A 47,764-nucleotide genomic window follows, 5' to 3' on the forward strand; every position below is an offset into this window, starting at 1 on the left:
TTAGAATAGGTTGATTTATGAATACATCCTTTTCTGTACTTATATCAAAGGTCTGTCCGTTATCAGATGGACCTATGTTGTTATTTACACCGCCTATGGCGATCTTATTAAATGGTTGAAGACCATCTGCTCTTTCTGCTGCTGCTCGATCCCAGTTATACATAGATGCATATTTACCGCTGTATAGCGTTACACCCGATACACAAACCGCTGTCCCTTGTCTCATGTCAGCATTTCCAGAACAAACCTTAATAATTAATGCGTGCTGTTGCGGAATATAGTTTGTCGGCACTTTGAAAGTGAAAGAGTATCTTCTAATTTCTCCATAATAGGTAGACGGTTCAGGAAAATCCATTTTTTGTTCATGCCATGTATCGTAACTTACATTGTCTCGGAATGTAACGCAGCATACTTGTAAACGCGGCTTTCCTGTTTTACGTACCCCATTTATCATTGCTGTTCTAAAATGAGCAGATAATGTGTATTCATTTCCAGGATGTATCCCATTATTCACGATTGCTTCTGGATAGTTATACATATCTACCCTTGCAGCATTTACCATTTGCTCGTAATCGAATATATGTGTATTTTTTTCTATTACTACATTGCCCCACGACTTCCAAGTAAGACCATATCCACCTTCAAATCCATAATAATCTGCATTCCCAATGTTTTTCTTTGTAACACTAGAAAAGTCGGGATCTGCTATTAGGTTTCGTCTTGATACCGCAGTTGTTTTTGTTCCCCATTCGTCTTGGAATAGGAAGTCTAGCATTTTAACAGTTACACCATCTTTATCAATGGTTATCTTATCACCGTTAATTCTAATAAGATTCGTATCAATGCCTTTTGCAGTTAACCATTTTACCATTGTATCGGCATTTATATTCAGTTTCTCAGCATCGATTGTAATCTTACCAGGTGACATATTGATGGAAGTAATGATACCGTCTTTTAAAATTTGTGCTAAGATCCCTTCATCTAGTACTTCTAACCTAGATTCTGTTTTCGTTACATAAGCTTTATAAGTCTCATTTATAAACGTTTCTTGTTTTCCAGAGATGATTGAAACACCTTTTTCATTAGCACTAATACTTCTTTCTAACTCTGTAACTTTCTGATTGTATTTTTCGGTAGCTACCTTATTAGCGATATCTTCCATCATTTTATCAACATCAGTTTGATCTTTCGGATGTAACCAAAATTCTGTAGCTACTTTACCACGCTGCAACATAGGTAACGCAATCCATAGCGTTCCATTTCTTCTCATCCACGGTTTATAACGCGCTTTAACAGCTCCAGCCGGAACTGTTCCGGAAATAACAGCCCTAATCCAATTAGAATTTGCAGTTACATCAATACCAATTGATGATTGTGAAACTCGGCTACCTTGGGCATTTATATATTCAATTTCTAACACGAAACCTTGTCCTATGTTATTGGACATAAAGTAACCCGAAGCTACAATGTCTTCACCAACACTTACGTCTATTGTTTGATGAAGGCTATACCATTTATCTTCATTCAATCCAGTCGCATGTAATTTAGTCGTTGTATAACCTCTGTATGTTACAGAAGAGTCAATGACAGCACTATTACCATTTTGTGACCAGTATTTGAAGCCCTGAGCGAATGAAGCGTTCCGTAGATCATTTATAGAACCCAATCCACCAACATAATCCTCAACATCTTTCTTTTTCATTGTTAACTTTAATGCTTCAGAATGCTGACCTATTGTTGTAGTAGCCTCACTAATCGTCTTTCCTTGCGCAGTTTGTGTTTCCTGTAATTTCTTAACACTTGCAGTTGTTCCTTCTGCATTCTTTTCTACAGTGTTAACACGTTCATCAAAAGAAGTTTGTGTTTTTTCTACCGTTTTAATATTTTCTTTGATCCCATTCACACTTTGCTCTAGCTCATATGTTGACTTGCTGAAGTCTGTTGGAACAGAACCTTTTTCTAGTTTAGCTTTCTTGAAACGAATTTTCTTACCCTTTGAGTTTTCATTTCTTTCAAATCTTAATCGCAATCCCCAACCAGTTGCTCGTGCATCAATCTTAAATGTAAATGATCTCCTAGACCAATTAGCGACAGGGAATCTATTGTACAAGTTTTCTGTCCACACTCCATTAATAAATTGGAATACAATTAGATCAATTGGAACGTCGTTTTGCATATCGATACTGAATGTCATATCTTTCGCTTTTTCAAAGTCTCCCATTTTAGTATTATCTAAATGGAATTGATAGAAAGAGTCGGTATGATCTGTACATTCTACGATTATGTAATCCTCAGAGAACGCTTGACCAGCCTTGTTGACTTGTGCACCCCCAGACATTCCAATTGTTTGCGGCTTTTCGTTTGGCCCTGTATGGATTAGCCAATTTTCAACGCCTACAGTACGAGCCTCAACCTGCTCTAACTTTGTCGAGATTTTCCCAGCTTCTGCTTTAATTTCAGTTGTAACTTTTATAAATTCGTTACTGTCTGCCTGGTCCTCAGGTGCAGGTCTCCACGGATAAACTTTTTTAGTTAGCGATAGCATAGGTGAAGTTTGTTGGTATAAAGCACCTTTAGGTATTGATTCAGCTTCGAATCTATATACAACATTTGGATCAGTGGCATCAGAGCCGACTGGAATTGTTACCGAAACCCTTTTCCATTCTCCATTAACTGTTGTTCTACCAGTACTGTTAGGAAAGAATACTTGTGTAGATTCTCCACCTATCATTCTAGCTGTTACAGAAAATGTTACTGTGTCACCAATTTTTATTTTTCCTCGTTTAATTAATTCACTGGGTTTAACGGCTATACCTTGCCATTCTGTATCTGTTTGCGCGATAGCATTTCCATTGTACGTGTCTTTGATGACAGAAAGGCGCCCACCTTTTAAAGATAACTCTTCGTTAGTTGTTAACGTCTTAGTTCCTCTTACAAGGTTGATAACATCACCATCAAGGTTATTTACATTCTTTTCGATTCTTTCGATGGTTTGCTTTGTTCCATTTGCATCTTGTTCTACTTGATTTAACTTTTGGATTGTTTGCGATGACGTTTTGTTGATTTGCTCAATTGAACTGGATATACCGTTAATATTTTGTTCTGTTTTTACTACGCGATCTGTAATACCGTTTTGATCTTTTTTGATATCGGATACAGTACTTTGTAGCCCTTCAACGCCTTTTGTAGTCTCAACGATCGTTTTATTCATATCTTCTTGAGTACCTTGTATACGTGTGATAGTTTCTTTAGTTTCCTTGTCACTTTCTTCAAGAGTCTTAGTTACCTGACTGACTCTTTCTTGTTCTCCTTTAACAGCATTGAAGTCTTTTTGTAGATTGTCCGCTTTCGTTTCAGCTTCTTTAACCCTAGCATCTAGCTTTTCTGCACTAGCATTAATCTCTTTTGTCACCTGCTCAAGTGTTTCTTCCTTGATAGTTTCTGGATCAGGAACAACCGATTCCCAAGCTGCGCCTGTCCATATTTTTAAAATACCAGGCTTTCCATTATTAATATCACGCCAAAGTGTCTTATAAGGTTTAAGTCCTGTTGTCGGTGGATTCTTTGCTTCAATGATGTCTACCGTGTTATTTTTAAGATTCTCTTGTACTTTTTCAGCCAATGTTTTCGCTGCTTCGGATTCTTTCTTAGCATTACTAGCTGTTTCATTTGCATCTTTCACTAATTCATCTAACTGATCTATAAGTTCTTGCTTACTTCCTAGTGAACTAAGAATACGATTATATATTTTTCGTAGTTCTTCATTTGGATCAGTAATTTCACGATAATCACCAAACACATATTTATCTTGTGTAGGATCTGTAAAAGATTCATCACCAGCAATCACACGTGCTTCAAGATATAGCTTAGGTGTGAAGCCTGTATCTTTGATTCGGATTGTATCTCCTTCATTGATTAGTTCATGTGCTAGTCCAAAAATACGTCCAATCGATTGTGCTTCTACTTCATAAGAAACGGAAGTATTGACACGTTTTTTTAATTCCGTCTTCATCAAAGTCAGTAATCGTTGTGGAGTCATATTTTGATCTTCTGTTTCTGGAGTGTAGAAACCAAATTTATGTTTACCATGCGCATTCCAGCGTTGAAAGGCATCACTATCTGTAATATAAAGAAGTCCGTTATTGATGCTCTCAACCGTTATAAGTTCGTCACCTTCACCTCGTACAAAGCCGACTAAGGCGGTACAAATATCCCTGGAATGTTCAATGCGTCTAACGCCAACTAAGTCTTTTCCCAGGGTTACTTCCTTCCCTGTTTCTCTCCCTCGTTTATTTATCATATCAACGTACCATCCAGTAATTCGAGAACCGAATACTTCAACACGATATTGTATTTCCAACTCAAACAAAGCTGCAATTTTCTTTAAAAAAGTGAGGGGATCGATGAATTCATCAATAGTCATCGTGTGGAATGAAGAATAATCCGTTATTCCACGTTGCCATTTTGAATCGGCAAGCGCGATATCAATAAACGTATTAACTGTTTCGCTCTCTATACGTTGAGGTTTAATAATCCCATCTTTAGCTATTTGAACCCAGGCACCAGACGAGTGTACAGTTAATGATCTATCATTTGAATCTTTTTCTACTTCATTATTAATAACATACGGAACAATTCGACCATCTCGTACTTCCTTTAAAACCAAGTTCTGCTGTTGTAATGTAATTGCATGTGGAGTGCCGTCAAAAGTTTTGAACTCTAGCATATCAATGTTATTCTTGATTTCCCAATGACGTTTATCTTCCCAGTAGTCCTTTGGTTGAATAGCGGATAGAATTTGATCTGTTTTGAAATCAACAACATGAAGTAATCCGCTTGGTGTTCTCATCGAAATCGCTCCCTATATTTAACTTTTGCTGTTCCAATATCAGATGGCATAATTTCGAGTATATTAGCGCCTTTATTAATAACGGGAAAATTACTGAAAAACTCTTTTATGTTAATCGCGTTTTTCCCTTCAATACTGACATGACTACTCTCTGTATCAATCACGACTTTATCACCAACATCAACTATATAAGGCGGTGTGTTATTCGTATTTAAATTCACTTTCCAAAACTTTAAATCACTAACTGACATCGCTTCTACTGGCGGTACATCCTGCCACTGCATGATACTAATCTGTATTTGAGCTGCTTTTTCCATATGCTTATTGTCTTTATCAGTCCATCTCGCAAAGCGCTCTGAATCATCTTTTTCTGTCCCTGGAAGGAATTTTGAAATATACGCTTCCCATACATTTCCGGTCCTAGCTATCCACAATCGACCCAAATACTGATTCCAGGTATTCGGGTAATCGCCACTCTCATAGATCAAACCTATTTTACCAGGCTTATTATCGTATCCAATAACCATTGTTCCGAAATTTTGTTCGGCTTGCCAATAGAGATCGTTCATAGCGATTTTTGAAAGTACCTTACTATTTTCATCGAGTATTGCTATCTCAACTCGTCCCATTTCATTGATTTTCTTGCTCTTACAAGTAACGTAAGCTTGCATGATAAAATCTTCTACTGGGCCACCAGGGATACTTTTTTTGACAGCTGCACCATGCCATCCCTTTCCCGTTCCAGTCCCAAAATCAGAACAATAGAATTGATATTTATCTGATTTCATTTCACCAACCGGTTCACCATCTTCCATTGAGCTGACTTTACTCCACCCTACAGTGGTAGCCATCTCATCCCATATAAGCCTTTGATTTCTTTCAACGGGTTTTTCCACAGTTTTTAACGGCATCCCAATACGAAAGTAATCTCGATCACTTAAAGATACCCCGCCGAACCATACATCTAAAAAAGTGTTTGGCTTTGTAATATCAATTTCAATGATAGGGTTAGAATGAACTGTTCCTTTATTTTGGATATTAGCAACTAACCCACTAACGTCTTTTTTAAATTCAACGGTTTGCTCTTTTCCTAACTTATACGGCATTGGACATATTAGTGTAATAGTTGCTTGATGAATATTAGATTTTTCTAAAGTCTCCTCTACAGATTCCTTAATCCCGTAATACACAATATCCGGTTCGTCTGTGAAGGTAATTTTTACAGGTTCTTCTGTATCTAATAAACCATTCAATTCATCTATCCGTTTCCTTAGTTCAAAAAGAGAGACTCCCTTAAGAGAGAAATCTACTTCTAATACTCTCTTGGGAGTCCTTTTACTTAAAAAATATGAACCTGGGCGGTGAGGTACCGTTAACTCATTAATTTCGTCACTTAAAATTCCGCGACCTCTTATATCGTTAACCATAAAAAATCCTTTTTCGTATTTTTGTTCGAAGTATTCTTCTAAATTAATTCCATTAAAAACTAACAATCTACCGCCCTCCTTTAAAATACTTCTTTCCGTTTTTTCACAGCCTCTTGCTCTCCAGTAATATCATCAACGAACCTATTAAACTCTTGTCTACCAAGCTGTATATTAATATACGCGGGTCGTCTTTCACTAGCTGTAGAATTTGAAGCAGTTCCGGAATCCGTATTCCCTGTGCTTGTTTGTGGTTTAGCTGTCTGGTACGCGCCAAGTCCTCTTGGCATTCCGTATACAGTCTCTACTTGTAGGGCTTCAGGTTTCATCCATTCAGTCATTTGTTCGGTTGTTCTTTGTACAGCACCTTTCATAGCATCTATACCATTAATCCAACCTTTCATCATATTGACACCAATGAAATCCCTGAACCAACGACTCGGTGAGTGAATCGATAAAAGTCCTGAAATTTTATCTTTAATTCCATTTCCGATGTCCGTAATTTTGTCCCAAATAGCCCCAGCCATAGAGCTTATACCGTTTAAAAGTCCCTGCATCATATTTTTTCCTATGCTTCCTAAATCGATTCCGCTAAGGAATGACTTTACATTGTCAAAAATTTGAGTCACTGTGTTATAGATAGAATCTAGGATGTTAGATGTCGCTGACTTAGCCGCATTCCAAATTGAAGAAATGATGCTACCTACTGCGTTCATAACAGATGAAATGACTGAACCTATACCTGAAAAAATTGAACTTACTAGAGAACCTATCGCTGATAAAACACTAGAAAAAATAGATTTCACTAGATTTAGTCCACCAGTCACGACCGCGGAAATTAAATTTATCGCCCCTTGGATGATATTTCCGATTAATGACATTACACTCGATGTAATGCCTTTCACCGCGTTCCACGCTCCACTCCAATCTCCTTTTAAAACTGAAGTGAAAAGCTTTATTATGTTGGTGATTATCCCAATAGCAGAGGTTATTACGCCCATAATAGCGGGAAAAACTGCCTGGACAATCGACAAAATAAATTGAATCGCCGGGATCACTACGCCTTTTATTATTGTTGCTAGGCCTTCAAGTATCGCAGTAGCTACGGGAATCGCCGCTTGAATTATCGAAACTATTACCGGGAAAACCGCCTGAACGATTTGTAAAATTAAAGGAATAACCGTAGTCGCTATGATAGAGATTACCTGGCCTAATAATTGAATAATAGGAATCGCAACGGAAATCGCAGCAGCTATAATTCCAGCTATTACTGGGAAGACCGCTTGTACCGCCTGGAGAATAATCGGAATCACTGACGTCGCTATGATTGATAAGACTTCTCCAAACCCTTGAATCAGCATTCCTGCTATGCTAAATGCCGCCTGGATTACTTGCAATATAATAGGGAATGCCGTTTGAAAAGCTTGAGCGAATATTGGTAAAACCGTAGTTGCTAGCTCAGTAAAAATTTGAGCTACTTGTTGTATAGCCTCCGTTATCACTGGCATAATTTCTATTGTCGTATCAGCAAACATCTGAATTAATTCAGTGATCATAGGCATTACTTCTTGTACCACTTGACCGAAAAGTTTGAATAAATCAGATGCTAAAGGTACTACAGCTTGTATTGTTTCTCCGAACAAACGGAATAAATCGAGTGCTATCGGTACTACGGCTTGTACTACTTCACTAAACAAACTAGCTATTGTAGAACCTAACTCGCCAAAGGCTGCACCTAGCTCAGAAAGAGCAGGCCCAAGTGTAGCGAAGCTCTCTGCTATAACTTGTCCCGTTTTCGCAAATTCAGGAGCAAGTGGTGCAAATGCTTGTGTAATCCCTTGAGCTATTGACTGAACAACCGGCAAAATCGCAGAAATCACAGAACTAAAAATCGATTGTATAGACTGCCAAGCCGACATAAACGCAGACTTCACTTGATCATTTGTATTTATCAATTTAAATATCGTAGCACCTAAAGAAGCTACAATAGCGATTACCCATCCTACAGGGCCTGAAACACCTAAAAACGATAAGCCTAAACGTACAATTAATGGTGTTAAAGTAGCTATCGTATTCCCTATTGAAGAGAAGGACATTTTTATAAAGTCAATTACTGGAGAAAGGGCTGATCCAATTCCAGCAAATGCTGCACTAAGTCCTGATATTGCTGAACTAAACGCGCCACTTATCCCCTGACCAAATTCACTAAATTTCGATTTTATTACAGCTAACGAAACCTCTACTGCTGTTGCAAAACTAGAAAACACTTGACCTGCTTTAATTAACCCTGCCTCTAATGCTGCACTGATTGCTGTACCCATTGCTGAAAATTTTTCCGGTATTGTCCCAAGATAAGAACCTAAAGAATCAAAAGCAGATTTCATAGCTTCAACTGCTGCTATGGTCCCATTTTTTATTGATTCCCACGCATTGTTAACGGCATTTCGAAAAGTCTCGTTATGTTTGTAAAGTTGAACTAGCGCTACCCCCACTAAGCTTAGAATTGCAATCGTTGCTCCGATTGGTCCTGTTAGAAACACAAAAGCTGCACGCAATGCTATCATGGCATTTCTAGCAATAAAAGCTACAGCTGAACTTTTACTTATATAATTAGCTAATTTACCAAATAGAATCATAGTTGTACCTACAGCATTTGTTACCATACCAATTACCGTTGCTATAACTAAAAAAGCTGTAGTAAATGCTACTACCGAAGCAATCACCGTCTGCACAGGAGCCGGTAATTTCATAAATGCGTTTGCCAAGGTTTCAACTACTCCAGCTACAGCCATTAATGCAGGAGCTAATGCGTCAGTAAATGCACGTGCCGCAACATCAAGAGAGGCTTCCATTTTCGTCAGTGCTCCGGCCCATCCTTCAAGCATGGAGTCCGCAGCTTTTTTAGAAGCACCGTCCGAGTTCACTAAGGATTGCGTTAAAGCATCAATCTTTTCAGGGCCTGCTGCTACAAGTGCCATCATACCTGATACAGCTTCTGTACCAAATATTGTTGCTAACGCCGCACCTTTTTGTGCACTTGTCATACCTTCCATTCCTGATTTCAACTCACCAATAATTTGAGACAATGGTTTCATATTACCTTGTTGATCCGTAATAGATACGCCAAGTCGTTTTAACTCATTCGCCGCTGCTTTTGGCGGTTTAACTAAACGTAGTAAAGATGCACGTAATGCTGTACCAGCGGTCTCCCCTTTAATACCACTATTTGACATAATACCAACAGAAGCCGCTAGTTCTTCCATCGATATGCCTAATTGAGCTGCTGGACCCGCCGCATATTTAAAAGCGTATTGCATATCCCCTACACCCGCAGCTGTTGCGTTTGCGGCTGTTGCTAGAACATCAGCAACATGTGTACTTTGACTTGCCTCCATACCAAATGAGTTTAAAGCTGACGTAATCGTATCAGCAACCATCCCCAGGTCTTCGCCTGATGCAGCCGCTGCACTCAACACACCAGGTAATGCGGACGTTGCTTGAGCCGAATCGAAACCTTTCGCACCCATTTCAGCAAAAGCCGCTGCTACCTGCCCTGTTGAATACACAGAATTCTTTGCCATATCAAGAATCGCTTTCTTTACTTGACCGTAGTCGCCTGCAGTTAAAACTGCCGCTTTACGAGTTTGTGATTCAAATTCTCGTGACTTTTGAATCATACTCCCTAAAGCAAAAGCCGACGCTGCAGCTGCAGGACCAAATGCATTTTGCATTGTTTGCCCTGTTTGCTGTACACGTCGGCCCATTTCAATTGCTTGATTACCTACTTCTTGAAATCTAGCACGCCACCCTGAATAATCAGGAGGCGGTGGTGCTGGTGGCGCTGGCGGTAATGGTGGAGGTGACGGCGGCTGTGGAGCAGGTGGGATAGGAGGTGGTCTACTAATCTGCTGAAAAAATGTATTCCATGCTTGTGTAGCTTGTCCAAGGTTACTTATTAAATTAGATATGTCCGCAATCACCTGAGTTTCTACCTTGTTCTGGCTCATTCACCTCACCTACCCTTCCTCTTCTTGTATTTGACTTCTAATCATCGATTCTATTTGATCAAAGAACGATTCGTTCCTTTGAATTTTTTCAACTACTTCTTTCCGTTCATTTGCTTGTTTTTCAATATCACGAACACTTTCTGGACGTGTATATATATCCGCTAATGACTTGATTTTGTCACTTTGAGCATTTCGATTAAACAAAGCTTGTACACTTGCAAACTCGTACTTATCAAGTAGTTGTTCCTTATATCCGTTCAACATAAGGTGATACTCCTTGAGACTAATACGCCAAGATTGCAAGGTGGTCATATTAAAAAAACGAAAACACTCACCTTGCAATTCATCAATATTTATGCGTACAGGTTCTCGAACGATTTCTGTTGTTCCGCTGTCATTGTCCCTAGAAGTTTCTTCACTGTCTTCTGGAAGAAAAAACTATTTAGCACAACTGCTTTGTTGTACTTTAGAATTTCATCAAGGTCTAGTTTTTCAGCATTAAACATATTTTCAATCTCTTTCTGTACAGCTTCATACGTGATTCCCTCATTTGTATGAATCAGTGCGTAATAAACCACATCCGTGAAATTAGTAATTCCGCCCTGCATGGTTTGAGAAACGAATTGCATCGGCCCACCGTTTTCATCTAATAATCTCAGTGCTTGTAAACAGAATTTCAGTTCTTGTTCTTTACCATTAATTACAAAACGCGTATACGATTTTTCAGCCATAATAATTACCTCCAATTTTTTGTTCAAAATAAAAAAGCGTTTATATGAACGCTTATTCAAATCTCAATTATTTATTTTCCAGGAATTCATCCACTGCTTTACCAAGCAAACTAATCATTGCTTCTCTCTTTTGCTTTGGTGTTGTATTATCTTGCATTTCATTAAAGATAGGAAGTACACTTTCTAATTTCTGTTTATCGATGCGTTCATTTACAAGGTCTTGTCCTAGCATTGAAATAAATGTACCAATTGCAACCGCTTGTTCTTGTTTATCTAGTTTCATTTATCTCACTCCCTTTTACTACGCGACCTTGGATTGAATCAGCTGTATGTTCGACAATGGATTCCGCTACAACTCTTCCATCTAATGAAACCCCAACCTTACAATCCATCCCTACCAATTTACTGTCATTAATCTTCTTAATTATTTCAGATTGTTTATTTATTAGTTGAACATGAGTTATATCAGCTTTCGTTGCTAATCCCTCTTCTAACATATTGACCCTTCTGTTTAATTCGTTTACACCTGCTGAAACACAATTTAACGTTTGAATTAAACCTTCATTATCTCTTTGTAGATCGTTAATTCTTTTTTCAAAATCAGCAATTATTTCTGTTATAGATTCCATCTCTCATCCTCCTCAAAACATCCTTATTCAGTTCCTGGTGTAGCTACATCACCAGAAGGTGCACCTTCTGGTACTTTATTAAGCGTCCCTTTAGAAATTTTCCCGTTTAATTTTAAGCCGATAGAATACTTTGAGTACTCCTCATTTTCATGAGAAAGTTCCAAACTATTCAACATGTATGTTCCTGATTTAACTTTAAACTCAGAAGCGGTTGCACTACGTAGGTTAACTTCATGAATTCTTACTAAAACTTTATTAAGAATTGCTTCTTCTACATAATCAAGTCCCTCGTCACCTTCAGTACAAATCCCTTCAATACTAGCTGATTGTGTTACGTCACCGTAATCAGATCCACTCTTATCTTTCGTTTTTAACTCGATTTCTCCAGCCTCAATTGATCGTGAACCTGACGTTTGGTTAAAAAATCGAACTGTTTTTGTAGTTTTCCCATCAGGTTGCGGAATGTCAATCAAGTAAAGCGTTTCGGCACCTTTAAACTCAGGTGCATTACTTTTTTTTACTTCTGCCATTTTTGTTCCTCCTCTAATTTCTGATTGTTATAGTAATAAAACTCAAGTGTTTCGCTGTTAAAATCTCAACGTCTTTTTGAGACAGTGGTTCAAAATTCTTTACTTTTGCATTAAAAAAACCGATTCGTTCTGGATTCTTTTTACTTGTATCGAACAAGTCAATTGAACTCTTTTCGAATCGGTTAATTATTCTATCTTGCAAATCGTTCCTATCAAAAATTTTATCTGCATACACACCTACTTGTATCAGATGATTACGTGAAAAATTCTCCTTTGAATACCTGCTAATTGTTCCTGACAAATCCTCAATGGTAATGAAGGGTTTGTCTTTTCCTGATACAGAAACACCATCGTATATCCATGTAGTAGGCGCAAAAACATCCAGCAATTTTTTTAATGAATACATTACATCATTCAACATAATTAATGCCCCTTCGCTACACGTTGAACAGTTTTGTTTATATCCTCAACAAATGGTTGCTCACCTTCAAAAGCTGTTTTACGCATAAAACCTTTTTTTGTTTTGTGCGTAAATTCTTGTACCGCTGCGTAAATAAGAGGAGATCCATACGTACCAATAATTCTCGCACCGACTACCATCTTTACACTTGCAGGAATACTTTCAGATAAAGGACCGTGTAATATCGGAGCACGATTAGATGCTTGATTAGCCTGTAGACGTGTATGTTTTTCTACCGTTTGTTCAATTGGTTTTTTGTATCTATTAGGGTTATGTGCTTTTAACACATTTGATTTTCCTTTAACAACAACTCTGATTCTCATCAAATCACCCTCTTTACAATGACCTCACGACGGTTTACGCCACCAAGCCCTCTTTCATCGATAAGTTCAATAACGTAAAAAACACCTTTACGCTCAATTTTTTCAATGTTCTCTAAGTCCACATTAAGAGGAAATGTAACGAGCGCCTCTCCTTTTTTAACATCTAGATCAGCGAACTTCGTCTTTTCCACTGACGTGAATTTCTTCCAAACTAATTGAACAGTTTCTTTTCGGGGGGCACCTTGAATTTCTTCTCCTGTAATTGGATCTTTTTCAGAAACCCCTTTAATGTATAAAATCACCGGTTCTCTACGTCCCTGCTCAATCATTTCACGATTTTCGCGAATCTCTTTAATATCATCTTCAGTAAGCAATTGCTACACCTCCCCGCTTATTAAGTAGTTCAGCCGTGACGAACATTGTGGATGTGGGCTTATTAATTGATTCATAAGGCTTTCCGGAATATTTTTCGGATACTTTCCAGCTCCTAAACCGTATGCATCACGTCTCGCTAGCTTGTAACACATATGCTTTGAGTGGTATCTGTGGCGATGGCCATTATCAATAATTTGATAACCTGTCACAATTTCACTTTCTAATCCATTCTGTATAGTAGCTGCTCGGTACGTGTTAGTACTCTCAGAAATTGCTACACGCTCAACCTTCCATTTCTCATTGTCGTGTACTTCCTTTATCTTTTGAGAAATCATTGTAATGCTCTCGCCCTTTAATACAGATGGACGAATGACACTACTTAATCGATCTCTCATATCTCCAGATAAATTCCATACACGATCAGACAAAACTAAGCCATCTTCACCAGGTCTTTTTATAACCCCTTGAATAATTTGCTTATTTACCGCAGTTATAGATTTCACGTCCAAACCTGCCTCTGATAATTTTGATGTGATCCACTTCGATGTGTTTTCAATCAATGTATGGAATGACCGCTCTGCTTGTTTACGAAATTCTTTTTCGTATAAAGTAAGGTCTCGTAATAACGCATTTAACCTACTACGCTTCACGATTCCATCCTTTTGATAGTCATTCAATAAATCAACTAAAAACAAACGTATTAGGATAATGGCCTTTACAGTATCAGAAACTTGTTTTTCGTGCTCCTCTTTAAATTCTTCGGAAATGGTATCGAGCGCTGCATCCATCTCTTGTTGAGAATCGCTCATGTAATCATCTCCCATCTGCCCGCTTAGCAAATGTTTGATGAGTACCTTTTCCACGTCGATACTTCCTGTATTTTTTAAGCGCGTCCGCTGATAACTTCTTATAATTCGCAAAGATCATCGATTTATCAACCGATTCTTCACCATCTGTATAAGAAAAATAGCGCGCTGCGTCTGCTGCAATTGATTCATAAGCAAATGACAACGCAAGATAAAAAACAGCATTTGCATTTACTTTTTCAGTTAACTCTGACTCAGTTTCGGCTTCAGACAACCAATTTCCGATGTCCTCCGGAGTTACTTTTGGAACTTTTGCTAACCGACTCTCCAGTCTTTCCGACACCTTCATTCGGTGTCACCTCCGTCACTGTAATTTTGTTAAGGCATCATAACTCCTGCAGCTTTTAACTTTGCAATAAGGGCGTTTAAGTCTTTTACTACACCCGCTACGTCAGTCGCTGTACTATCTGGTTGTTTATCAACCTTTTTGGGTATTAGAGCTACTTTTTCTTCAAGACCTTTAATAATATTGCCAAGTGATGTGTCTTTCGCAATCGGCATCGATCTGTTTAAACGTTGTGCTTGATTTTCAGAAATAGACATGCATAAAACTCCTTTCAAAATACAAAAAAGGTAGCATACACGCTACCTTTTAAGCCATTGTTTTAGAGATATTTTCAAGAACAGCGATAGACTCTTTCGCATTCTTAACTTCAAATCCAAATTCCCCACGAATGACACGAGAGAAGTAGTCAGCACCATTTGGTGTAGCATCTTGATCATAAATTGGAGTTAAGTAACGTGCCTTTACTTTTTCTGTATCAAGAAGTAACGCACGATCTTTAGGCATATTTAAATCAACTACAACACTAGAAATCGCTCCACCTGGTAAATCCGATACAAACGATAAGATTTGGTAACCTGCTGCGGTATCTTGGCGTGTAGTACGAATTGTATCGCCACCAAGCTTTGTAATTTGTCGCGCGATATTTGGTCCACATAAAATTGTGTTTGCTGAACCGCCTCGCGTAAACACTTGCTCTACAGCGTCATTCAGTAGTTTAGCCGCGATTTCGTTCCCTTTAAAATCTTGCTTATGAGAACCTTCAATACCTGTAAATGCAAATAAACCACCTGTAGTACGCGGTTGTGTCGGAGAACCGCCATTTCTACGGCCATAAATTAAAGACGTATTCGCTTCACGAATCATCTCTTGTAAACGCAGGTTTACTTGATAATCTAATTCGTTTGATACGCCGTATGTGTTCACTTGTTGTTGTGTACGTGAAACAGATGCGTATCTTGAAAAGATTTGTGAGAAGTTATGTGACACTAAACGGTCATTGATTTCATTCTTACGGAAAGCATCTTCACCTTCTGGTCTCGGTCTTGCAATGACTTTTAATTCACCACCAGCTGTAATTGCCTCCGCTTTCGTACTATCGTAACCACGTTGCACAGTGATTTTATCCGCGTTTTCATCGACACTTACTACACGTAGCACTTCTAAGCCGTTTTGTACCAGAGCATTTTCAGTGAATTTACGAGCCTCGCCTTTTTCTAAAACTAGGTCCGTATCCCCAACAGCTGCGGCTGTTTTCACAATACCTGTATCAGAGTTTAAATAGTCGTTCTGCCATTCAAATTTAGTTTGTGTTAAAGCGTCTCCTACACCAATTAACCCGAAAAGAACAGGTGCTTTCGTGAGAATTAAATCCACATTCGCTTGCATTTGTCTTACTTGTTGTTGAAATTCGTACGTAGTTGGTACTGGCATATTTGTAGCCCCCTCAAATTTTTTAAATTAAAAAACCGCTGACTTTTAATCAACGATCCGTTATTTCTTCGATTTTGCTTCTAACAACTTGTTATAAATACGTGTTACCTCGCCCGCATACTTTGAATCTTTTAACGCTTTTGTTTTCGCTTCTTCCAGCTCTTTTTCTAAAGCAAGTATTTCATTCGCTCTCGGATTTGTTCCTGGATTCGCGCCACCAGCTGCATCTGCCCCCACAACTTTCTTGAACATCCAAGGTTTACTTTCCTTTAGCGCATTAACAGCCTCTTCAACTCCTTGATAATTACCATTCTCATCAAGTTGAATAGTCGACTTATCTAAAAGCGCCAATACGTCACCTGGATCATTCGCATCTAAAGCACGTGCCATACTCTTAATTTCCGTATTTAGAATACGTGTATTTGCTTTTTCTTGCGCTTTTTGTGCTGCTTCGGAAGCTTCTAGTGCCTTTTTGTCAGCTTCTTCTTTCTCAGCCTGCAAACGTTCGATTTCCGTCATTTCTTGCTTTTTACGCTCTTCTTCAGCTTTTTCGTATTCTGCTAATTTTGCTTTAACGTCATCGTAGTCGCCGTATTTTTCAGCTGACTTTTTACGTTCACGTTCTAAGCGTTTCTTTACAAGTTCATCTAATTCCTCTTGTGATTTAGGTAGATTAGTAGGATCGCCAGGGTTGTTATCAGGATTATCCTCAGGACTACCACCATCAGAGAAAAACTGTAGGTCTAATCGAAGTGGGAACTTAGGTGTTTTTTGTACTTGTTCTACAAAAAATTTTAATGCTGTAGCTTGTTTTGCGTATTCCATTTGCAAATCCTCCATTTTGAGCCTGTCGGCTATAATTTCCGAAAGTTTATAGCGCCATTTCGTAAGGCAAGTATTACTTTTCGTTATACGGATCCTGAGACTGTCGTTTCAACATTCGTTCTTGCATAATCTCCATGAATTTCTGTTCCGCATTTTCTTTACCACTTCTCGTAATCGCACCTTTAATTGATTCGATTTCGTTTGAAATTTCATCGCCTAACTGTTCGATAAGTGCTTTTTGATCTTGCGGTAACGGTAAACCAAAAATAATCTTGCTAGCATAATAGTTATCTACTTTTGCTAACATTTCTTTATCGTATTTGAACTTTGGATCATCCTGCCTTGCTTTCATATAACGTAAAATATACTCATTTAAGGTTTGTAGACGGGACTGCCATATCACCCATGAGCGTTGTGTTTTTGAAATGATATTACTAAATAAAAGCTGGACCGCCATGTCATTTATACCGCCCGTATTCATGTCAGCAGTGTTCACCATCGGTACCTCTGCTTTTTCATGTAGGCGTTTCTGCAATCGGTCCAGATACGCTTCAATGGTTTCTTTAAATCGGAATCCACTTTCCAGCTTTTTAGCGCTTGGTTCACCTGCATCTTCAGCACCGTCACCTAAATCCCATTTCGCACCTGGTGCAACTTGTAGAGGATTCTTCGGATCCTCATCTACGTTCGTCAGCAAGGTAATAGCAAACATTTCAAAACGTAATGCATCCGAGTAATCAGACATTTTTTTATCAATTTCCTCAGACAACTTTATTGTTTTTTCAAGTTCACTATAACCCGTAGTACGTTTACTTAATTTTTCAGTCGGTACTGGTACTACAGGAATAAAATCAATACCCATTGATGAGCGCTCAACCCTATCCTCTTGTTTTTCTAAGTCACCGTTGTATATCGCCTCTTCAATTTCACAGTCGTACTCACCAGTTTCTTTACGCCAAACTAAGTAATACGATAACTTCCACATTTTCGTTTGTTCCTCGTCAAGCCATGCGATAAAATGAATTTCTTCCAGCTGATCTATATCCCAGTCGCTATACTTCGCAATAACTTCCGTCGATGGATGCCAAATAACCTTAAATTCACCACGACGTTTATCGTAGTGAAGACGGGCATACACACCAGTTTTGGAAATAGCACGGTCTTTCGCTGCTGCTAATAACTTCTCATGCATTCGATTATCATCCCAAACCCATGTTAATAACCGTTCCTTCGCCTTCGCTCTACTGTTTTCGCGTTGTTGCTCTTCACTAGGCTCATATCCTGATTGAATCATAAGAGCTGGATCGTCTATCACATCAGGAGGAACTGTGACCTTCGGTTCTTTTTCAAATTGCCACGCTGCAATCATGTTTACGATTTTTTGAGGATAATCAAGTTGTATTTTCGTAGGTTCGTAGTCGAGATTATCTGGTTTTTTATAATCAGACCATACGTTTAAGTCTCCTTCATAACGCTCATACAAGCGAACCTCGGACATAATACGTGTCCACTCAGAATCGCCGAGTGCGGTACGAACTGGCATTACAATTTCCACTGGATTCATAAAATTACGATCACCTTGTACTCTCATTCAAGCTCCTCCTTTCTCAATATCTTGAATTTCCTGTAGTTCCCGCTTTACGTCTTGCACGTTTATATGCAATAGAAAAAGCCATTTGAACTGCATCCGGACCATCATCATGCGGATGCATCGGATACATTTCAAATTGCTCCAATAAAGCACGTAAATGTTTCATAAAACGTAATTTACCACTCTGTATATCAGGTAACAATGACTCAATACGTAGTGCTTTTCGTGTACGTTGCTTAATTTGTTTTAAGCGCGTCGATGAAGGATACCCTTTCTTCTGCAACGCTTCCCCAACTTTCTCAGCAAACCACTCCTGTGCTTGTTGTGCCTCTACTGCTATTGATTCATATTGATATGCCAGCGTGTATTCTACAGCCTTTTCTAACAACGTATTTGGATGCACACGCTCCATAAAAATATCGATAATGTAGCACGTGCCTGTTTCCACGTTTTTCGCAAGTGTAACTACTACGCTGTAGTCACCTTTTTCTTTCCCCATTGCGAAATCGACAGCACCGTAATATAAAAGGTTTTTATCTTTCAAATCTTTTTCAGTACAGTACGTGAAATATTTCGGTTTAAATATCTGTCTTTCCTCGTCAGTCGGGTTACATAAATACTCCTGGTTAAACGCTTTGGTACCGTCGTCTTCCCTAATTTCCATCAGGTCGATGTATGGGAAATGAGATGGCCATAATGTTTTTGTACCACGTAACATTTCTTCTTTATTCTGTTCATAAAATTGTCGAGCACGATCTGCTGAATCTGGATCATCTACCTGACGAATCTCACGCCATTCTTGCCATAAGTCTTCGCGCTCTGACCATTTCAAAATTGCCGGGAATGATCTGGATACGAAATCACGACGATTTTTAATCACGTGATGCAATAAACTGTCGTAACAAACGATGGTACCCATATAAATACAAGCACCTTCTTGACGACTCAAACCTGGAAGCAATTCTTCTTTGAACCAGCGTTTGTTTTTGGCAATCAAGTCAACCGTCGCGGTATTTTCTTTACTCTCCAAATCATCCAAAATGTAGAGCTGAACCCTTTTTGAACCGTGACGTAAACCACGTACCTGTGTCCCGATACCTTTCGCTTCGACTTTTGTGTTTGTTAAAGTCACAAACTCTTTGTCGTTATCTACTTCATTTCGGCTCTTTTGCTCATGAAGTAAGATTCCGAAATCCTCGCGTAATTTTTCGTTGTACTTTAACTGATCACGTGCCCAAGATATAAAGTCACCAGCTACATCAGATGTTTCAGAAATCAAAACAATATACTGCTTTAATCGATACACGACTTGATGACACAAATAACCGTTACTCAGATAAGCAGTTTTTGCATGACCACGTCCTACACTCCATGCTACTTTTTTCTTTTTCTCCCTACCTGTTGTGATGTCATCTAATAGCTCACATAACGTTTGGTGAAACTCTGCAGCATCATCCATCGATACTCCGGCAGGAATTAAGTTATCTGGATTCCCGGGATTCCCTTCTTCAGAGAAATATTCATACATGAAGTACAGCATGTCATGTTCTCCACGGTGCACCCTTTTTAACTTTTCTAACTCATCGATGTCAGCAAGTAGTGTATCCATGTAATATTCTGTAGCCTCACCAGTCTCGTACAACTCCTGTAATTTCTTCGCTCTTTCTGCTACAAGATTGATACGTTCCTGACGTTCTTGACGGGCTAACCATTTACCGTCTATATATGCCATGTAGCCCGTCCTCCTTTTACTCGCCTGTCAATTTTTTTAATTTCTGAAGCTGTTCTTCGATTTCCGCATTTGTACGGGTTGCATTTCCTAAATCACCCTCGATTACTTTCTTATCAGTCAGTAAACCGAATCGCTGCATATACAATTGCATAGCTTTCACACTCGGTTGTGGCCCTAAAATTAACTGCATTAACTTGCTGTACACCTGCTCGCGCTTCTCTGCTAGAAAACTATCGGCCACTTCGCTCTTGAATGCGATGAAGTCCTGGTTCTTAGTTCGCCACTCCCAAAGCGTTGTCCGATTTATGCCTAGCTCGTTGGCCATTTCGTCCTGAGTCCTTTTTTCCTCGTTGTTCGATTCCATCAACTCGTTTTCTACAAGCAGGTACGCCGCTTGAATTTGTTTAGCTGTAAGTTTCTGTTTTAACTCGTCTAACTTCGCCATCATTTCGCTCCCCTTTCTTCGTGAAATAGAAAAAGGCAACCGATTTAGTATCGATTGCCTTGAAATTCGTATATTTTGTGTAGCCCCCCGAGTTTAAAAATTCTGGCGGAACGTTACGAGCGCCTGCCAGCTCCTTACCAGATTTGACCTCCCCCGGGGGACTGAATATGTTCTCGAACAAAAAGAAAAAGCCGAAATTATTTTTCCGACTCTTTTTTCTTTTTTGCTCGTATTAGTGTACTTTTACTGATTCCAGTCATTTCTTCTACTTGCTTATATGAATGATTATTAGCTAATAAGCCTAGCGCATGTTCAATTTGTTTCTTACTGTACTTATTCGGTCTACCTTCCCTAAAGTCTTCACGCTGCTTAGCAATTGCTTTACCTTCTTGTGTCCGCTCAACAATCATGTCACGTTCAAACTCCGCAAACGCGCTCATAACATTGAAGACTAAGCGCCCAGTCGGTGTATCCTCTATCAGTCCCATGTTCAATACATGTACCTTCACACCTTTTTCAAACAGTTCTCTTACTGTCTGTATAGCATCGACTGTCGAACGAGCAAAGCGATCCAGCTTTGTAACTACCAGTGTGTCACCTGACTCTAGTATCGAAAGTATTTCCTTAAACTTAGGACGATCAGCTTTTGTACCAGTGAACTTCTCTGAATAAATTATACTACAGCTTTCCTTCTCCAGTGTTTGAATCTGTGCCTCTAAGTCCTGGTGAATCGTACTTACCCTCGCATATCCGTACTTCATTCATATCAGCTCCATTTCGGCCCTAACTAATGACACTAAGTTATGACACCATTTGATACCTTGATACTATCACACCCATAACAAAGTGTCAAAACCTTTAAGTTATGAAACCGATATGAATGATTATGACCCCCTGAGTTTCAAAGACCCTTCTCTCTCAGCGAGCTCGGCTGATAAAAACACCCATCGGTTTCACCTTTCGTGTTGCCGATAGTTAGGTAACTACTACAGTAGTTACCTTAGTTTCTACCTACTATATACACCACAGTCGGCCCAATCCAACGGACATAAAAATAGCCATGATACCCTAATTACGGGCCTCATGGCTATGCGTATTATTTAGTACTGGAGTAGGACACAATTTCACCATCCTATCATAAATAGTACCTAGTGTGACGGTACTTTGTCAAGCCCCGTACAACTTTTTTATTAAACTTCTCATGCCAGCCATATCACCGTTAATATTCATGTGCAACAAATCTACAGCTTGTCTACACCGTTGGTAATACGTATCAGCATTTATATTCAACTTATGCAATGTACGTTTCCTCGGAATCTTCACCACGTACCGTGCTAACACGATATACCGCATATTCTTCGGTAATTGCTTAATCGCCTGATCCAGCACAATCTTATTCAACCGTCCATCGCCTTTCCCATCCAGTGCACCAGGTCCAGTAAAGCTAGGCGGTGCATCAGGGAACCGATCACCTACAGCCAGCGATTCGTAATTCTCCAGCCATAGTCGTATTGTCTTCTTTGAAACGTAGCCATCAATTCTGGTCATCTCCGAACCTCCTGACTCAGAAAATCAAACCCCTAAAACAAACACCTTAAACCATTAATAGTATTACATACTATATAACTATTAATAAATACTACTATATATATAATATATAATTATTAGTTTTATATTTATATTATATATATAAGGTATATTTTTTTAAGGGGGGGTTCTTTTTTATTGTCTTTTTCTTTTTTGAGTACTGTAGTGTATTAGACCCCCTCCTAAAAACTTTTCTTTTATATATTTTTATTTTCGTGTAATCAGCTGTGAATCTCCGAATCTCGAAACACGTGCCACGCCGCTGTTGTCTCATAACCACGTAGCACCGACTTTCCAGCTAAGAGAAACCGTTCCTCAGTCACTTTCGCAATCAATCCTTCTCCAGCATATACATTGCCCTGCTCTGTCTCGATATTCACATCACGTAACTGGTTCGTAGCCACAAATTCACTTACCCCATAATTCACAACATGGAGACTCCAGGTGAGCTTACCCGTAACAACTCCTTCTTGTACCGTCACATACCCGTCATAAAACGGAACCTCTACGCCATCGATTTCTAAATTCCTTATTTCTTCAGACGTCATGTTCCTTACTCCTTGCAGCCACACGTTCCAAGAATCTCAGTTGCTGTTCAATATACGGATCATCTTCTTTCCCGCCACTTACGATCCAATCCTTAATCCGGTTCATCACATCTTCTAAAACGACCGCCGGTAATTGCGGGGCTAATTCCGTGATACGATCTATATAATTCACTTGTGTCTCTCCTTTACCTCACTACTAAGAACATATATTCCCACTTTATTACTACCTGCATTCTCTAAAGCGATAAGTGTCTCAACTGTATAATCACCTGTCGTAGAAGTATCAGAACTGTAGTAAAGCGTGACTTGTTTACCGTGAAGATCTTTCATATGGAACTCAGGTACCTCTGGAATCTCTGTCTTTACAGGCTCTAATTCCGTGATACCTTTCATTCGATATTCGAGTGGTTCATCTGAATTAGAATCAATACCTGTAAATAAGGCATGTCCTTGACGTGTATTTCCGTTTTCCTCTGTGATTTCTATTAAGACGTCTACACGATCCTCTAGAAAATCAAAGAAATCTTTACGAGCATATGTGAGGAAATCGATGTACCAAGTGTGGTTCTCTTTTTGGAAAATACCTTTTTTCGGTATAAACGTAGCTGCTGACGGTTCGTGTAATACAGGGCTGTCACACATAACTTTCTCCCCGTTAATTTTTAACGCCTTAATTTTCGTCTCTTTTTCCATCCTCACGTCACACCCTTCTTCGCTAAAAACTGTCTTGCGTTATCCGTAAGCCGGTAGTAATAAACATGATTATCATCTTTCGTGACTTGCTCCAGTAGTCCTAACCGAGAGAGTTGTCCCAGCCACGTATCAAACTGCGTAGCTGGAATTTCTCCTCCTACCTGGTGCATCGCTCGTAAGATCGCTTCGGAGCCTTTCACTCTATACCACGTGATTTTACGATTTCCAGTGCTTGTTGTTCCGTAAAACCTTCTGAAACAAGTGCGTCAAAACGTGCTTTATATACTTTAGACATTTCACGCTGCATGCGCATTTGCATAGGTAACGCCTTTACAAAGTTATCCAAAATCATTTCCAGTTCGATATTTGTATATTGCTTATTAGGTTCGCTCATTTTATCGCCCCTTCAAACGTGCTTCGAGTTCCGCTAATACCTGATCAACCCCTTCAGGACTTAGCACGAGTTTACCGCCAGCTAGTTCAATATTTTCTTCTGAAACCTCTCCTGTAATTTGGCAAGAGTTATTAGGGTTATATTTTTGTAGAATAATAGATTCACCATCTACGAAAATCTCCATCGGATCCTTTACCTGGATACCTAATGTACGGCGTAATTCCATTGGAACCACAATACGTCCTAATGGATCAATGTTACGAATGATACCTGTTGATTTCATTTCTCTTCAGCTCCCTTATCTTTCTCATATTCGAACTTGATCGCAGAAACATGTTGCATATTCACAATTCCCGTAATACGGCCGTTATCATCGTAAGTATCTATCGCATTTCCTTCCGCAAATAACTCCCCTTCTAGCTTTTTGTATCCTTCAAAAATAAAATCTGCTTCCTCTACAGTGTGTACAGAACCGTCAACCGTCTTAATTACCGCTCTCATATCTTCCATCTCCTTTTCCTTACTTCTTAATCGTTTCTATAACGCTAGCTAAACCAAAGAATATTACACAGATGAACCATGTTGTCCAAATCGGATATTCGTATATAAGTTCCGTCTAATACCCCCTAGTCTTTATTGATGAGGATTACAGCCGGACCCTCAACCGTAATACCAGCTACTTCAATTTTTTCATGGGGGCTTACTTGCACTGTTGTGACACCCTCACGTGTCTCCAGTTCTTCACTTATGTTTTTTGTAGGTATATTCTTCATCTTTACTCACCATCCAAAATAATGCTGTATTCATCATTAGCTACGTAAAAATTACCGAATGCATCGCGTTCAGGGAATCCATTTTTCGTTGCGTGTACTATCTTGAGTTTCGCATTACATTTATGACATTTCGTGAATTTGTTCTCCTTGTACTCGTATTGATTCCCACGATTTCCGCACATGCAGCATTCGTAACGTGTACGATATCTCGGTGTACCCTCATCATCATACTTAATACCTGTTTTCCAATGAATAGGATCCGTTTCTTCTTTTTTCGTGATCTTTGCTATCTCTTCCATAGGAAACGAGCTACGATTCACTTCTACGATTGGTAGTTTACGAGTTTGCTTATCCGTGGTCATTTTAATAACTGATTCCTGAGTCTGTTCATGCGTAACACCTAGATCCACAGCCTTATGAACTTCCTCTTTTGCCACTGCAGCGCCTAATGCCGATACACCCACTTTCACAAGTTCTGCCGCGGTATTGATAAATGAAAATTCATCTGTTTCTTTTTTTAGTCTTAGATTCGCAGGCTCCGCATCAGAGTCATAAAATTCTACATTTGTTTTTTCTGGACGTTTAAGTAATAAATACTGATACCCTACAAAACTGGAGATACCACCACGAATATTGTTCTTAATAAAGTCGAAAAAGACTGTAGTTAATGCATTTACATTTGCTTCTTTATTTAAACGATCAAATCCGTATTCATAAAGCATTGCGTGAATCGCCTCATGAAGTACGTTTTTCATTTGCCCTTCATGCTTCGCTACATTGTCCGAAATCTTGATTTGTTGTTCGTGATACGTTACTTCTGCAATTCTTACTTCTCCGTTTTCTCTTTCTTCAAGCCATCCTTTTACGACTTCCACATCATACGGAACGCTACCAATCATTAATTGTTTAGGTATAGTCATATAACTTTATCCCCCTTTAATTTGGTAAATTCGTTTCAACATCTGTCCGCAATTTATCACGTAGCCACTTAAACTCTAAATCTTTTTTATCGATTTTTGCTTGGATCACCTTTGCCTGTTCCTTCGTATAACATTTACGGAAACCTTTGTATAATTTCGAAATTTCTTTCTGCAGCTGTCTCATTTCACGGTTCGAATAATAACTTATAAACTCTCTTTTACAGCTTGGACAAATGAAGTAGTGCTTGTCCACACGGTTAGGTAGTCGCGCTGTGAGCATCTGGACACGAAACACGTGCTCACATGCTTCACATTTCGCTTTTACGGGTTTCATGACTTTGCCCCTCCTCTTTCGAATAAAACATAAAAATATGGAGACACTATTTGTACAACAAGATTTTCATCTATGACTGTATTTCTCTCTGATTGAGCAGTTAATTATGTTAACTGCTCTTTTAATTTCTATCTAACCTATTCAAATATCCCGTGGCTGACCAAGAGTAATACGAGGTAGCTTCAGGAAATAACTCGCAGAATTTCTTCCTTATATCCTCTGGATACATCATCTCTGCTTGGTAATACTCAATACCGTGTTTTTCCTTTATTTCTTCTTTCGTGCCTACCATTTTGCCATTAAGGTAGAACTTTCCGTTCTTCATAACTAGACAATCTTTATCGTAGAAGAACACTGTAGATTTTATAATGTCTGCTTTTACAGTATTATCCTCTTCATAATCGTTATAAAACTCATCAATAGCCGTACCGCATACACATTTTTGATCATCGCACCAATGCTCAAAAACAAACATCTTATCTTTATACTCAAACATCGACGTATTTTCTTTTGGTTCCATTCCATAATGTATTTGTAATTCGGCTAATGTGATTGCTGTTTTGTGTAAAGCATAATCAAATTTCCCTATTCCCTCTGAATACTCCAGCTTCCATTCACTATCAACATCTGCTTTTGAATAATACTTTACGGTTCCGCTTTTTCGAATGTCATTCTCCGGATCTGACCAAGGAGCACCTGAGTCTCTTCCATACACATACTCACCTAATTCGACTTTCCATAGTGGGAAATGTTTATTTGCTTCTGTTTTATTCATCTTGCGCCCCCTCTAAATACGCTTTCTTGATTCGCCACAAAGCTTTTTGCATCATCAAACAATCGACCTTTTGGAACGAAATTAAAACCATAAATTTTAAAGAATGCATCGTTTGACATTCGGAAAAAGTCCTTCGCTAAATCCCATTGGTTGTGGCCGTTATATGTTCCGTATCTTGTACGTCTAAGTGATTCGTGTACAGTTACTGGGACACTTGCCTGTGCACTAATACCGTTCATAAAACCTGTAGAAATGAAGTTACCAGCCTCTTTCATATCTTTTGGCAATTCGCTTTCTATCCCTTTCAAACTCTCAAGCACTTGATCTAGCACCTTTGTATCACCTATAATTTTGCGATTATTTTCTATGTGCCAAATAATGTTTCCAAGCTTTTTCTTTAGGCTCATGTGTCTCTCCCCCTGAATAAAATTCGATATTCCGTCAATACTATGGATGGAGGAATTTTTATATACCCATTAATTCCTCCCTTTCTTTAAGGGCTGGACAGTTAGTTTTCGCTAGCTGTCCTTTTAAACTAACCACCTTTTATGTGAAGATGAATAATTTATATAGAGTATTTTTGATACACCTTTCTTTATTAGCTTATTTGACTATTCACTCCGGGAAAGAACGCTGTTCAAGAGCGTTCTTTTTTATTGTGAAACGTCTGCATATTTCTTGATATTAAAACGCATACTGTTGATAGGCGATAAGCCAAAACTCATTTAACTGTCCAGTACTTCTCCGCTCTTTTTTGCATGAAGCAGTTAGCTTTTGCTAGCTGCTCTTTATTTTTAAAAATGCACACAATAGACTGTACACGCATATAATATTTTGTGTTCCTTTCTATATAAAATAAGCTAGTTTTCACAAACGGATAATCTCGTCACGAGAGCACTTTATTAAGTGCTCTATTCGTATTTCAAATACATACAAAATGAAATTTTTATTAGTTTATTTTTGCATAACATTTTCAACTCTGTTCATACTATAGCTGTAACTCGCAATTACAAAAGCAACATTTAATAAGCACCGTTTTCTTTTCTTACCAGGACAGCTAGCTAATCACGCTAGCTGTTTTATTGTATAAAATGAAGTTTTTATTTCACTTTCTCGCATAACATTTTCACTTCTACTCATACTATAGTTGTAACCTTAAGTTACAATGTATTGTGGGTATTGTTCTTGTTGGACGATAAAGCAGTTAGTTCATTGAGCTAGCTGCTTTATCATTTTAATAAACATCAACATTTACTCAGTACAAAATAGCGTTTTTGTTAGAAACTTTTCACCTTTTAATCAAACAAGCATATGATGTAATGTACAATTTGCTAGAAGTAATGTTTTCCTAAGTGCTCTTGGAGTTTTGCACTTAGGATTTTTACATATATTATTCGATTTGAAATTAAATAACGATTTTATTTGGTTTCTTCACATTTACAATCGTGCAACCACTCATCACACTTCCTGCATTCGCACTCACAGTTTTCTAATTTTTCTTCACACTTAGAACAATAATCTATAACTTCATAAATCACTTGTTTTCCTCCTTACTAAGTTCCTTAATAGTCCGAATCATCCAAGCGAAACTGTTCGCTTCAACTACTATGCACTTCCCTTGTACTAAACTAGCGTCACATATCAGGTGTAGTTTTTCGATTGTTGTCATTTCCTTTTGCTCAATTACTTTTTCCCAGCCCATTTTGTCTCCTCCTATCAAATAAAGATTTTATTAAATTTCAAATTAACCAGTTTACTTCTCTTCCCACACGCCATTGTTCAATATCCAACCTTGCTCAAATAATTGAGATAACTTTATGGTCTGTTGATATGTCTTAGATTCAATATTTCTCTGTATTCTTTTGATTTTATTCTGGTGATATTCTATATCTCTTTCATAATCGTCAATATCTTTCATATCTTGGTCTACATAACGTTTATAGGCTTCAATCCTATTTTCACACCACTTATCAGGTTCTCCTTGAGTTTCTTCACTATTTCCCTGATCGATTACAGAGCAATAAACTGTAATTTTCTTACCTTCAAAATCAGGATCATCGTCTGGTTTCCATTCTTCTTCACCCACGAGAATATCCGTTACAGTAGGTTGAAGTATCGGAATCCGAAAACCTCTAGTTTCTGCTACATATATTTCAGCCTGTTTAACAAAGTCATCTGCATCTTTGAAATTTCTTACATCACTAAGGACAATTTCCCCATCATAATCCTCGAAAAAACTTTTAATTTCCATTCCGTTCCCCTCCAAAATAAGAATTTTGTTTAAAAATTAATAACATCCTCTAGCTTGGTGCACTCTATACCTAAAAGGAGTAATCATGAAAATTTTAAAATACATAGCGCTGACAATTGGATGGCTTACATTACTGTCTCTTTGGTATACAGCATTCTTTCTTTAATCTACGTTATAGTTCTTGGTCTAAGAGCACCACACTCTCTAATGGTGCTCTTTTTAATTCAAATAACTATTTTGTTTAAAAATGATTTATTAATTCCAACTGAACATTGCTTAGTAATCTATCAGATATCTCTATATAACCAGGATTCAATTCAATACCAATAAAATTTCTATTATGCTTTGCAGCGACACGACCAACTGTTCCTGAACCGAAGAATGGATCCATAACAATTCCTTCAGCTGGCGCCCCAGCTAATATACACGGTTCAATTAATGCTTCCGGAAATGTAGCAAAGTGTGCTTCTTTTAATGGTTTTGTTGCTACTGTCCATACCGATCTTTTATTTCTTTTATCTCGAATTGCTCTAAATGCTTCATGACCATATTTTCCGTTAAAAGAACCTTTTTCTTTGCTTGTCCTTTTTGCTCTTTGCGGTGGACCAAATGCACCTTCCGAACCTCTAACATCTTGTTGGCCGTAAACCGCTGGCTCTTTAATACTTTCGTGATCGTAATAGTATTTAGGTGACTTACTTAACAAGAAAATATATTCATGTGACTTGGTAGGTCTATCCCTTACACTCTCTGGCATTGCGTTTGGCTTGTTCCAAACGATATCTTGTCTTAAATACCAACCATCTTGCTGTAATGCGAAAGCTACCCGCCAAGGTAAACCAATCAGATCTTTTGGTTTTAATCCATCTACTGATTTTGTGATTGAAACAATTCCAGTAACTTGACCAACACTTTGAAAATGATTGTTACCTGGATTTCCTTTCCCATCTGCATTTCTTCCACGTCCACTTCCAGCGTATACATCACCAAGATTTAACCAAAGTGTCCCGTCATCCTTTAATACACGCTTTACCTCTCTAAATACAGATACAAGATTCGATACATACTCTTCTACCGTTGCCTCTAATCCAATCTGGCCATCTACCCCGTAATCACGTAATCCCCAATATGGAGGACTCGTGACCACGGTACTCACAAAATTATCCGGAAAAGTTTTTAGTACGTCTAAACAATGTCCCGGATAAACTTTATTTAGCTCCATTCCTGTCCTCCCCTTTCTATCCAAATAACATTTTTGGTTATAATAATGATTCTTTTGCTATTCGATTCACATCTTTGACAATGGCATTATCCACTCCATTTGTTACTCCTTTTATCAGCTTTAACGACTCTTCGTATTTTTCGTTACGCATTTCATACTCTTTACATGCCTTTGATGTTTGCTCTAAATTCCACAATGCATTTAAACGATAATTATTTATGTCATAAGCTAGGCTTAGTAATTCATTTAAATCAGATAAACCAACCTCTACCACGGTCTTACCATTCTCAAAACGAGATTTTCCATTAGAGAGTTTTTCTTTGATTAAATCAATCTTTTCTTCCATTTACCCTACCTCGCTATACTGTATTTTTTACAAAATAACGCTTTTGTTTAGTTTTCTTCTTCAATAAAGTACTGTTCCATATCGTAAATACAGAAGCCTATTAACCCTAAATTCCATGTAACTGATTTATAATCATGAATCCAAAAGTAATAAGCGATTTCTATTATTTTGATGACTGATACTACAATAAGTATTGCTGCCATATTCTTTGTGATATTTTCATATATAGAAGCTCTCATGCTTACTGAAATGAAAATAGTTGTTGTTATAAAACTTATGAAACTAATCCAATCTCCTGTATAAGCCGAAAAACCTGCTAATATAACACCTATTGCAATTAATATTGATAGACAGTGTTTCTGAATTTTCTTTCCCACTAGATTCCCCCATTTCTTATAAAATTCAAATTTGATTTTCATCAAAATCTTCAATACCATGTAAAATTTACGTAAAGATTGCTACGACTTGGCCTGTCCACCCCAGAAACGTTATATAATGAATTTGCAAACACTTGGTTTGCACACAATTACCTTTCTGTACGACATAACTCTTTTGCTAGGAGAAATCCTAGCCTTTTTTATTTAAAATCTAAAACACAGGATTCTCAGGCTTTATCACCATTTTCGCTTTAAATCGATACCCCTTACTTTCTAAGTAACCAACAAGTGTTAATGCACTTTTCCCAAACCCTTCTGCAATTGCATCTACCGTGTAACCTTTTTCAAATAGGTCTAAACTAATTTGTATTTCATTTTCTGTATAAGATGCTTGGCTTTCTACAGGTCTCTCGAAGATCCCAAGCTCCTCCAGTTTTTTCTTTATTGCACTTTCTGTTCGCTGGAGACGTTTCGCGATATACAAATACGTATAACAATTCGCTTTGACCATACTTTTTAGTAATAATTCATCTTGTTTGGTCCAAGGCTCCCTTTCTTTTTTCCTTCTATACGCATCCGCATCACGTTTCTCTTTCATCCATTCTGGCTCAGGTCCTAAAATCCCATATTCAACCTTTGAAAAATCAACTACCTGCTTATGTCGTTTTAACCAGTCCCAGAAATCCTTATAGTAAACAACTTTTACTTTTTGTGTTTTTACAAACAACTTTAGCCTTATAGGAAATGCGAACCTTTTATACCACGATTCAATTGTTTTATAACTTACTTGTAATACATCTGCTAATTGGAGCACTGTAAGCCCATTGAAATGTAACCGTGGATCACTTAACCCTATACGATTTGCTTTTAGTTTTATGGCATTTACAGTTCGATCTAACTTCTTCGCAATACTTTTAATGCTGTACGTCCCCCATGAATCCTCCAGATACGCTATTTCTTCTTTTGTCCAAAGAATAACTTTCCCCACCGTTCCGCCTCCTTTTAGTAACCGGATGCCTGACGATCATGATTGATTTTATTTTTTTCGATATATGCGTTGTAAATTTCAATAGCCGAAAATCCAAGCGCTGCACCTAAGTACGCCAAGTCATTCATCAAGGTCATATAGTGTGCTGCAGTCCATAATTTGTTCTCATATAAATCGTTAAACACATCGATAATTTCTGTTTTTGTATTCCCTTTGCTATTACGTACTACAAAGGCATCGATATATTTATTCCATTCACGTTCTAATCCAATCGATAAAGCAAAGTGAAGTGCATCAACAAACTCGTCTAATAACGGATTGTAGTACTCCTTATCTTCTTCCATCATTTGACCCTTGTTACGTACACCTTTTGTAATCGGCTTGTTATTTTCACTCCAAAACTTATGACCGCGCCACACATGAAGTAACTCACTTAACTCGTCACGAAATGATAATTTCTTTTCTTGAAACAAGGGCACGTTTTGTAAACCACGTTTTTCCACAATCTTGTTATCAAGTTCTTTTTGAAGATGGAATAAATGAATGATGTTCATTGTTTTGCACGCTCCCCTTTTTTAAACAAATCTATGAAACTTCTCACCATTCTTTCTACACTGGCACCAGTTAAGGAATTAACAAAAGGTGCAGTTTCTGCGAATTTTAAAGAATCCTTTTCAGGTATCCCTGCACAAATCAACTTTTCTTTTACAGCTTCAATAATTTCTATTCTTTTCTGTTTTTTATTATTGAATTGCTCTTCTACTGCTTTTACAGCCTCATCCTTATAACAATTGTGCTCTTCCATGTAGTAGTACACTTCTTTCCAGAACTCATTATCATCTTTAAAAACCTTATTATTGTTTAATTGACGCACTATAACTCCTCCTTTACCCAATCGATATAACAGCTCGGTCGTTCTTCTCTTATAATTTTCATCGCTTGTATTTTGTTATCTGCGGTGACTAAATCTACATATGCTTTGTTACCCACAACAAATTTCACAGCATACAAGATACTCATCCTAGTACTACTAAACTTACGATTGTCGCTGCAATCATATAGGAAACTACTAATGCAAGGAATTTCTTTCGTAAACCTTTATTCTTCTCACGTAATTCATTATTTTCTTTCAATACACGCTTTGCGTAATTATCTTTCACTTTCACTTGTGATTTGTATAAGTCAACTTCTAACTGCAAATCACGATTCTCTTGCATCACATCTTTTAATTGTTGCTCCGAATTGTCCAAGTACACTACCGCCTTTCGTGGCTCACCTTTTGCTACTTTCCTTTTTTGCCTAACCATTTCACGTTTTAATTTTTCTAGTTTCCGATCACTTTTCCGATTTTCGTACCCCTTCCCTTGCTGTCTACCACCCACAATCGCACATCCTTCCTACAGCTTCTTATTTTCTTAAATGCTCTAAAAATAGTTCATTAAAATTCTCGTTTTCTAGTTCTTCCAATCGCTTCTGTACACGCTCTAAACGTACTGGCCCCAAACCTAAGACCTCTTTTACTGCACGTAAAGCTAATGTTCGACCATCTTTATACGATAAAAGGGATACTTGCTGCACTTCACCCCTGTGAAAACTTTGCCGCTCCCTTGTTCTCTTTCTCTCACGTTCACTCGCCCGGCGTTGTTGACGGTTCAAGGCGTTCATCGTCTTCCCTCCATTTTTTAAAGCAACTGCTAAATAACAATTCTGCGTATGGATCTTGTGGTACTGGGTCTAACACACCAGTCTTTTTATCTTTTCTTAATGAACTTACTACCCAAACCATGTTGTATGGTTCTCCGGCAATACTTCCCACAATTCTTGCTGGTTTTACACGTGGTAATGCTGTTGCATGACGCTTTGTAAATAACGATTTACGCGGTCCCTCTCCTCTTCCCACATGCTATTCCTCCCTTTGTTTAAGCCAGGACTCAACACTCATTTTCTCGCCCCATCGATACCCTACACTTCCTTCTGCTTCAATCGGAACTGGAAATCCTGGTACTGGAGGTTGCTCCATAACTTGTTTAATTTGTTTTTCTGCTGCCACTACAATCTCCGGATCATCATCTATTTCAAAAATAATTTCATCGTGAATTTGTGCAATCATATCGGCACTACCATGAGCAAGTACCCCTTCTTGTTTACCAATAGATTCATAAATTTCATTTTGTACTTTCTTCATAATGTCAGCGGCACTACCTTGCACTGGCGTATTCGCTGCTTGTCTTTCAGCTGAGCCACGATCTCTTCTATTCGCGCTGTTAATGCCCGGTAGCAATCTCATATATCCATAAATCGTTTGCACATAACCTTGCTCCCGTGCTTCTAAAACAATCTTGCGCTGATACTCTGGTATGCGTTTGTACGCTGTTTTAACAGCATTTACAATCTGCGCACATTCATCTAATGTTTTACGAATCATGTACTTTGTTTTAAATGTGAACTGTAAAGCGTGTTCCGTACCGCCATAAGAGATTCCGAAGTTTCCTGCCTTTGCATCCGTACGTTCTTTCTTTACAATTTCATCTTCAGGTTTTCCAGTCATTACAGACGCTGTTCTACGGTGCATATCCCCGCCTGTATTAAATAGCTCCGTCATGACCTCGTCACCTGATTTCCATGCCATTAAGCGAAGCTCGAACCCTGAGAAGTCAATGAAGAATAATATCTTTCCTGGTTTAGGTACAAAGAAGTTTCTAATCTTAAACTCATCATTATCTGGTCTCGGTACGTTTTGTCCGTTCGGATTAAAGCTATTTAAGCGTCCTGTTTCTGTAAATGGACTATACCCGGCATGGATCCGTCCACTCATAAAGTTCAAGTACTTTTCACGTCCTACGATGTGCGAAGAAAGTAATGTCGTGTATTTTTGGATTTTCTTCAGCTGATCGATAACCTCTAACGCTTGTTCCTTATAAGGATGTGGTTCGCGTTTTGCGATACGAATTGCTCCACGCTCTAACTTATCTAAGGTAGGGTCCTTGTCAGGATCGATAATTTCCCAATTTTCAGGCAATGGAATACTGAGGTACTTTTCCTCATCGATATCGTTTAGCTTATTCTCAAGCATAAATGCCATATCGATAAGTGCCTCTTGATCAAGACTCGCACCTGTTTTTCCGTACTTAGCCACCGGTATTTTTAAGTAATCAAACATTAAGCTTTTCACTTCGTTCGTTTTACCTGATTTACCGGTATTTATATCAACATTGAACGTTTCTTTCGCGACTTGTTTAATACGTTCAGCAGCTTGTTCCTGCATAATTTCAGCCTCTTGTTTCTTTTGCGTTGCAAGGTTTGGATCCCAATTCATTCCCCAATACTCCATAAGACCGATAACACGTGTGAACGGCATTTCAATCTTGTGGAGCCATTCCTCATATTGCGGAATTTGCGAAGCGATTTGAGACCAATATTCATAATGCTGCAGTGCGTAATCCGCATCTTCAGCTGAGTAAAGTAGTCCTTCACCTTTACTGGCATCAATTTCATCAAAGAAATCCACCTTGTATTTCTTTAAAAGGGCTGAAAAGTCGTTCATTGTTACACCAAAAATCTCTTTCGTAGCGGGCTTTAACCCCCATCCGCTTGTAGGTTTTTTCGGGTTATTAATCTTTTGAGGTGCTGCGATTTGTAAACACCGTACCCACATAATCAATGGATCTGCTACTTTTCCTAAAATGTATTTACCGTACTTCGCTGCATATTTCGTTTCAAAAGACAAATTGACCGCAATCTTTAATACCTTTTCATTTTTAAATAGGTATTCATCAAGCAAATCTAGGACCAATTTCCTAGCTTCATCTCTATCCATACTTGGTTCAAATACTTGGCCAACTTTATGTGAGATTGGAACAACTCTTGACTCGTGTACCGCCGCTGACAGCGATACTGTACAAATTTCACCTTTCCACGGATCCAATGGTGTTTTTAAATACGCTTTTTCTAAGCTCTCACTTCGGCTTTCCGCTTCTTTATCATCGATAATCCCTGTAGTACGTGCTTCTTCTATATCTTCAAACGCCTTTTTATAATGCACTCTAATTTCTTTACTTGCTGCAGTCTCCCAGTCGAATCCTACTTTACCTGTTTGTATACAACGTTCTAAGTATTTCTTTAACTCTGAGACTGTAAGAATCGCTTTATAATCTTTCACTTGCTGCGGTTCCACTTTTGGCCAAACAATATCGAATTGTCCCGGCTTTTTCTTTTTTTCCATTTCAACCGCTAGTTTTGATTCTTTTACCGGTACCTGTTTTTTACTACTTGCTAATGTTTTAGGTCTTCCAAATAAACTTCCGAGTTTCATATTTTCACTTCCAGTCATATTTGTAGTGCTTGTCCATATAATTAGTAGTACTCATCCTGTATATGATCAAAGAGTCCTTTCTTCATGCAATACGCAATGTAGGCATTAAAGCGTGGTGTTTTTCGATAACCACCGCTTGTTAAAAGAATCATCCTCATTTTCGCTAATTGATTTACGATTGCTTTCGCTTCTTCTTTATCGATAGAAAGCATCGCCTCAACATCACCAAGTCGTAAATACTTCTGCTGAGCGAACAGTTTGATAAACTCATAGAATTTCATTTCGCCTGTTAATGTATCGATTTTCTTAAGATCTGCCGTAAACTTCTGGTATCTTTCTTCTGTCATCTCTTCTTCTTTTATTGCTAAACGAGCATAGTAATTTAAGCCGCAACCTGGAGCATTGTATAAAGCTTTTAAATACTCCCCAATAAACTCAACGTGTCCCGGCCAAACTTGAATTCTTTCGCCTGATTCATCAACTGAATGCGTAAGAGCTGCAAGTGCAACTGCTAATCTTGCTACTTTATTCCGCTGATCTGAAGGAGAAACAAGTGGTATGTCATTCGCATTTCCATATACTTTCGCAAGGTCTGTCGCAACCTCCAGTACTTTATCAATCGTACCGTCTGTAAATAGCACGTCCTCCGGCTTACGTGACCAAGCATATAAGATGTTATTTTTCAAAGTATCCTTCTGTATAATCGATGGATACGTAGCAAGCGTTTGGTTGTACAACTCAGGATCCACATCACTCGCTCTCATAAAAACTGCAAAGTCAAAACGACGTATATCCTCGTTATTGAAAATATCTTTTAAACTTTCTGCGCCTTGAGAGTAATCAGCAAGTCGTTTCCCTTTCGGTACGTTCCCTGACATGATGGCACGTACTCTACAAGGTGTTTCAGCTGTTACAGCTCGTTTTACTTCCAGCTTCCCGTCAGAACGAGCAAGCGTCATTTCACCATAATCATCTTTCGTAATACCTGTATCTTCATCGATCCAAATCATTTCTTTGTCCGCTAACGGCCATGCCCCCCAAACGATGTACCATGCACCTTGAGCACCTGACTGTTCCATTTTGTACGTTAGACCTGTACGAGAAGTACTTTCCGCATTCACTCGTGTTCCAAGTCCTGCATATTTCATTACTTTTTCAATGAGCGCGGACTTACCAGTACCTGTATCACCAACGATTTTCAATTCCACCCAACCACGTAACGGATTTAAATCCCACGGTACTTTAAAACGTAAAACACTATGAAGTGTTAGCAATACTGCAAGTAATGTCTCATCACGTTCTACGATGTGTGTTACGTTGTACGTTAAATCGTTACAAATTGCTCCTAGTTTCTGTTCAATTGATTCTGCTGTATAATCTGCCGGCTGAAATGTTGCTAAATCTTCTTTCACTTGTTCATTTAGCTCAAAACTTTCAACCACATCCTGAAGCGGTACCGCACTCTTTACAAGTAGTGTTGACTCCTGATTCTTTGGATGTGGGTATACATAACCTGTTAATTCGTAGTACTTATTCTCACTTACGTTTAGTCCATTTACGGCGTACACTTTTCGTAGTACATAATTCCCTTTATGCTGCTCTTGCTTTTCGTCATCTTCTTCAGCCATCGGGATTACAAGCAACTCTTCAACGTTCATGTTTTCTAAAATATCGGTATTGTATTTCGGACAATTTGGAATGCCTGATATTTCTCGTAAAATGCCTTTTATATTATCGTCACCTACACCTGTCATTTGAATAACTTCCCGATCACTTACGCCCAGGTCTTTATATCCTGTGTGTGTATGGATGTCGTATAGAGGGCAATGTACCTTTTTACAACTTTCTCTGCCCCAGCAATGGTACTCAATGTTTTTCGGAATGATATAAGGTGTATGCTTTTTCCCTGCAACCATGACACGTGTTTTTACAAGCTTTCCAGTAAGATCCGCATTACCTGTCTCTGCTAGATGAAGTAACTTTGCATTCTCTTCTTCCTCAGCATTCTTTTTAATGCAGTGACACATATCACCAGCACACGCTACACGTTCATAATCTTTGCTTCCCGGTTTCTTTTCGCCATGTAGTGAACGAATAAAAGCGCAACCAAATTTGTATGTATTATCACCGCTGTATACCGCATCGATAACACTTCTCGTATTCGCAACACGCTGTTGCTTACCATACTCGTTATCCTCAGATGTAAATTTAAGCACCCAGTCTTCCAGCTCTTTCATTGTTTCTTCTCTCGTGTAGCCAGCGTCTTTGAAGTAACATGCAAGCTGTACTGTTGCCTGGTTTCGGTCACCGTCTTTTTTCCATCCACCATTTAAAATATCAACTACACATGCCGGTGGTTTATCTTTCTTAAACTGGAATTCTTCTTTCGCATACTTACGAGCACTCGTTGCTGCAGCTTGTTCATATTCTTCTGTCTTATTTATTAGTAAATACCCTGTACGAGGTCTGTATTTCATTGCCTTTTTACGTTCTTCTGCCGTATAAGGTAGATCGTCAGCATGTCTTGGTGATTTCGCTAAATCTTTAATTTCTTCCAGTGTTAATTTGTTTAACTCATTTACACTAATTTCTGTTTTAAATAGGTTTGTTTTTTGATGCATACTGTTCGGTAAACGAATCATCCGCTTTTCTGTATACACCACAAGGTCTAGTGACGTGAGTCCCAGCCTATGTACTAAGTACCCAGCCATATGTTTGAAGATTTTATGAAGGTCGTTTCTCGGTTCAATACCGAGCGCATCGGAGCTTATTAAGATGTGGAATCCTTTTGATCCAGAAAAGTAAATCCACATATCCGATTCACGAATGTCCATTTCTTTCGTAAAAAATTCCACCAGCTTAATTGCATCCTTTTGGCTGACTGATGGGTCTTCCGCATGGTCAAGGTCAAAATATAGGGGAGCAATAAATGCCTCCCCCTTTACTTTTGTGTCGTTCGCAAATCGTTGAACTGTAGCAAAGCAATTGAAATTGAATGCCTCTCCCGTTTGGAATTGCTTCACTTCAGAGGAAGGGATTCGTTTCCACGGAATGCTTCTACCGTTCTGATTGCTGTACCATGCGTCTACATATTGATACTCACTTGTTTTGTCTTTCTTTTTTGCCATTTGTAGACGCCCTCCTTAATTATTCTGAAGCTTTTTCTGCTTGTTCTGTTTCTTCTACGTTAATTCCGTAATCTTCTGGTTTAAATACACCTACAGGCTGGAAGTCGATACCGATCCATTGGTTACTAGCGTTTGTACGACTTTTACGTTCTGTTGTTACTAAGCGTGTAACAATTTTATTGACACCTAATTTAGACGGAACACCTAGCGCTTTATATTTCCCTGTATACACATTCATCGCAAAACGACCGTAAATAATTGTGTCTGTTGGGCTAAAGCTCATTAAGTAGATACGAGGGAAGTCGTCTGGGCTTAACGTTGATACTGGTACCACTGATGCCATATAACGAAGCTGAATATCATCTAATTCATAGCGTTCCTCAGCTTGTGGGTTTTCAGCTAACCATTGATTGAATACAACTTCCACATCTTCTTTTGTTTTTTCCGCCACGATCAACTGACCATCTTCAGGAGAATCTTGTTTCCCCCATACAGACCAACGTTGCTCACCGTATCCAATAACTACATCAATATTGTCGCCGTACATTACATTTTCATCATCTTTTTCTACGAAATTCCCTTTCTTGTTAACCGTTAACCACTCGCCCATACGGACGAAATCCATATCAAGACCGTTATTCGCTTCAACGAATCCCTGCTTTGTTTCTTCTAAAATTGCTGAAATATAATTGCTGCCATCGTTTCTTTTCGCCACCGCGTTATTTTGTACCACTACTTCATTTTGATTTGTTTCTTGTGTCATTATTTTTTCCTCCCGCGCCCCTGTAGGCCATGTTTTTTCCATGCTTTTCGTTTTGCTTGGCTTTTCTTTTTTCGATAGGTTACTTTTCTGTTATACGAAATCTCGTAATCTTTCGAATCGTATTCCGGAACCTCAACCATTATCGGGATTCCTCGTTGAAGAGATAAACTTTTACCGGATCCTCTTGCAAATACCCTTATCACTTTTTTAACGATTTTTTGACCTGTTTCTTTCAAACCCACTTACTTCACCTCTTTCGCTGAAGCAATTAGTTCTGTGATTTCATAAAGTGCACCCACATATTCGTACTTTTCCATCGTTATCCCCCCTTTCACCAAGGCATGTCATTTAAGAAGTTAGCCACTGTATCGCGTTCTGTTTTCGGCTTTCTTGGTACCGTTAACCCGATTCTGCTGTATACTTTCCTACGGCTGTGATATTGGTCCTTAAATACTCCAACATTGTAGTCAACGTAATCGAACCAGTATGCTTCTTTATCCGGATTGTTTCGATCAGGACGCATAATACGTCCAATTTCCTGCTCTACCGATGAGCCGCTATTGCTCTCCCGTGAATCACCACGTTTCGGCATTACCATGTGACCAACTGCTAAATGCTGCATGTCCAGTCCTTCACGCGCTAACTGAGTAGCAAATAAAATATCTACTTCTTTTCGGTCGCAAGCTTCCAAAATGTCTTTACGTTGCTGCTTTGTCACTTGCCATTGGCGAATTTCTTTTTCTGAATACTGAGCAACCTTTACCTGCCAACCGTACTTACCCTGCTTTTTATCTACCGCATGACCAGTATCGATAAGCTGCTGTGCATATTTTTCATTTTTTGCTTTTCTCCAGGTGTAGCGACTAATACCTCCGTGTACTACAGCTGTTCTAACATCGATACCGAATCTTGCTTTTGCCATTCGTTTTACGAGTTCTTCAAGTACGAAACAGTAGCGAACTGATTCTGTTATAACAATGGATGGCCCTAAACTTGCAGACTCAACAATATTCTCAGCAACTAACTTCGCACGCTTTTTATCAGAAATGAGGTGCCTTATTAGATCTGTGTAATCAAGATCTTCTCCACCAGCATCCACACTATCAATCTCGTTACGGTTACTTGCCGTCTCGTAATTGAACTCGGTATATACGAATTTCACTGTCGGTTTTACCAGTCTCCCAGCTTCATACATTCCATCTCTGCTAATCTCATACACTTTTGGACCTACACCGTTGTACATATAGATTTCTAATCCATCTTTTCGGGAAGGTGTTGCGGTGAGACCGATCACATTTTCAGCCGTTAACTTCCCAGCCGTTTCAATGAATTGTATTGCTGGAAAGTGATGGGCTTCATCCACTACTACCGTCCCGATAAAATCATTTAGTGCATCGATTATTTGTGGATTTCGCTGCAAGGTTTGTACTGTAGCAACGATTAGTTTACCGTCTCCCCAGTCATGTACACCGTCACCGAAAAAGCCGATACGACCGATACCAGGCATTGTATCCTTAGCTCGCTTTGCGGATTGATACATTAAGTCTTTTGTATGCGTAAGCCATAATGCTGCTTTACCCTTTTCGTAAATGTAGCGCATGCCCATTACGGTTTTACCTGAACCAGCCGGTGCTACACCTATTCCGTTTTCTTGCATAAGTGCTTCAACCATCGGTGTCTGGTCCTCTTTTAATACAAACCCGTCATCCCATTCCCCGAAACTAACATCTCGGCCATATGAAATCTGTGAGGTAATAACTTTACTTGGGTCGTAACCTAAGTTTTTCAGTACCTCTTCTAGCTTTGACAAGAAACCTCGAGGCGTAACAATATCGCCTCTGTCATGTACAAACAATTCAAGTTTTGCTTGTACACCCCATGTAGGTCTACGTTGCTTTTTTGCTTTCAAATACGCTGGATTATCAAATGTTAGCGCCTTAGTAATTGCCGCCTTAAGAGGTGTACTAGCACCTCTTATTCGGATGTTGTGTTTTACAAAGATTTGTAGCAAGTGAGCACCTCCGATAGATCGTAAGAAGGTTCATGGTATGTAAGTCTTGGAAGTGGTAAACAGGGAACCGTCTGACTTTGAAATTCTTCAAGTTTTATATGGTTCACGTTTCGTTTTTTCATATGAATAAGAGATGTAATAAGTCTGAACGCATAAGCCTCGTCAAGCCCTTTGCTATCATTTAGAAAACTGATAAACACTAAACCTAAATTTCTATCAATAATTTGATCAAAATCCCGTAGCCCGAGAATCTGATTCGGTCTCATATAATCTAGTGAAAATCTACGACTCTCTGTACGTTTCATTTCAGCTAATATATTTACTTCAGGTGTTATTACAATCTCGTCACCTGGACGAGTTGCACCTGCACCATCTGCAATTCTCATACGCCATACATTCGGAATTTCTCTCCAGCTTCTTCTGATTTCAGCTTGGAAATCATCCCCACGTTGCTGACGTTCACGCTGTTTATTTCTCATTGCTGTTTGTTTTGGATCCATAGCAACCTCCTATGCCAAAAACTTCAGTAGATTCGCTTGTACATAAGCTTTTGCTTTTACAAGATCCGCTGATTCTTTAGCTGTTTCCCAAGCATCTTTTGTTTGATAAATTTTGATATCAATGGACGCTAACTCTTGCTCTACGTCTGTAAGTTGTTGACGTTCTTCTTTGCTGTAATGCAGGCGGTACGCATCACGTAACGTATCATTCGTGAGAGCCACTTTTTGATCATTCACGTAAGCGTATTGGTTACGTCCCTCACCTTGAATTTGCATAAATGCCTCTGCTTCTTTTAGCTCTACTGCAGTTTTCAGCTTCACTTTTTGCTTAATTAGGTCTGCTTTTTTCCCATAAGCTTCTTCACGTGCTTTACCTTTTTCAAGAACATCCTGTACTGCAGCATCAATTTGTTGTAAGGATGCTTGTAATTCAAGTGGATCTAATACTCGAACATAGTCAGTCGGTACTTTCTTACCTAAAATTTTTGTTGCCGCTGCAAGTAGCTTTTCTTTCCCATGCTCCTCTTGTAAACTAAGAATTTCATTATTTAATTCAGTCATTTTCTGGTCCCACCTCACATTGAATTTTTGGTAGTTCTACTACTAACTTTTTAAGCGTCACGTGCTCTTTAACAATTGAGTCAATTGTTATGTTCATCGTTTCTACTCGATCATGTTCCTCTTTGTTGTAACCAGCTACACTTATCATCAACGGTGAAAACTCTATTACTACAGCATTCCAATCATGTTTATTATTACTATAGTTAGGGCGTCTAAACGGGTTACCACTTGTGACCTGTACCGCCGTACCTTCGCCTAGTTCATTCTCATCAAACTGCGGTTTGTTTACAATCATGTTCGTAATCCCTCCTTTGCTTCCGCTATTTTCGTTAACGCTATTTCTACTACATCCGGATTAATACTTTCTGTCTCAGCAATACTCTCAACAATCGTATTAATATCGACTAGCACATCTTCCCCTGTTTCCGTTTGAATTAATGAGGCAAACTCTTCCATCGCATACGCTCGTTTCTTCTCAGCTTCAATCCGGCTACGGTCAAGTACTTCTTCACCAGGTTTTGCACTTTGAAGCGGAATCCGTTCTAAATCAAAAACACCTGGTGATTTTACATCGATAAGAAGAACTTGTATTGGTCTATTAATCTCAGCTTCCGAAGCCGATAAACGTGTGATACTTCCGATATTCGCAAACACTTTTCCATCCGAACGCTCGTAAACACCAAAACCTGTATGATCGTGGCCACACAAAACCAAATCCGCATCTGTTTTTACATCTTGTACTTTTGTGTACCGATCAAAAGGTGGATCATGGTCAAGTAACATACCGTGAGCTACATGTATTTTAGTTGACTCATAATCTTCAGTAACTTCTGGTGAATAACCATAACCAGCTTTATCAATTTGATCACTGTACGGTGTAAATGTTAACTGGACGTGATTACCGTCTTGGTGAAACATATGAGCTTGCCCAGGATCATTAATGACTGTAAGCTGCGGGACGATTAACTCCAGTACTCTAAGGCTTGTTCGTTCATACGTTGCAAGATTGTAGCCGTAAATATCGTGATTACCAGCTGTTGTATAAATTGGAACTGGACTCTCTTTCAATACCTTTGCGAATTCTAGTAACACGCTTGTCGTAACCTCAGGCCTATCAAACGTATCCCCAGGTTGTATAATTGCTGTCACACCTTTGTATTTAGCTAGTGCGAAAATCTCACGGAACTTCGCAATTAAAGCCTCTTTGTAGTTATCCTTACGATTACGAGGGTTTGTACCTCGTATATGTGGATCACCGAAATATAGAAACTTCATACTCTCACCTCTGCTTTTTCGTGCTTCGCGTAACGTTGTATCTAAAGTAATTCCACCTTCAACAATGTGGTGCATCAGTGAAGGTTACTTGATTCTTTTTTCTTGATAACTTGTTTTGTGATTTCACCTGTCTCAGCATCTAACGTCAAATCATCTTCACCGTTAACACCCAATTCAGAATGAATGTCAGCCCATACTGCATCGTGCCATTCCTCTAATCCTTTTGTTGCATTTTCTAATTTCTTTTTATATTTTTCTTTAATTGGTTCAAGTTCAGTCTTTAATTCCTTAGCTACAACTTCCTTAATAGCTTCCGTTTCTTTACGAATTCTACGTAACTCGCGTACTTGTTCTTCAGTTGCTTTACCTACAACTTCCTCTGTCACTTCTACACCTGCAACCGTTGCAGCTAATTCTTTTACTAAGCACTTAATACACATATCCAAATCTCCCTTTCTATAAAGCAGTTACTATGCTTTTTCCTTGTTTTTGAGTCACACCAAGTGCTACGTCACCTATCTCAGCTAAATGAGTACTGTGCGTAATTAAAATGATTTGACGTTTAAATTTCGTACTATACTCCTTCAAGAAATACGCCACATTTGGTGCGTATTCTTGACTCACGTGCTTTCCAACCTCATCTAAGAATAACGGTCCTCTTACACCACTAATTTCTCCAACAGCCAATCTGAGCGCTAAACTAACTACGTCTGCTACACCACCACCGCGATCATAATCAGGCGGCTTTAATTGTGTCCGTACATCCTCAGACTGTAGCCAATACTCTGCTACCGGTTGATTACCTTTTACGGCAATTTCAATTTCGAATCTGTAGTCTTTATCGAATACAACTGTAAGAGCTGACGTAACAATTTCTTCTATACGACGTTTTGCTTGCTGCCTTGCATAATCACTTGTCTTTTGAAGAAGAATTTGTACTAAATCAAACTCCCCAAGTTGCTCCTCAGCTTTTGCTTTTCTTACTTCTGCGCTTTTTTGTTGCTTAACTAATAAATCACGTTGACCGATTTTCATTTTCAATTTATCGCTTGCCTGACGGATATCCGCTCTTGCTTTTAGAAGCTCGTACATAAAAGTAGCCTCCTTATACCTGCGGGATGAGTCGTTCTACATGCTCCAGGTTTTCTTTAACTGATGTATCAAGCTTATTGATTTCTTCCTGGATCGTTTCAGGCGTTACCCCGTACCGCGCCATTTGTTCAGCGATTTCCGTTAATTGCTTTTCAGCTGAAGACTTTTCCGCCTCTGCTTGGATTTTTGCTGTTTCTGCTTTCTTTAAATTTGCTTTTGCAATTTCAATACGTTGTTTTAATTCCATTACTCATTTCCCCCTTCAAGTTGTTTTGATAGTAAATTTTGTAGCTCTGATTCAAGAAACTTCTTTTGATCTCTTAAACAGGCCAACACAGTTGGTCGGATAGCAAAATCAATACTCTTTTCTCCTATACTTTCTGATTCACTCACTAATAAATTCTCATTAAATTTTTTATGAAATAGTGAGACTTTTAAAACATTAGATGTATCGTCAAAAGCTTCAATAACCTCATTAATTTCCATTAATGAATTATTCAGCCTCTCAGCTGTTTGTAAAAACTCGCTCATTTTTTCCGTATCAATCACCACTAATCACCCCTCAATGAGAATGTTCAAAAGACATCGGCGATTCGCATAGCGGACAAACTCCACCAGCCTCGTTCCATGTCTCTTCCAATTCCTTTGTGTAATTTTCAATGTGCTTTTCATATAGTTCCAATGTGCTTGTACTATGACGTACTCTTTGATGCCAGATCATATAGTTTCGTAAAAACTCTTTTAATTCAGCTAAATGAGTGACATTATTCTCAGTATTAGCAATCTGTATTACCACTTCTTTCGGAACATTTAAATGTTCCGCACGACTTGTCCATCTCATATAATAGTTGTGTATATTCTGGTATTTTTGTAAGAGCACACTTATTTGACTTAGTTGTGTAATACTTGTTTCGCATTCTTGTAGTTGATCTGACGCATTACCAGGTACAGATAACCTTTCTACATCCTTACTTGTTTTTTCGTAGCCTTGTTTAACCACGCTATGTTGTACATAGAGTTTCTTTAACTCATCCGTTTTCTTTACTTCCTCTTCAATCACAGCTACATTAATGTTTTCAATTACAGTCAACCTCTCGACCTGTAATTGATCTTCTTGTAATACTTGACTATACTTCTTATAGTTTTGTGATAAGATAGAAAGCAAAGAATATATTTCTTCGGATTTAGTAGAATCTTGTAACAAGTTACTTACTTCTACTAATCCATCAAATTGTTTTAATGTTTCAGTCAATGTCTTCTTGGCGGTGGACAGTGACTCGTATCTTTTTTGTAAGTCCAGTAGTGTTTGCAGACGCTGCTGGTCTTTTTCTGTTTCTTCAAGTATTTGTATAAGAACCGGCACTTTTGAGAGTCTCTCATCCTCAACAAACGCTACACGGAATTTTTCAAATGCTATCTGTTGTTGAGTTTGTAGTTGCTGCAGTACATCTTTCTTTTTATGCAATTCTTCTACATGTTCCATCAAACTTTCAGCTGTTTTTAACTGCTGTACTTTATCATCCACATCCAAGTACTCGAGTAAGTTACCTGCTAATCTCTCAATTTCTTTTTCAGCTAGTAACCTCTCTTGCCTTGCTGCGTATGTATCTTTTGAAACACTTTTTACCGCGAGATCGACAGCTTCTGTTCCTGCTAACTTACCTAGAACTTTCGCACCCGATGACGGTGTCTCACTTATTAAGAAAGGTGCTTCAAGCTGGAATGCAAAGTTTAAAGCAGTAACAAAATCCCCAAATGTTTGCTTTGTGATACCAAGTAATTGTTTTACTTCTTCCGGTACCTCTGACTTCTCAAATACACTTCCTGCATCACCTGGATCCGTTTGGATTCTGTACGATGTTTTTCCTTTTCTACGGTGCTTTGAAATAATAATGCCGTTATCCATGTGAATCGCTACAGTAGCCTGTCCCACTGATTCGTTTACGAAAGCCTCACCTTGAGGTTCGTTAAATGCTACCCAGCGAACTGCTCGTATAATGGATGTTTTACCACTATCTGATGGTCCAGTAATTACATTCAGTCCGTTTCCTAAATTAAAGTGGCTATTTGTATGTGACTGGAAACCTTCTACGAAAATCTCGTTAATGTTGGCCAACACGTTCACTCCTTTCCGTTAGCTTTAACATGGTGTTTACTGCTTGTTCTTCTGAGCCATTCTTGAAGTAATTTTTACTTTCGCAACATACAGCTTTTACGTCTTTTGCTTTTACTAATCGAGTCGCATAAGTCACGTACCGTTGCATGTGTATCACCTCCTCGTATGATTAAGTTAGGTTTTTTAGGGACGGGATGTACCTATAAACCCAAGAGTATCTATTTTTATGAGATACTTAAATTTGTAGATAGAGTGTTGCCGACCACCTCCTTGAATCTTTGTATTCGGTTGAAA

59 protein-coding genes are annotated in these 47,764 nt (G+C 38.6%); all 59 read right to left on the minus strand.

The window, feature by feature from the left end; all coding sequences use genetic code 11:
• The coding region (locus tag CQ064_RS30420; protein WP_105559724.1) for a phage tail spike protein at positions 1-4,849 on the minus strand (4,849 nt) is incomplete at its 3' end.
• Complete coding sequence (locus CQ064_RS30425) at positions 4,846-6,342, minus strand: distal tail protein Dit (protein ID WP_000959919.1); 1,497 nt, start codon at positions 6,340-6,342, stop codon at positions 4,846-4,848. The genes CQ064_RS30425 and CQ064_RS30420, both read right to left, overlap by 4 nt.
• Positions 6,343-6,356: 14 nt before the next feature.
• Positions 6,357-10,253 (minus strand): phage tail tape measure protein, encoded by a 3,897-nt coding sequence (locus CQ064_RS30430; protein WP_003271441.1) that lies wholly within the window; start codon positions 10,251-10,253, stop codon positions 6,357-6,359.
• A gap of 36 nt (positions 10,254-10,289) precedes the next feature.
• Positions 10,290-10,544 (minus strand): hypothetical protein, encoded by a 255-nt coding sequence (locus CQ064_RS30435; RefSeq protein ID WP_000931847.1) that lies wholly within the window; start codon positions 10,542-10,544, stop codon positions 10,290-10,292.
• A gap of 89 nt (positions 10,545-10,633) precedes the next feature.
• Complete coding sequence (locus CQ064_RS30440; RefSeq protein ID WP_000818630.1) at positions 10,634-11,011, minus strand: tail assembly chaperone; 378 nt, start codon at positions 11,009-11,011, stop codon at positions 10,634-10,636.
• 67 nt (positions 11,012-11,078) lie between these two features.
• Positions 11,079-11,294 carry a hypothetical protein gene (locus tag CQ064_RS30445; protein ID WP_000762691.1) on the minus strand — a complete coding sequence of 72 codons (216 nt, stop codon included), beginning with the start codon at positions 11,292-11,294 and terminating at the stop codon, positions 11,079-11,081.
• Positions 11,281-11,640, minus strand: coding sequence for a hypothetical protein (locus tag CQ064_RS30450; RefSeq protein WP_000443956.1), 360 nt, complete (start codon positions 11,638-11,640; stop codon positions 11,281-11,283). Before CQ064_RS30450 ends, CQ064_RS30445 begins: the two co-directional genes overlap by 14 nt.
• A gap of 23 nt (positions 11,641-11,663) precedes the next feature.
• Positions 11,664-12,170 carry a phage major tail protein, TP901-1 family gene (locus CQ064_RS30455; RefSeq protein WP_000852562.1) on the minus strand — a complete coding sequence of 169 codons (507 nt, stop codon included), beginning with the start codon at positions 12,168-12,170 and terminating at the stop codon, positions 11,664-11,666.
• A gap of 13 nt (positions 12,171-12,183) precedes the next feature.
• Positions 12,184-12,591 carry a hypothetical protein gene (locus tag CQ064_RS30460; protein ID WP_000930921.1) on the minus strand — a complete coding sequence of 136 codons (408 nt, stop codon included), beginning with the start codon at positions 12,589-12,591 and terminating at the stop codon, positions 12,184-12,186.
• Between the two features lie 2 nt (positions 12,592-12,593).
• Positions 12,594-12,953, minus strand: coding sequence for a hypothetical protein (locus CQ064_RS30465; protein WP_001222696.1), 360 nt, complete (start codon positions 12,951-12,953; stop codon positions 12,594-12,596).
• On the minus strand, positions 12,953-13,327 hold the full coding sequence (locus CQ064_RS30470) for a hypothetical protein (protein ID WP_000954643.1): 375 nt from the start codon (positions 13,325-13,327) through the stop codon (positions 12,953-12,955). The genes CQ064_RS30465 and CQ064_RS30470 overlap by 1 nt, the downstream gene beginning before the upstream one ends.
• Positions 13,328-13,330: 3 nt before the next feature.
• Entirely contained in the window at positions 13,331-14,137 is an 807-nt protein-coding gene (locus tag CQ064_RS30475; RefSeq protein ID WP_001285263.1) for a hypothetical protein, read from the minus strand.
• A gap of 4 nt (positions 14,138-14,141) precedes the next feature.
• Positions 14,142-14,483 (minus strand): hypothetical protein, encoded by a 342-nt coding sequence (locus CQ064_RS30480; protein WP_000868477.1) that lies wholly within the window; start codon positions 14,481-14,483, stop codon positions 14,142-14,144.
• 29 nt (positions 14,484-14,512) lie between these two features.
• Entirely contained in the window at positions 14,513-14,737 is a 225-nt protein-coding gene (locus tag CQ064_RS30485; RefSeq protein WP_000027969.1) for a head fiber protein, read from the minus strand.
• Positions 14,738-14,786: 49 nt separating this feature from the next.
• Entirely contained in the window at positions 14,787-15,911 is a 1,125-nt protein-coding gene (locus tag CQ064_RS30490) for an SU10 major capsid protein (RefSeq protein WP_001145075.1), read from the minus strand.
• A gap of 60 nt (positions 15,912-15,971) precedes the next feature.
• Positions 15,972-16,736, minus strand: a complete 765-nt coding sequence (locus tag CQ064_RS30495; RefSeq protein ID WP_000455455.1) for a phage scaffolding protein — start codon at positions 16,734-16,736, stop codon at positions 15,972-15,974.
• Positions 16,737-16,809: 73 nt separating this feature from the next.
• Positions 16,810-18,327, minus strand: a complete 1,518-nt coding sequence (locus CQ064_RS30500; protein WP_001265883.1) for a phage portal protein — start codon at positions 18,325-18,327, stop codon at positions 16,810-16,812.
• 16 nt (positions 18,328-18,343) lie between these two features.
• Positions 18,344-20,059 (minus strand): phage terminase large subunit, encoded by a 1,716-nt coding sequence (gene terL / locus CQ064_RS30505; protein WP_000323341.1) that lies wholly within the window; start codon positions 20,057-20,059, stop codon positions 18,344-18,346.
• 16 nt (positions 20,060-20,075) lie between these two features.
• Positions 20,076-20,504, minus strand: coding sequence for a phBC6A51 family helix-turn-helix protein (locus CQ064_RS30510; protein WP_001086032.1), 429 nt, complete (start codon positions 20,502-20,504; stop codon positions 20,076-20,078).
• A gap of 197 nt (positions 20,505-20,701) precedes the next feature.
• Positions 20,702-21,265, minus strand: a complete 564-nt coding sequence (locus CQ064_RS30515) for a recombinase family protein (RefSeq protein ID WP_000873650.1) — start codon at positions 21,263-21,265, stop codon at positions 20,702-20,704.
• 406 nt (positions 21,266-21,671) lie between these two features.
• Complete coding sequence (locus CQ064_RS34475) at positions 21,672-21,905, minus strand: hypothetical protein (RefSeq protein ID WP_223698036.1); 234 nt, start codon at positions 21,903-21,905, stop codon at positions 21,672-21,674.
• 407 nt (positions 21,906-22,312) lie between these two features.
• A complete protein-coding gene (locus CQ064_RS34370; RefSeq protein ID WP_000200015.1) occupies positions 22,313-22,639 on the minus strand; it encodes a hypothetical protein in 327 nt (108 codons plus the stop codon).
• A complete protein-coding gene (locus tag CQ064_RS30530) occupies positions 22,629-22,811 on the minus strand; it encodes a DUF6877 family protein (protein ID WP_001106358.1) in 183 nt (60 codons plus the stop codon). The genes CQ064_RS34370 and CQ064_RS30530 overlap by 11 nt, the downstream gene beginning before the upstream one ends.
• Entirely contained in the window at positions 22,808-23,332 is a 525-nt protein-coding gene (locus tag CQ064_RS30535; RefSeq protein ID WP_000410292.1) for a hypothetical protein, read from the minus strand. The genes CQ064_RS30530 and CQ064_RS30535 overlap by 4 nt, the downstream gene beginning before the upstream one ends.
• Positions 23,333-23,334: 2 nt before the next feature.
• Complete coding sequence (locus CQ064_RS30540) at positions 23,335-23,502, minus strand: hypothetical protein (protein ID WP_080546110.1); 168 nt, start codon at positions 23,500-23,502, stop codon at positions 23,335-23,337.
• 26 nt (positions 23,503-23,528) lie between these two features.
• The gene (locus tag CQ064_RS30545) at positions 23,529-23,726 is read right to left on the minus strand and encodes a hypothetical protein (RefSeq protein ID WP_001294615.1); all 198 of its coding nucleotides are present in this window, start codon (positions 23,724-23,726) and stop codon (positions 23,529-23,531) included.
• A 1-nt stretch (position 23,727) separates the two neighbouring features.
• Positions 23,728-24,009: an AbrB/MazE/SpoVT family DNA-binding domain-containing protein gene (locus CQ064_RS30550; protein WP_000843025.1), complete on the minus strand. Its 282-nt coding sequence runs from the start codon at positions 24,007-24,009 to the stop codon at positions 23,728-23,730.
• Positions 24,006-24,227, minus strand: a complete 222-nt coding sequence (locus CQ064_RS30555; protein WP_001202995.1) for a hypothetical protein — start codon at positions 24,225-24,227, stop codon at positions 24,006-24,008. The genes CQ064_RS30550 and CQ064_RS30555 overlap by 4 nt, the downstream gene beginning before the upstream one ends.
• Positions 24,228-24,352: 125 nt before the next feature.
• A complete protein-coding gene (locus CQ064_RS30560; RefSeq protein ID WP_000790088.1) occupies positions 24,353-24,499 on the minus strand; it encodes a BC1881 family protein in 147 nt (48 codons plus the stop codon).
• A 2-nt stretch (positions 24,500-24,501) separates the two neighbouring features.
• Positions 24,502-25,419 carry a hypothetical protein gene (locus CQ064_RS30565; RefSeq protein ID WP_000154978.1) on the minus strand — a complete coding sequence of 306 codons (918 nt, stop codon included), beginning with the start codon at positions 25,417-25,419 and terminating at the stop codon, positions 24,502-24,504.
• Between the two features lie 16 nt (positions 25,420-25,435).
• Positions 25,436-25,753 carry a hypothetical protein gene (locus CQ064_RS30570; protein ID WP_000805617.1) on the minus strand — a complete coding sequence of 106 codons (318 nt, stop codon included), beginning with the start codon at positions 25,751-25,753 and terminating at the stop codon, positions 25,436-25,438.
• Positions 25,754-25,874: 121 nt separating this feature from the next.
• The gene (locus CQ064_RS30575) at positions 25,875-26,528 is read right to left on the minus strand and encodes a hypothetical protein (protein ID WP_001043868.1); all 654 of its coding nucleotides are present in this window, start codon (positions 26,526-26,528) and stop codon (positions 25,875-25,877) included.
• Complete coding sequence (locus CQ064_RS30580; protein WP_000053745.1) at positions 26,525-26,935, minus strand: hypothetical protein; 411 nt, start codon at positions 26,933-26,935, stop codon at positions 26,525-26,527. The genes CQ064_RS30575 and CQ064_RS30580 overlap by 4 nt, the downstream gene beginning before the upstream one ends.
• A gap of 1,127 nt (positions 26,936-28,062) precedes the next feature.
• On the minus strand, positions 28,063-28,230 hold the full coding sequence (locus CQ064_RS33785) for a hypothetical protein (protein ID WP_000539655.1): 168 nt from the start codon (positions 28,228-28,230) through the stop codon (positions 28,063-28,065).
• A gap of 51 nt (positions 28,231-28,281) precedes the next feature.
• Complete coding sequence (locus tag CQ064_RS30585) at positions 28,282-28,779, minus strand: hypothetical protein (protein ID WP_000404006.1); 498 nt, start codon at positions 28,777-28,779, stop codon at positions 28,282-28,284.
• A gap of 241 nt (positions 28,780-29,020) precedes the next feature.
• Positions 29,021-30,001: a DNA-methyltransferase gene (locus CQ064_RS30595; RefSeq protein ID WP_000422433.1), complete on the minus strand. Its 981-nt coding sequence runs from the start codon at positions 29,999-30,001 to the stop codon at positions 29,021-29,023.
• A 37-nt stretch (positions 30,002-30,038) separates the two neighbouring features.
• The gene (locus CQ064_RS30600; protein WP_000391475.1) at positions 30,039-30,347 is read right to left on the minus strand and encodes a hypothetical protein; all 309 of its coding nucleotides are present in this window, start codon (positions 30,345-30,347) and stop codon (positions 30,039-30,041) included.
• A 47-nt stretch (positions 30,348-30,394) separates the two neighbouring features.
• On the minus strand, positions 30,395-30,766 hold the full coding sequence (locus CQ064_RS30605; protein ID WP_000693593.1) for a hypothetical protein: 372 nt from the start codon (positions 30,764-30,766) through the stop codon (positions 30,395-30,397).
• 169 nt (positions 30,767-30,935) lie between these two features.
• Positions 30,936-31,712 (minus strand): hypothetical protein, encoded by a 777-nt coding sequence (locus CQ064_RS30610; RefSeq protein WP_000521061.1) that lies wholly within the window; start codon positions 31,710-31,712, stop codon positions 30,936-30,938.
• A gap of 14 nt (positions 31,713-31,726) precedes the next feature.
• Positions 31,727-32,266 carry a dUTP diphosphatase gene (locus CQ064_RS30615; protein ID WP_001021290.1) on the minus strand — a complete coding sequence of 180 codons (540 nt, stop codon included), beginning with the start codon at positions 32,264-32,266 and terminating at the stop codon, positions 31,727-31,729.
• Positions 32,263-32,586 (minus strand): hypothetical protein, encoded by a 324-nt coding sequence (locus CQ064_RS30620; protein WP_001249533.1) that lies wholly within the window; start codon positions 32,584-32,586, stop codon positions 32,263-32,265. Before CQ064_RS30620 ends, CQ064_RS30615 begins: the two co-directional genes overlap by 4 nt.
• Before the next feature lie 142 nt (positions 32,587-32,728).
• Positions 32,729-33,094 (minus strand): hypothetical protein, encoded by a 366-nt coding sequence (locus CQ064_RS30625; RefSeq protein ID WP_000509446.1) that lies wholly within the window; start codon positions 33,092-33,094, stop codon positions 32,729-32,731.
• Positions 33,095-33,119: 25 nt separating this feature from the next.
• The gene (locus tag CQ064_RS30630) at positions 33,120-33,377 is read right to left on the minus strand and encodes a hypothetical protein (RefSeq protein WP_000993003.1); all 258 of its coding nucleotides are present in this window, start codon (positions 33,375-33,377) and stop codon (positions 33,120-33,122) included.
• On the minus strand, positions 33,340-33,612 hold the full coding sequence (locus CQ064_RS30635; RefSeq protein ID WP_000532406.1) for a hypothetical protein: 273 nt from the start codon (positions 33,610-33,612) through the stop codon (positions 33,340-33,342). Before CQ064_RS30635 ends, CQ064_RS30630 begins: the two co-directional genes overlap by 38 nt.
• A 3-nt stretch (positions 33,613-33,615) precedes the next feature.
• Positions 33,616-36,042: a bifunctional 3'-5' exonuclease/DNA polymerase gene (locus CQ064_RS30640; RefSeq protein ID WP_000147936.1), complete on the minus strand. Its 2,427-nt coding sequence runs from the start codon at positions 36,040-36,042 to the stop codon at positions 33,616-33,618.
• Between the two features lie 23 nt (positions 36,043-36,065).
• Complete coding sequence (locus tag CQ064_RS30645; RefSeq protein WP_001074794.1) at positions 36,066-39,152, minus strand: DNA primase small subunit domain-containing protein; 3,087 nt, start codon at positions 39,150-39,152, stop codon at positions 36,066-36,068.
• A 19-nt stretch (positions 39,153-39,171) separates the two neighbouring features.
• Positions 39,172-39,915: a hypothetical protein gene (locus CQ064_RS30650; RefSeq protein ID WP_000191310.1), complete on the minus strand. Its 744-nt coding sequence runs from the start codon at positions 39,913-39,915 to the stop codon at positions 39,172-39,174.
• Positions 39,915-40,157 carry a hypothetical protein gene (locus CQ064_RS30655; RefSeq protein WP_000523223.1) on the minus strand — a complete coding sequence of 81 codons (243 nt, stop codon included), beginning with the start codon at positions 40,155-40,157 and terminating at the stop codon, positions 39,915-39,917. Before CQ064_RS30655 ends, CQ064_RS30650 begins: the two co-directional genes overlap by 1 nt.
• Positions 40,158-40,246: 89 nt before the next feature.
• Positions 40,247-41,824 (minus strand): DEAD/DEAH box helicase, encoded by a 1,578-nt coding sequence (locus CQ064_RS30660; protein ID WP_003271401.1) that lies wholly within the window; start codon positions 41,822-41,824, stop codon positions 40,247-40,249.
• An 83-nt stretch (positions 41,825-41,907) separates the two neighbouring features.
• Positions 41,908-42,426, minus strand: a complete 519-nt coding sequence (locus CQ064_RS30665) for a M48 family metalloprotease (RefSeq protein WP_000371314.1) — start codon at positions 42,424-42,426, stop codon at positions 41,908-41,910.
• A 9-nt stretch (positions 42,427-42,435) separates the two neighbouring features.
• The gene (locus tag CQ064_RS30670; protein ID WP_000137796.1) at positions 42,436-42,987 is read right to left on the minus strand and encodes a hypothetical protein; all 552 of its coding nucleotides are present in this window, start codon (positions 42,985-42,987) and stop codon (positions 42,436-42,438) included.
• Positions 42,980-43,282 (minus strand): hypothetical protein, encoded by a 303-nt coding sequence (locus CQ064_RS30675; RefSeq protein ID WP_000636793.1) that lies wholly within the window; start codon positions 43,280-43,282, stop codon positions 42,980-42,982. Before CQ064_RS30675 ends, CQ064_RS30670 begins: the two co-directional genes overlap by 8 nt.
• Positions 43,279-44,337 (minus strand): metallophosphoesterase family protein, encoded by a 1,059-nt coding sequence (locus tag CQ064_RS30680; protein WP_000546453.1) that lies wholly within the window; start codon positions 44,335-44,337, stop codon positions 43,279-43,281. The genes CQ064_RS30675 and CQ064_RS30680 overlap by 4 nt, the downstream gene beginning before the upstream one ends.
• Entirely contained in the window at positions 44,337-44,702 is a 366-nt protein-coding gene (locus tag CQ064_RS30685) for a hypothetical protein (protein ID WP_000334956.1), read from the minus strand. The genes CQ064_RS30680 and CQ064_RS30685 overlap by 1 nt, the downstream gene beginning before the upstream one ends.
• Before the next feature lie 16 nt (positions 44,703-44,718).
• Entirely contained in the window at positions 44,719-45,354 is a 636-nt protein-coding gene (locus tag CQ064_RS30690; protein ID WP_000273133.1) for a hypothetical protein, read from the minus strand.
• A 13-nt stretch (positions 45,355-45,367) separates the two neighbouring features.
• Positions 45,368-45,601 (minus strand): hypothetical protein, encoded by a 234-nt coding sequence (locus CQ064_RS30695; protein WP_000421152.1) that lies wholly within the window; start codon positions 45,599-45,601, stop codon positions 45,368-45,370.
• Complete coding sequence (locus tag CQ064_RS30700) at positions 45,601-45,903, minus strand: hypothetical protein (RefSeq protein WP_000567354.1); 303 nt, start codon at positions 45,901-45,903, stop codon at positions 45,601-45,603. The genes CQ064_RS30695 and CQ064_RS30700 overlap by 1 nt, the downstream gene beginning before the upstream one ends.
• A 13-nt stretch (positions 45,904-45,916) precedes the next feature.
• Positions 45,917-47,473: an AAA family ATPase gene (locus CQ064_RS30705; RefSeq protein ID WP_015055111.1), complete on the minus strand. Its 1,557-nt coding sequence runs from the start codon at positions 47,471-47,473 to the stop codon at positions 45,917-45,919.
• Positions 47,457-47,618: a hypothetical protein gene (locus tag CQ064_RS33795; protein ID WP_001190219.1), complete on the minus strand. Its 162-nt coding sequence runs from the start codon at positions 47,616-47,618 to the stop codon at positions 47,457-47,459. The genes CQ064_RS30705 and CQ064_RS33795 overlap by 17 nt, the downstream gene beginning before the upstream one ends.
• Positions 47,619-47,764 lie beyond the last annotated feature (146 nt).

The organism is Bacillus sp. MYb78 (assembly GCF_002975115.1).
In the GTDB taxonomy this organism is placed as follows: Bacteria; Bacillota; Bacilli; order Bacillales; family Bacillaceae_G; genus Bacillus_A; species Bacillus_A cereus.

Bases quoted from the DNA above. Each gene is read 5' to 3' on its own strand.
- CQ064_RS30670 (WP_000137796.1), bottom strand. From the start codon at position 42,987: ATGACTGAATTAAATAATGAAATTCTTAGTTTACAAGAGGAGCATGGG.
- CQ064_RS30615 (WP_001021290.1), bottom strand. From the start codon at position 32,266: ATGAACATCATTCATTTATTCCATCTTCAAAAAGAACTTGATAACAAG.
- CQ064_RS30550 (WP_000843025.1), bottom strand. From the start codon at position 24,009: ATGAAATCAACAGGTATCATTCGTAACATTGATCCATTAGGACGTATT.
- CQ064_RS30665 (WP_000371314.1), bottom strand. From the start codon at position 42,426: ATGGATCCAAAACAAACAGCAATGAGAAATAAACAGCGTGAACGTCAG.
- CQ064_RS30490 (WP_001145075.1), bottom strand. From the start codon at position 15,911: ATGCCAGTACCAACTACGTACGAATTTCAACAACAAGTAAGACAAATG.
- CQ064_RS30685 (WP_000334956.1), bottom strand. From the start codon at position 44,702: ATGTGTATTAAGTGCTTAGTAAAAGAATTAGCTGCAACGGTTGCAGGT.
- CQ064_RS30640 (WP_000147936.1), bottom strand. From the start codon at position 36,042: ATGACTGGAAGTGAAAATATGAAACTCGGAAGTTTATTTGGAAGACCT.
- CQ064_RS30440 (WP_000818630.1), bottom strand. From the start codon at position 11,011: ATGGCTGAAAAATCGTATACGCGTTTTGTAATTAATGGTAAAGAACAA.
- CQ064_RS30630 (WP_000993003.1), bottom strand. From the start codon at position 33,377: ATGAACGCCTTGAACCGTCAACAACGCCGGGCGAGTGAACGTGAGAGA.
- CQ064_RS30450 (WP_000443956.1), bottom strand. From the start codon at position 11,640: ATGGAATCTATAACAGAAATAATTGCTGATTTTGAAAAAAGAATTAAC.
- CQ064_RS30500 (WP_001265883.1), bottom strand. From the start codon at position 18,327: ATGAGAGTACAAGGTGATCGTAATTTTATGAATCCAGTGGAAATTGTA.
- CQ064_RS30465 (WP_001222696.1), bottom strand. From the start codon at position 12,953: ATGAGAATCAGAGTTGTTGTTAAAGGAAAATCAAATGTGTTAAAAGCA.
- CQ064_RS30650 (WP_000191310.1), bottom strand. From the start codon at position 39,915: ATGACACAAGAAACAAATCAAAATGAAGTAGTGGTACAAAATAACGCG.
- CQ064_RS30690 (WP_000273133.1), bottom strand. From the start codon at position 45,354: ATGTACGAGCTTCTAAAAGCAAGAGCGGATATCCGTCAGGCAAGCGAT.
- CQ064_RS30605 (WP_000693593.1), bottom strand. From the start codon at position 30,766: ATGAAAATCAAATTTGAATTTTATAAGAAATGGGGGAATCTAGTGGGA.
- CQ064_RS30695 (WP_000421152.1), bottom strand. From the start codon at position 45,601: ATGGAATTAAAACAACGTATTGAAATTGCAAAAGCAAATTTAAAGAAA.
- CQ064_RS33795 (WP_001190219.1), bottom strand. From the start codon at position 47,618: ATGCAACGGTACGTGACTTATGCGACTCGATTAGTAAAAGCAAAAGAC.
- CQ064_RS30565 (WP_000154978.1), bottom strand. From the start codon at position 25,419: ATGACTATACCTAAACAATTAATGATTGGTAGCGTTCCGTATGATGTG.
- CQ064_RS30480 (WP_000868477.1), bottom strand. From the start codon at position 14,483: ATGAAGGTGTCGGAAAGACTGGAGAGTCGGTTAGCAAAAGTTCCAAAA.
- CQ064_RS30515 (WP_000873650.1), bottom strand. From the start codon at position 21,265: ATGAAGTACGGATATGCGAGGGTAAGTACGATTCACCAGGACTTAGAG.
- CQ064_RS30540 (WP_080546110.1), bottom strand. From the start codon at position 23,502: ATGCACCAGGTAGGAGGAGAAATTCCAGCTACGCAGTTTGATACGTGG.
- CQ064_RS30455 (WP_000852562.1), bottom strand. From the start codon at position 12,170: ATGGCAGAAGTAAAAAAAAGTAATGCACCTGAGTTTAAAGGTGCCGAA.
- CQ064_RS30545 (WP_001294615.1), bottom strand. From the start codon at position 23,726: ATGAGCGAACCTAATAAGCAATATACAAATATCGAACTGGAAATGATT.
- CQ064_RS30445 (WP_000762691.1), bottom strand. From the start codon at position 11,294: ATGAAACTAGATAAACAAGAACAAGCGGTTGCAATTGGTACATTTATT.
- CQ064_RS30510 (WP_001086032.1), bottom strand. From the start codon at position 20,504: ATGGCGAAGTTAGACGAGTTAAAACAGAAACTTACAGCTAAACAAATT.
- CQ064_RS30675 (WP_000636793.1), bottom strand. From the start codon at position 43,282: ATGATTGTAAACAAACCGCAGTTTGATGAGAATGAACTAGGCGAAGGT.
- terL (WP_000323341.1), bottom strand. From the start codon at position 20,059: ATGGCATATATAGACGGTAAATGGTTAGCCCGTCAAGAACGTCAGGAA.
- CQ064_RS30460 (WP_000930921.1), bottom strand. From the start codon at position 12,591: ATGTTGAATGATGTAATGTATTCATTAAAAAAATTGCTGGATGTTTTT.
- CQ064_RS30435 (WP_000931847.1), bottom strand. From the start codon at position 10,544: ATGTTGAACGGATATAAGGAACAACTACTTGATAAGTACGAGTTTGCA.
- CQ064_RS30475 (WP_001285263.1), bottom strand. From the start codon at position 14,137: ATGAGCGATTCTCAACAAGAGATGGATGCAGCGCTCGATACCATTTCC.
- CQ064_RS30570 (WP_000805617.1), bottom strand. From the start codon at position 25,753: ATGAAACCCGTAAAAGCGAAATGTGAAGCATGTGAGCACGTGTTTCGT.
- CQ064_RS30600 (WP_000391475.1), bottom strand. From the start codon at position 30,347: ATGGAAGAAAAGATTGATTTAATCAAAGAAAAACTCTCTAATGGAAAA.
- CQ064_RS30555 (WP_001202995.1), bottom strand. From the start codon at position 24,227: ATGAGAGCGGTAATTAAGACGGTTGACGGTTCTGTACACACTGTAGAG.
- CQ064_RS30585 (WP_000404006.1), bottom strand. From the start codon at position 28,779: ATGGAAATTAAAAGTTTTTTCGAGGATTATGATGGGGAAATTGTCCTT.
- CQ064_RS30535 (WP_000410292.1), bottom strand. From the start codon at position 23,332: ATGGAAAAAGAGACGAAAATTAAGGCGTTAAAAATTAACGGGGAGAAA.
- CQ064_RS34370 (WP_000200015.1), bottom strand. From the start codon at position 22,639: ATGACGTCTGAAGAAATAAGGAATTTAGAAATCGATGGCGTAGAGGTT.
- CQ064_RS30595 (WP_000422433.1), bottom strand. From the start codon at position 30,001: ATGGAGCTAAATAAAGTTTATCCGGGACATTGTTTAGACGTACTAAAA.
- CQ064_RS30560 (WP_000790088.1), bottom strand. From the start codon at position 24,499: ATGAAGAATATACCTACAAAAAACATAAGTGAAGAACTGGAGACACGT.
- CQ064_RS30580 (WP_000053745.1), bottom strand. From the start codon at position 26,935: ATGAGCCTAAAGAAAAAGCTTGGAAACATTATTTGGCACATAGAAAAT.
- CQ064_RS30575 (WP_001043868.1), bottom strand. From the start codon at position 26,528: ATGAATAAAACAGAAGCAAATAAACATTTCCCACTATGGAAAGTCGAA.
- CQ064_RS30485 (WP_000027969.1), bottom strand. From the start codon at position 14,737: ATGTCTATTTCTGAAAATCAAGCACAACGTTTAAACAGATCGATGCCG.
- CQ064_RS33785 (WP_000539655.1), bottom strand. From the start codon at position 28,230: ATGGGCTGGGAAAAAGTAATTGAGCAAAAGGAAATGACAACAATCGAA.
- CQ064_RS30645 (WP_001074794.1), bottom strand. From the start codon at position 39,152: ATGGCAAAAAAGAAAGACAAAACAAGTGAGTATCAATATGTAGACGCA.
- CQ064_RS30680 (WP_000546453.1), bottom strand. From the start codon at position 44,337: ATGCACCACATTGTTGAAGGTGGAATTACTTTAGATACAACGTTACGC.
- CQ064_RS30495 (WP_000455455.1), bottom strand. From the start codon at position 16,736: ATGGAATACGCAAAACAAGCTACAGCATTAAAATTTTTTGTAGAACAA.